We start from the raw sequence: 57,142 nt of genomic DNA on the forward strand, positions 1-57,142 counted from the left end.
ACCGACCGACGACCAGATCTGGAACCTCAAGCGCGGCGGCCACGACTACAACAAGGTCTACGCCGCCTACAAGGCCGCGACCGAGTTCAAGGGCAAGCCCACGGTCATCCTGGCCCACACGGTCAAGGGCTACGGCCTGGGCACGCACTTTGAGGGCCGCAACGCGACCCACCAGATGAAGAAGCTCACGATGGCCGACCTCAAGGCCTTCCGCGACCACCTGCGCATCCCGATCACCGACGAGCAGCTGGAAGCGGACCTCTACCGGCCGCCGTACTACCACCCCGGCATGGACTCCCCCGAGATCCAGTACCTGATGGGCCGCCGCAAGGAACTCGGCGGCTTCGTCCCCGAGCGGCGCTCCAAGCACGTCGACGTCACCCTCCCGGATGAGAAGGTCTACGAAGTCGCCAACCGCGGCTCCGGCAAGCAGCACGCCGCCACCACCATGGCGTTTGTCCGCCTGCTCAAGGACCTCATGCGGGACAAGGAGTTCGGCAAGCGGATTGTGCCGATCATTCCGGATGAGGCACGGACCTTCGGCATGGACGCGTTTTTCCCGACGGCGAAGATCTACAACCCGAACGGCCAGAACTACCTCTCCGTGGACCGCGAACTCGTCCTGGCGTACAAGGAGTCCATCTCCGGCCAGATCGTGCACGCCGGCATCAACGAGGCCGGTTCCGTGGCAGCGTTCACCGCCGCCGGAACGTCCTACGCCACTCACGGCGAACCGCTCATCCCGGTCTACGTGTTCTACTCGATGTTCGGGTTCCAGCGCACCGGCGATTCCTTCTGGGCCGCCGCGGACCAGATGACCCGCGGGTTCATCATCGGCGCCACCGCCGGCCGCACCACCCTGACCGGCGAAGGCCTGCAGCACGCCGACGGCCACTCCCCCATCCTGGCCGCGACCAACCCGGCCGTCATCACCTACGACCCGGCATACGGCTACGAGATGGGCGTCATCGTGCGCGACGGCCTCAACCGGATGTACGGTCCCGGCCCGGCCGACAACGACCCGTCGCGGAACGTGATGTACTACATCACTGTCTACAACGAGCCGATCGTGCAGCCGCCGGCACCGGCGGAACTTGATGTCGAGGGCATCATCAAGGGCATCTACCTGCTGGCGCCGGCCAAGATTGACGGCCCGCGCACGCAGATCCTTGCCTCCGGCGTGTCCGTTCCCTGGGCCCTCGAAGCCCAGCGGATCCTGGCCGAGGACTGGGGCGTCTCCGCCGACGTCTGGTCCGTGACGTCCTGGACCGAACTGCGCCGCGACGCCATGGCCGCCGAGGAAGAAGCCTTCCTCAACCCCGGCCAGCCTGCCCGCGTCCCGTTCGTGACCCAGCAGCTCGCCGGCGCCACCGGGCCGATCGTGGCAGTCACGGACTACATGAAGGCCGTGCCGGACCAGATCCGCCAGTTCCTCCCGAACGAGTTCGCCTCGCTCGGCGCCGACGGCTTCGGCTTCTCCGACACCCGCGCCGCGGCGCGCCGCTTCTTCAAGAACGACATCCATTCGGTTGTGGTCCGTTCCCTTCAGATGCTGGCCCGCCGGGGCGAAGTGGATGCCGAGGCGCCTGCCCAGGCCATCGAGAAGTACCGCCTGCACAACGTCAACGCCGGCACCACCGGCAACGCGGGCGGCGACTCCTAAGCACGCCAGCAAAGTTCGACGGCGGTTCTCACCTGTTGGTGGGGGCCGCCGTCGGGCGTTTAACCGCTCCGGCTCCTCTCCGGGGCCGCGCCAGGGACGCTGTGATGCAGGACAACGGCAGTTGTAGCCTTCGCACAAATGGAGCTTGGACGGTGCGCCCCGTATGCTCAATGCATGGCAGAGCCGATCACCACTCCCGAAAAACGCAAACCGGCCTCGAGGTCGATGACTCCGGAGAAGGCCGAAACCCTCAAGAAGCTCCGGGCCAGCGTGGGCCAGCTGTCGACGACGACGCTGCGCCAGCTTGAGAAGTCCCTGCCGTGGTACGGCCGGCTGAACTCGGATGAACGTTCCGCCCTGGGCATGGTGGCCCAGAACGGCATCGCGGCCTTCGTCACATGGTACGAGCGGCCGAGCTCGCCGTCGTGGATCCTTTCCGACGTCTTCGGCACCGCACCCACCGAACTGACCCGCTCCATCAGCCTCCAGAAGGCGCTCCAGCTGATCCGGATCGTCGTAGAAGTCGTAGAAGACCAGGTCCCGGTCATCGCCCCGGAGGCGGACCAGGGGGCCCTCCGGGAAGCCGTGCTGCGCTACTCGCGGGAAGTCGCATTCGCGGCCGCCGACGTCTATGCCCGCGCCGCGGAGTCCCGCGGCTCCTGGGACACCCGCCTGGAAGCCTTGATTGTCGATGCCATCCTCCGCGGCGAAAACACGGACGCGCTGCGGTCCAGGATCGCGGCCCTGGGCTGGAAAGCGCAGGAACGCTTCACCGTGATGGTTGGGAATTCCCCGTCCGAACCAAGCGCCAGCTACGTCAGCGAACTGCGGCGCACCGCGGGGCGCTTCGCCGAGGACGCCCTCGTGGGGATCCAGGGCGACCGGCTCATCCTCATCCTCGGCGGGGTCCACGACCGGGAGACCGCGTACCTGAAGCTCAGCGAACTCTTTGCCCCCGGCCCGGTGGTCTACGGCCCGGAGGCCGGTTCCCTCCTCGAAGCCAGCGGCTCCGCCCAGTCAGCCTTTGCCGGCCTCACCGCCGCCCGCGCCTGGCCTTCCGCGCCGCGCCCGGTAGCGGCCGATGACCTGCTCCCCGAGCGCGTGATCTCCGGCGACGACGCCGCCCGCCGCTCGCTGGTCAAGAACATCTACCGTCCGCTGCTGGCCGCCTCCAACGGGCTGGTGGAGACCCTCGGAACGTACCTCGAACTCGGCCATTCGCTCGAGGCGACGGCCCGCGAACTCTTCGTCCACGCCAACACCGTGCGCTACCGGCTCAAGCGCGTCTGCGACGTCACAGGCTGGGATCCGCTGCTGCCGCGGGAGGCGTTCGTGCTCCAGACCGCCCTCGTCGTGGGCCGGCTTTCGACCCCGCCGAAGGCCCCCACGGAGCGGCAGCCTCCCCGCAACGGCTCCTGAACCGTTGTAGACTTCCTACAAACTGACCCAGTGAGCTTGGTGCATGAAAACACGAATGTTCACGCGGTAATTTGGAAAGCTGGTTACGTGCTTGCAATCGTCTGCCCTGGACAGGGCTCCCAGACCCCTGGTTTTCTGGCCCCCTGGCTGGAACTGCCACCCGTCGCAGGCCTTTTGGCCTCCCTCAGCGAAATAGCAGGCATCGACCTCACCGCCCACGGCACCACCTCCGATGAGGAGACCATCAAGGACACTGCGGTAGCGCAGCCCCTGATCGTCGCCGCAGGCCTGGTGACCGCAAAGTCACTGTTCGACGTCGAACTCGGCACGCTTCCGGTCATCCTCGCCGGCCACTCCGTCGGCGAAATCACCGCGGCCTCGCTCGCCGGTGTGCTGACGGAAACCGAAGCCATGACGTTTGTCCGCGAACGCGCCAACAGCATGGCCGCTGCCGCTGCCGCCACCCCGACCGGCATGAGCGCCGTCGTGGGCGGCGACCCCGCGGACGTCCTGGCTGCCATCAGCGCCGCCGGGGCCACCGCCGCCAACGTCAACGGGGCCGGCCAGACCGTCGCCGCCGGCACCCTGGAGCAGCTCAAGGCCCTCGCCGAGAACCCGCCGGCCAAGGCCCGGGTCATTCCGCTGAAGGTCGCGGGCGCGTTCCACACCTCGCACATGGCCCCCGCCGGTGCTGCCCTGCAGGCCCTGCGCCCGTCACTGCACCCCCAGAACCCGCAGGTACCGCTGCTGTCCAACTTCGACGGCGCGGAAGTCACCGAGGGTGCTGCCGCCGTCGACAGCCTCATCGCCCAGGTCTCCCGTCCGGTCCGCTGGGATCTCTGCATGGAGACGATGGTGCAACGCGGGGTGACCGGCGTGATCGAACTGGCTCCCGCCGGAACACTGGCAGGCCTGGCCAAGCGCGGCATGCCCGGCGTCAAGACCGTCACCGTCAAGACCCCGGACGATCTCTCCGCGGCCCTGGCCCTATTTGCAGAATTGGAGGGAGGGGCATGAGCGTTCCCACACTGAAGCAGGCCCCCGTGCAGGAAAACACCCGCATCATGGGTGTCGGTGCCTACCGGCCCAGCGTGATCGTGACGAACGAGGACGTGTGCCAGTGGATCGATTCCTCGGATGAGTGGATCCGCCAGCGCACGGGCATCGTCACCCGGCACCGCGCGCCCGCCGATGTCAGCGTGATTGACATGGCCGAGGGCGCCGCACGTGAGGCGCTGCAAAAGGCCGGCATCGAGGCCTCCCAGCTCGGCGCCGTGATCGTTTCCACGGTGACCCACCCGTACGCGACCCCCTCCGCTGCCGCGAGCCTCGCCGACCGCCTCGGCGCGACGCCGGCCCCGGCGTTCGACATCTCCGCGGCGTGTGCCGGCTACTGCTACGGCATCGCCCAGGGCGACGCCCTGGTGCGCTCYGGCGCGGCCGCCTATGTCCTGGTGGTCGGTGCCGAGAAGCTCTCCGACGTCATCGACAACACGGAACGGACCATCTCCTTCCTGCTCGGCGACGGCGCGGGCGCCGTCGTGATCGGCCCTTCCGAGACGCCGGGCATCGGCCCTTCAGTCTGGGGTTCGGACGGCAGCAAGTGGGATGCCATCGGCATGACCCACTCCATGCTGGACATCCGCGAGCTCGCCCTGACCGGCAAGCACGGTGCCGCCGTCAGCGATGAGGAAGCGGCAGTTACGGACGCGTCGCTGTGGCCGACCCTGCGCCAGGACGGCCAGACGGTCTTCCGCTGGGCGGTGTGGGAGATGGCCAAGGTGGCCCAGCAGGCCCTGGACGCCGCCGGCGTCCGCTCCGAGGACCTTGCCGCGTTCATCCCGCACCAAGCCAACATGCGCATCATTGACGAGATGGCCAAGAAGCTGCAGCTGCCCGAGTCCGTCAAGATCGCCCGCGACATCGCCGACGCCGGTAACACGTCGGCGGCGTCCATCCCCCTGGCCACCCACCGCCTGCTTGAGGAAAACCCCGAGCTCAGCGGCGGGCTGGCGCTGCAGATCGGCTTCGGAGCCGGACTGGTCTTCGGCGCCCAGGTGGTCGTGCTTCCTTAGGCAGCCACCGTTTTTCCGAACTGAATACGTTCCGCCCGTTTCACCTTGGCACCGCATGTCCTTCACTTTCGGGGCTCGCCCCCATGCTGTGCTCAGCAAGCATTCCCGCACCAAGCCGAACCCTCGGTTTGAATCATGTCCGCCCCCGGCTGCCGGCATTCCACCGGCAGCCGGGGGCAACAACCAGAAAAGGAGCCATCAATGGCTAGCAACGAAGAAATCCTGGCCGGCCTGGCTGAAATCGTCAACGAAGAGACCGGCCTGGCCACGGAGGCTGTCGAAATGGACAAGTCCTTCACCGAGGACCTGGACATCGACTCCATCTCGATGATGACCATCGTGGTCAACGCCGAAGAGAAGTTCGGCGTCCGCATCCCGGACGAAGAGGTCAAGAACCTCAAGACCGTCGGCGACGCCGTCAGCTTCATCTCCAACGCCCAGGCCTAGTCTGGCTTCCGCCGGCAACGGCGGACCCAGGTGCCCGGTCCGGGCGCTGCAGCAGTGCCCGGACCGGACCACCATCAAGTGCATGACCCGAAAGTTTCCCCTCGCAGGCCCCGGCCATCCCGTTCGCGGTTCCGGATACGGCAGGCGCACCGACAGAGAGTGATCCCATGGCACGCAAAGTAGTCATTACCGGTCTGGGTGCCACCACACCCATCGGCGGCGATGTCCCCACGATGTGGAAGAACGCGCTCAAGGGCGTCTCCGGCGCGCACACGCTTGAGGACGATTGGGTGGCCAAGTACGAGCTGCCCGTCCACTTCGCCGCACGCGCCTCCACCCCGGCCCTAGATGTCCTGTCCCGGGTCGAAGCCAAGCGCATGGACCCGTCCACCCAGTTCGCCGTGGTCGCGGCCCGCGAGGCCTGGGCCGACTCCGGCATCACCGAAATCGACCACGACCGTTTGGCGGTGGCTTTCGCGACCGGCATTGGCGGCGTCTGGACCCTTCTGGACGCCTGGGACACCCTGCGCGAAAAGGGTCCCCGCCGTGTCCTGCCCATGACCGTGCCCATGCTGATGCCCAACGGTCCGGCCGCGGCTGTGAGCCTGGACCTGGGAGCCCGCGCCGGCGCCCACACCCCCGTTTCCGCCTGCGCGTCCGGCACCGAAGCCGTCCATGTTGGCCTGGACCTGATCCGTGCCGGCAAGGCAGACGTCGTCGTCTGCGGCGGCGCCGAAGCCGCCATCCACCCGATGCCGATCGCCGCGTTCGCCTCCATGCAGGCCCTCTCGCGCCGCAACGACGATCCCGAGCACGCCTCACGGCCCTACGACCGTGACCGCGACGGCTTCGTCATGGGCGAGGGTGCCGGTGCCCTGGTGCTCGAGGCCGAGGAACACGCCCTGGCCCGCGGCGCCCGGATCTACGCCGAACTGGCCGGCACCTCGGTCACCGCCGACGCCTACCACATCACCGCCCCGGACCCCGAGGGCCTGGGCGCCACCCGCGCGCTGAAGGCTGCGATGTTCGACGGCCGCATCCAGCCCGAAGACATCGTCCACGTCAACGCGCACGCCACCTCCACCCCGGTCGGCGACAAGCCCGAGTACGCGGCCCTCAAAGCCGCACTGGGCAAGCACGTGGACACCGTCGCAGTCTCGGCCACCAAGTCCCAGATGGGGCACCTGCTTGGCGCCTCCGGGGCCGTGGAAGCCGTGCTGACCGTGATGGCCATCTACGACCGCAAGGCGCCGGTGACCATCAACCTCGAGAACCAGGACCCGGAAATCCCGCTCGACGTCGTCACTACGGCCCGCGACCTGCCCGCCGGCAGCATCGCCGCACTGAGCAACTCGTTCGGCTTCGGCGGCCACAACGCCGTCATCGCGGTACGCAGCGTGTAGCTGCACCTGCCCACAGCACGCCGAGATAGCAGATGGCGGCAATGTTCTTCGTGAACATTGCCGCCATCTGCCTTTTGGCGCCTAGCTATGGAATTGCTGCGGTGTAGCGACTGGTGAGGCCCTAGCCGACCTGGTGGAGCCAGCGCACGGGGGCGCCTTCTGCGGCGTGCCGGAAGGGCTCGAGTTCCTCATCCCAGGCCTCCCCGAGGGCGAGCGAGAGTTCGTGGTACACGGCGGAGGGGTCGCCGGCGCCGGATTCGTAGGCGTAGCGGATGCGGTCCTCGGAAACCATGATGTTGCCGTGGACGTCGGTGGTGGCGTGGAAGATCCCCAGCTCCGGGGTGTGCGACCAGCGGCCGCCGTCGACTCCCTGGCTCGGTTCTTCGGTGACTTCGTAGCGCAGGTGCGCCCAGCCGCGCAGAGCGGACGCCAATTGAGCCCCCGTGCCCGGCGTTCCGGTCCACGACAGCTCGGCCCGGAACATTCCGGGCGCGGCAGGCTGAGCGGTCCACTCCAAGTCCGTCCGCTTGTCCACGACGGACCCTATGGCCCACTCAACGTGGGGGCACAAGGCAGTCGGGGCCGAGTGAACAAACAACACACCTCGGGTCAGTGCAACAGACATTCCATCCTCCATAGCTGTAGGTACGTCTTCCCCAACGACCTGTGCCTGGATGTCTGTCTGTTGCGCGGATCCGAAATCATGCCAGCGGTTCCTGCCAGACTACTTTATACAACCGGGTTCGAAGCTGGGACGTGGTGCATTCCAGCTTCAAGTTCAACTTGAAACTTCCCGGGCGTGAGTTTTATTCTGCCCTACGCCTCCAAATTACGCCAGTGCGATTCGGCGCGTCTTTTCCGGCGCGCCGCGCCCGTCTCCGCGGACCCCTATCCGGGCCGGTCCGGGCATCCCTGTGCCGGGCGATCCTTAGGCCCGGGGGTGCGCCTGCTGGTAGCTTTGCCGGAGTCTCTCGACGGACACGTGGGTGTAGATCTGGGTGGTGGCAAGGCTGCTGTGCCCGAGGATTTCCTGCACGGCACGCAGGTCCGCCCCGCCGTCGAGCAGGTGGGTCGCTGCGGAGTGCCGCAAGGCGTGCGGTCCGGTGGCGGCGGTGTCCCCCAGCCGCTCCAGCATCTCTTTGACCACRCTGCGGACCTGGCGCTGGTCCACCCTTCCGCCGCGCGCGCCTAGGAAGAGCGCGGGGCCGCTGGTCCCGGTGGCGAGGGCCGGCCGGCCGCGGCGGAGCCAGTCGTCGAGGGCGAGGGCAGCCGGCAGCCCGTAGGGCACCGTGCGTTCCTTGTTGCCCTTGCCGAGCACCCGGAGGGTTCTGCGGTCGGGGTCGAGGTCGTCCACGTCCATGCCGGCCAGCTCGCCAACGCGGACACCGGTGGCGTAGAGCATCTCCACCATGGCGCGGTTACGCAGTGCCAGAGGTTCGCCCTCGGCCGAAGCGGATTCAGCGTCGTCCACGAGCCTCCGGACCTGTTGCTGGTGCAGGACCCCGGGCAGGGACTTCTCCCGCTTTGGGGCCTTGAGCCGCAGGGCGGGGTCGGCTTCAATCAGCTCCTCGCGGACAGCCCAGGCGGTGAAGGCCCTGGCGGTGGCGGCGCGGCGGGCCAGGGTGGCGCGGGACTTGCCGGACTCGCTCTGGGCGCCGAGCCAGCGCCGGAGGGTCCCAAGCTCCAGCCCGGCAAGATCCTGGACCCCCTCGGTCGCGGCGTGCGCCAGCAGGCTTTCGACGTCGGAGAGATAGGCCCGGACGGTATGGGCGGACCGGCCCCGCTCCGCTTCCAGGTAGCGGCCGAAGCGTGCGGCGGCGCCGTCCAGCGAGGTGGGCAGCGCGGCGGGGGGATCCTGTGTAGGCACCCTCCTACTGTGGCAGTATTCCCGGGGCATTCAAGGAGCCGGTCGGCGAGCCGCGCCTTCCCGGCGGCGCTCATCACCTCAGTCCGCTTTCCCGGAGCGTTTCCAGCCGCCGTGCCGGGATTCGGCCAGGCCCAGCAGCCCCAGCCTGCCAAGCCCGGCGCGGACTGAGTCCGGGCCCAGACCGGCCACCGTGGCCAGCTTCTCGACCGAGCTGGTGGTGCGCAGCGGCAGGGCATCGAGCAGGATCAGGTCCTCCAGGGTCAGGCCGTCGTGGGCCTCAGCCCGGCCTGCCTTGTCCGGGGGCACCCCCTCGCCGCTCGGGGAGGCGAGTTCGGCGATTTCCCCGGCATCCGTGACGCACACGGCCCCGCCTTCGCGCAGGAGCCGGTGGCAGCCGGCGGAGTTGGCGCTGTGGATGGATCCGGGCACGGCGCCCACGGCCCGGCCCAGGCTTTCGGCATGGTGGGCGGTGTTGAGGGCGCCGGAGCGCCACCGGGCCTCGACGACGACCGTTACAGAGGCCAATGCCGCAATGAGGCGGTTGCGCTGCAGGAACCGGTAGCGGGTGGGCGCGGACCCGGGCGGGACCTCGGCCAAGACCGCGCCGTGGTCCGCCACGGCCCGGAGTAAGTCCTCGTTGCCGGACGGGTAGAAGCGGTCCACTCCCCCGGCCATGACGGCAATGGTGGGCACGCCGCCCGTGCTTCCGGCCAGGGCCGCCCTGTGGGCGTGGGCGTCAATCCCGTAGGCACCGCCGGAGACGATCGTGAAGCCGCGCTGGGCCAGCGAGTACGCGAGATCGCCCGTCACCGATGCCCCGTAGCTGGTGCTGTCCCGGGAGCCCACCAGAGCAATGGACCGGGCCGCCGGGGGCAGCTCCTGTTCCACTCCGCGCCACCACAGGCACAGGGGTTCCTTGAGTTCGAGGTCCGCCAGCTGCCGCGGCCACAAGTCGTCTGTGGGAATGAGGATCCGTCCGCCGAGCCGCTGCATGGTGGCCAGGTCCCGCTCCGGTGCTAGGTCGGGCACGCGCGGGGCCCAACGCTTCAGCGCCTCCGTGAGCCCTGACCAGCCCCCACCGGAGCCGCTGTCCGACAGGATTCCGGTCATCTCCTGCTCAAGCTCGGGACCGGCTGCGAGCCGGCCGCTGGCAATCCGCAGGGCGTCCTGCGTTCCCGCGGCCCGCACGAGTGCCAGCGCCGCCGCGTCCTGCGGCTCGAATAGTCGGGACAGGGCGGCCCGGGCTGTTCGTTCGTCATCGATCATGGTGGTTCCTTTCGCGTGGCTACGGGTGCTGATTCGCGCCGGCAGGCTCAGGGTGAGGCCGCGGCGGCCTGGCGGAGGCCCAGCGCCCGCCCGACGTCGTCCCCGTCCGGAACGTCGCGCCGGGAGAGGTCCGCAAGGGTCCAGGCGAGGCGCAGCGCGCGGTCGTAGCCGCGTGCGGTCAGCACACCGCGCTCCAGCGCGTAGTCCAGGATGCGGGTGGTGGGGGCATCGAGCCGCAGGGCCCCACGGAGCAGCCGCCCCGGCACCTGCGCGTTGGTTTCCATCCCGAACGGCAGCAGCCGGTCCAGCTGACGGCTCCGGGCCGCCCGGACCCGTTCCGCGATGCTGGCGGTTCCCTCCTCGGCTGTAGGCTGGCCGAATCCGGCCAGCGACACCCGCTCGACTTCGAGCTGGATATCGACCCGGTCCAACAGGGGCCCGGACATCCGGGCCTGGTACCGGCGGCGCATGGTGGGGGTGCAGATGCAGTCCACCCCTTTGCCGGTTGCCTTCCCGCACGGACAGGGGTTGGCTGCGAGGACCAGCTGAAATCGGGCGGGATAGGCCGCTGACCCGGCCGAGCGGTGGATGACCAGCTCACCGCTTTCCAGCGGCTGCCGCAGGGCGTCCAGGACGCCGCGGTCATACTCCGGGGCTTCGTCCAGGAAGAGCACTCCGCGGTGTGCACGGGACGCTGCCCCGGGCCGCGGCAGCCCGGACCCGCCACCGATGATGGCCACAGCGGTCGCGGTGTGGTGCGGGTTCTCGTAGGGTGGCCGGCGCAGCAGCTGCACAGAGCCCGACGGCAAAGAACACAGCGAGTGGATGGCGGTGACCTCCATGGCCTCGGTGTCGCCCAGATCCGGGAGCAGGCCGGGCAGCCGCTCGGCGAGCATAGTCTTCCCGGCGCCCGGCGGTCCGGTCAGCAGCAAGTGGTGGGCACCGGCAGCTGCCACTTCCAGGGCGCGCCGCGCCGCGGCCTGGCCGGAGACATCGCACATGTCCGGCGCCAGGGCGGGACCGCTGCCTGTATCGGGGCTGTCGGAGTCCTCGGACCCGGGCTCGAAGTCGAGGGCAAGGTCCTGCGGGTCCGCGCCGCAGTCGAAGGCGAGCCGGGCCAGGGTGGCATAGCCCCGGACCTGCGCGCCGGGGACGAGCTCGGCCTCCGCCACGTTGGCCCGGGCCACGACGACCTCGGGGTAGCCGGCCCGTACCGCGGCCATCACGGCCGGAAGGATGCCCCGCACGGGCCGCAGCCGGCCGTCCAGGCCGAGTTCGGCGATGAAGACGGTGCGCCCCGTGGGCCGGATGTCGTTCGCCGCGAGCAGCACCGCCATGGCGATGGCGAGGTCGAAGCCCGAGCCGCGTTTGGGCAGGGACGCCGGGATGAGGTTGGCCGTAATTTTCCGACGGCTCAGCGGGATCCCCGAGTTCTGGGCCGCGGAGCGGATCCGTTCCTTGGCCTCGTTCAGTGAGGCGTCCGGCAGGCCAAGGATCACAAAGGCCGGCAGGGTCTGGCCGATGTCGGCCTCGACCTCGACGATGTAGCCGTTGAGGCCCACGAGCGCGACCGAATAGGTCCGGCCCAAGCCCATCTACCCCACACCCCTGAGGTGCTCGACGTCGGGCTCGCCGATGCCGTCGTCCAGCACGGCGATCACGTCCACGCGGCACAGTGGGGCGCGCAGCCCCTGGGCACGACACCACGCCGACGCGAGCCGGTGGAGCCTGGCCAGCTTGTCCGCGCCCACGGCTTCAAAGGGGTGGCCGTAGGCGAGGGACTTGCGGGTTTTCACCTCGGCGATGACCACGGCTTCGCCATCAAACGCGACAATGTCGATCTCACCCTCAGGGCAGCGCCAGTTCCGCTCCACGATCTGCATGCCGTGGGCTTGAAGGTAATCCGCCGCGAGGTCCTCCCCGTGGCGGCCGAGCACGTCCTTAGCTCTCATACCTCCAGCATGGCGGGCCGCCAAGGACGGGCAGAGGGCACACTTTTGCTATGTGGAAAAACCCATGGCCCGGTCGCGGCGGAGGAAAGGTCGCAGCGTTACCGGAGTATGAAGCACCGACTTGGAACAAGGAACGTGCACCCGGCTCCCTGGCGAATCAAGACATGGCGTACCAGAGTCTGAACGGCAACGCCAAGGGCTACTCACGACACAGGCGGTTCGCCATCAACCCGGTCGCGGCCTATCCATTCAAGACGATTCAGCACGAGCTGAGCCACATCGTCCACGGTCACACAACTGACGAGAAGCTGGCAGAGTACGGCAATCACCGTGGGATCTTCCAGTTCGAAGCCGAGGGGTCGGCCTACCTAATCATGAACAAGTCAGGGGCGACTGATCAGTTCGACGCCGACGAGAGCCGTCACTACGTCCAGTCTTGGCTACAGGGAAATAAGCCAGACGAGAAGCGTATCCGCAGGGTGTTCAGCACTGCTGATCGCATAATCAAGGCAGGACGAGAAGAACCGCAGGAGAAACAGGAATGAAAGTACTTTTCCTCGATATTGATGGAGTCGTCAACCGCGTGGGTACGCGACAGAGCTTTCACGGCTTCATGGGCATCGATCCGTTCCTGGCGTCCAGGGTCAGCAAGATCATCCTCGACACTGACGCAGCCGTTGTTCTTACGTCCACATGGCGGATCTTCAAAGACGGCCGGGAAGAGGTCGACCGACACGTCTACAAGACCTTTGACGTGACTCCGACGGCAGACACAGGTTTTCGTGGCGAGGAGGTGAAGATGTGGCTGGACCAGCATCCAGAAGTTACGCGGTATGCCATTATCGATGATGACTCAGACTTCTATGCCGATCAGCCCCTGTTCAAGACCGCCTGGCAGACGGGAATCACCGACGAGATTGCGCAGCAGGTAACCGAATATCTAAACAGGGAGGAGAGAGCCAATGAGTGAACGTCTACCAGCCAACGAAGAGAACCTTATGATCAACTTCAGGACGTGCTGGAGCGAGTTAAATAGCCCCTACGTGACTTGCTCAACGTTGGGGACCTGGACAACCCTGACGAGCTGCGAGCTGCGAGCTGCGAGCTGCCATACAGCTCTGCGAGCAACAACCGACCGCCATGTACGTCGTCAGCCTCGAGGGCTTCGCGTCACACCTTGAGGACATGCCGCGCTTGTCAGTCCGCGACATCGAGTCAGTCGCTCTGATGAGGACGGAAACGTCTACTTCATCAAAAAAGCTCATGAATAAATAGCAGATTGCTTCATAACGCTGCGCAGTTGATGGGGGTTCTGCCACTGCCCACACTCGTCACCCGGGCGGCGGAAGGCGGTATCTATCTGGGCCCGGGTGCATTGCCCTGGACCGCATCGGGAAACCCTGCTGCGGCACCCAGGGGCTAGGAAGCCCGAAAACTAGGAAGCCAGGGTCAGTTGCCCAGGTCTTCGACCTTGGGCAGGGCGAGCTCCTCGCTGCGCGGCAGTTCCTCGACGTTGACGTCCTTGAACGTGATGACGCGGACGCTCTTGACGAAGCGGGCGGAACGGTAGACGTCCCACACCCAGGCGTCCTGCAGGGTCAGATCGAAGTAGACCTCGCCGTCGGCGCTGCGGGCCTGCAGGTCAACATGGTTGGCAAGGTAGAAACGCCGTTCGGTCTCGACCACATAGCTGAACAGCCCGACGACGTCGCGGTATTCGCGGTAGAGCTGTAGCTCCATGTCGGTCTCATAGTTTTCAAGGTCCTCGGCACTCATGGTTCCATCTTGCACCATCCGGCGTCGGCCGCGCGCCACCGCGCGCCCCAGAGAGGCACAGAGAGGCACAGCGTGCCACGGGCCGGCGCCCGCAGGCTAGAGCAGCTGCCAGCTGACCCGGTGGTACGGCGTGGGACCGGCGGTCCGCAGCGCTTCCTTGTGCGCCGCGGTGCCGTAGCCCTTGTTCTCGTCCCAGCCGTAGGCCGGGTATTGGGTGTGCAGCTCGCACATCATCGCATCGCGCTCGACCTTCGCAATGATGCTGGCCGCGGCGACGCTGAGGCACTGCATGTCGGCTTTGACCAGCGTGTGCACCGGGGCGTCGCAGCCGGGTTCGGCGGGGGCGTCGTCAAAGAGTGAGGGCTGGAGATCGGGCGAGAGCCAGTTGTGGCTGCCGTCCAGCAGGACAACCTCGGGCCTGATGCCGGCGGCGAGCACCGCGAACCAGGCCCGGTTCCCGGCCAGCCGGAGGGCGGCGATGATTCCGAGTTCGTCAATCTCGTTCGCGGAGGCATGTCCCACGGCGGAGGCGACGCTCCAGTCCCGGACCAGCGGCACCAGCCGCTCCCGGTCCGCGACCTTGAGCAGCTTGCTGTCCCGGACATCGGCCAGGAGCTTCTGCTGTTGCAGGTCGACGACGGCGATCCCCACGCTGACGGGGCCGGCGAGGGCACCGCGGCCCACCTCGTCGATACCCGCGAGAAGCCGGGCGCCGGAGCTGCGGAAGCGGCGTTCGTAGTCGAGGGTGGGGGCGACTGACATGAAGGGCGGCTTACTTTCCGGTCGGGGCGGGCACGCTGCTGAAGACGCCCGGATAGTTGTCCAGCACCGACATCCTGTTCAGCGGCCACGCTATGACGGCGGCTTTGCCTTCGATGTCGGACTCGTTGACGAAGCCGCCGTTGGTGTCCATATGGGCGCGTGAATCCGCGGAGTGGTTGCGGTTGTCGCCCATGACCCAGACCTTGCCCGCGGGCACGACGACGTCGAAGTCGCGGACCTGGGGAATCTCGACGGAATTGATGTACTTCTCATCAAGCGGCGCGCCGTTGACGGTGAGCTGTCCGCCGGCGTCGCAGCAGACCACGTGATCCCCGGGGAGCCCGATCACGCGCTTGACCAGGTGCTGTTCCGAGTTGTCCGGAAGCAGACCGACGAACGTCAGCCCGTCCTGAACCCAGGTGAACGGGCCCTTCGTCTTCTGGGCTGCGGGGGCCAGCCAGCCCTGGCTGTCCCGGAACACCACCACGTCCCCGCGTTGGAGCGCCATGGGCTCCGGCACGAGGAGGTTGACGAAGATGCGGTCGTTCACGTCGAGGGTGTTGACCATGGATTCGGACGGGATGTAGAAGGCCCGGAACAGGAAGGTCTTGATCAGGAAGGACAGCACGATCGCCACGATGACCACCGTGGCAACCTCCTTCAGCCACAGGAAGAGCGGGCTGCGCCCTTCACGGGCCCTGGCCTTCCTGGCCCGGCGGGAGGACGCATCTGCGTGGGCGGGACCGGCTGTCCGGTCCCTGTCGCCCCGATCAGCCCGCCGCGCCCCGGCACTGCCGTCCTGCGACGCCGGCGCCGGCACAACAGCCGGCGCCGCGGCCTCCGCACCAGCGTGCTCGTCCGCGACCTGTGCCTGCGGCAGCCGGGTGGTGGGCTGCTCCGCCGGCTCGTCCCCGGGGATCGCCGAGGCGGCAACCCGGGGTCGGTCCTGGCCCTGCGGATCAGGAGTGCGCGGTTCGGTTTCGGGCATCTACTGTCCGTTCGTCGTCGTCGTTGTCGCAGCCGGTTCGGGCCGCGCTACTGCTGCAAATCTATCAAGCGGCCAGATGATCTGTACCGGTCTGCCAATGACGCGTTCGAGCGGCACCATGCCGCCGCCGGGGGCACCGAGGAGGCTCCGGGAATCGGCCGACATGGAGCGGTGGTCCCCCATGAGCCAGAGCCGTCCGGCCGGCACCTCAACAGCGAACTTCATATCGCTCGGGGTGTCCCCCGGATACAAGTACGGTTCCGCAACTTGCTGACCGTTGACTGTGAGCCGGCCGCCGGCATCGCAACAAACCACGCGGTCACCGGGCAGTCCGATGACGCGCTTGACATACGTGGTGTCGCTGCCCGCGAGGCCGAGCCAGCGTCCGGCTTCGGCGAGAGCATCCACCACGGGGCCGTTGCCGCTGTTGAGCGGGGCGAAGGAGCCGCGGCCGTCAAAGACGACGACGTCCCCCCTGTCCAGGGGTTCAGCCTGGAAGCCGGCCCGTGCCACCAGGATCCGGTCCCCGGTGTGAAGGAGCGGTTCCATGGACGCGGACGGGATGAAGAAGATGTCCAGCCACAATGAGCGGACCACGGCGCTGATGGCCACGGCGAGCACCAGGGCCAGCAACGCAAAACGCCAGCCCGGTTTCCTGGGCTGGCGTTTTGGCTGTTCCATGTTCCGTATCCCTTGGCGCTGTAGTGAACTAAATTGCGCTGTTGCGGATAGCTCCGGCGCCGCACTAGCTGACGCACCGGGTACGGTCCGTGGACCCGCGGTGGAAGCCTGTCGTGGAAGTCGAAAGGACTTACTTGGCGGGCTGGAAGTCGCGCTTTTCCTTGATCTTCGCGGCCTTACCACGCAGGTTACGCATGTAGTAAAGCTTGGCGCGGCGCACGTCACCCTTGGAGACGAGCTCGATCTTGTCGATGATCGGGGAGTGCACCGGGAAGGTACGCTCCACGCCGACACCGAAGGAGACCTTGCGGACGGTGAAGGTTTCGCGGACGCCATCGCCGTGGCGGCCCAGGACGAAGCCCTGGAATACCTGGACGCGGGAGTTCTTGCCTTCGATGATGTTCACGTGAACCTTGATGGTGTCACCCGCGCGGAACTCGGGAACATCGGTGCGCAGCGAGGCTGCATCTACGGAATCGAGGATATGCATTGATCCACTCCTGGTGAACGCCACAGGTCACTCACGTTGGGTTACGGCGGCCAAGCCCGGGGGCATGTGCCGCCCGGAAATTTCCGCCGAAAGTTTGTCAATCCGGCCCTGTCAGGAATAGACGGGACCGGGGTGCCGGGCTGTTGGCAGCGCTCCCCCTGTGGCAGGTTCGCAACCCAGCAGGCACAAGGACTAATTTTGCCACATTTTGTGCGGGTTAGCCCAATCCCGGCGGTTAGGCGTCGGGACGGCGCACCAGGTGGCCGTCGACGACGTCGTACCCCAGGTCAGCGAACGCCGTGCGGTCCGCGCGCGGCAGCCTGCCGGCGTCGAACTCCACCAGGAGGTCGGGGCGGCGTTCGGCGGTGCGCCGGTACTGCTCGTGCCGGCGCCACTGGGCGATCTTGCCGTGGTTGCCGCTCAGCAGCACCGCCGGGACGTCCCGGTCCCGCCAGCTGGAGGGCTTGGTGTAGACGGGGTACTCGAGCAGCCCGTCCGAGTGGGACTCCTCGACCAGGGACTCGGGGTTGYCGACGACGCCGGGCAGCAGCCGCCCGATGGCCTCAACCATGGCCAGCACGGCGACTTCGCCGCCGTTGAGGACGTAGTCCCCCAGGCTCATCGGGCGCACCGTGAAGTGGTCCGCGGCCCATTCCAGGACGCGTTCGTCGATGCCTTCATAGCGTCCGCAGGCGAACACCAGCTGCTCTTCCTCGGCCAGTTCGTGCGCGGTGGCCTGGGTGAAGCGCTCCCCCGCCGGCGACGGGACAATCAGGACCGGCTTGCCGGCAGAATCCGGCACGCCGGCGTCTTCGGACCGCCCGGCGGCCACGGCGGTGAGGGCCTGCGCCCACGGCTCGGGCTTCATGACCATGCCGGCGCCGCCGCCGTAGGGGGTGTCATCGACCGTCCGGTGCCGGTCGGTGGTGAACTCACGCAGGTCGTGGACCTTGAGGTCCAGCAGGCCGTCCTGGCGGGCCTTGCCGATCAGCGACAGTTCCAGCGGGGCCAGGTACTCCGGAAAGATGCTGACGACGTCGATTCTCATCTACGCGTTGCCCTGCTCATCGAGGTTGTGCTGGTCGGGGGCCTCGTCGGTGTTGACCTCGAACAGCCCGGGCGGCGGGGTGACGAGGACGTACTTTTCACCCACGTTGACCTCGGGCACAATCTGCTCGACGAACGGGATCAGGACTTCCTTGCCGTCGGTCGTGGTGACCACCAGCAGGTCCTGGACGGGCAGCGTGTGCAGTCCCGAGACCTTGCCGACCACGCTGGCGCCCACCCGGACGTCCAGGCCCACGAGCTCGTGCTCGTACCAGCCCTCGTCGTCGTCGGCGGCGCCGATTTCTTCGGTTTCGATGAACAGCTTCGCGCCGCGCAGGGTCTCGGCCTCGTTGCGGGTTTCGATCTCATCGAAGGCCAGCAACAGGATGTCCTTGTTCCAGCGCGCGCTGAACACCGTCAGCGGCCCGGCGGAGACGGGTTCCACGATGAACTGCGTGCCGGGAACAAAACGGTCGCCGGGCGCGTCGGTGAGCACCTGGACGGTCACTTCGCCGCGGATGCCGTGGGGCTTGCCGATTCGTGCCACCTGGAGCTGCATCTGTTCCTCTGTTCGGGGTTGGTGATTCTGTAAGTCTGTTGCGTAACGACGGGAAAACAGTCCGGCCCCTCCACCATTATCTGGTGAAGGGGCCGGACTCAAGACAAGTAGTGCTGAAAGCGTTACCGGCGGCGGTCGGTGTCGACGACGTCGACCCTGACCTGCTCGCCGTCCGCCAGCGCCGCAACCACAGTGCGCAATGCGCGTGCGGTCCGGCCCTGCCGGCCGATCACCCGTCCGAGGTCGTCCTGATGAACGCGCACCTCAAGGGTTTCCCCGCGGCGGTTGTTCTTCGCACTGACCTTGACGTCCTCGGGGCTGTCAACAATCCCGCGGACCAGGTGTTCGAGCGCTTCTGCCAGCAATTTACTCAGCCTCGGTGGTCTCTGCTTCGGCGGCGTCGGCGGGAGCCTCGGCAGCTTCATCCTTCTTGGCCTTCTTGGTGATGGCTTCCGGGATGATCACGGAACCCTTTTCCGGGGTAACGAAGGCAGCCTTGGGAGCCTTGGTCTTCAAGGTTCCCTCCTGGCCCGGGAGACCCTTGAACTTCTGCCAGTCACCGGTGATCTTCAGGATCGCGGCAACCTGCTCGGACGGCTGTGCGCCGACGCCGAGCCAGTACTGGGCACGGTCCGTGTCGACCTCGATGTACGAGGGCTCTTCGGTCGGGTGGTACTTGCCGATCTCTTCAATAGCACGGCCATCACGCTTGGAGCGTGAGTCCATGACGACGATGCGGTAGTACGGTGCGCGCATCTTACCGAAGCGCTTAAGGCGAATCTTTACGGCCACTTTTGTGGTCACTCCTGTTTCTGAAACGGGGTCGAGCCCGGCGTTCTGCACCCGTGGGGCGGGCCGTACTTGGGGGTTCTAAAGGACAAGATCCAGACGCGGAGAGAGGGGCCACGCAGATCGAGTACCTGTTCATTGTGCCAGAACACCGGCAGGATTTCGACTTGACGCGGGTCCGGCGCGCCAGCACGCCCCCTGGTCGCGGCGATCCAGGCCGGTCAGGACGTCCAGACGTAGAGGCCGGACCTGGTGGCGGGGTCGACTCCAGCGGCGAGCTCGGCGATCCGGCGGACATAGCCCCGCGCCTCGTCCGGGCCGAAGGGCATGTCCTCCTCGGCGGCCCAGTTGGCCGCGACGTCCTCGAGGACGTCGCCCTCCCCTTCGGTTTCATAGCTGAGCAGTTCCGCCAGCGTGCGGACCATCGCGGCGGGGACGCCGAGCAGCGAGTCGCTGGCCACGTCAACCATGGCCAGCTCGTAATCCGCGCCCGGGGCGTGCACGGCCACTCCGGCGAGGTCTCCCAGCCGCTCCACCTCAAAGTCACTAATCTCCGGGATGCGGACTGCCCCCGGCGCGGCCGGCCCGCCGCCTTCGAGTGCGCCGGCGCGCTTGAGGGCTTCTTCGTGGGTGGACACAAAGAGTTCGGTGAATCCCATGCAGCTTGTCCTTAGGGTTCGGCGGTACGCGGACCGCTGTTTTCGGCGTCGCTTCAGCCTAGCGTGCCTTTAGCGCACGGCGACGCTGGTGGACATGCCCTCCGTAACCGTGCCGGATGTCGCCATACTTGGTCCCACCCGTGGGCATGCCCTCCCCGGAGCGTGAGCACTGGACATATGGCAGCTATGTCCGTTCCCGGCCGCGACCGATGGACATGTTCCGAAGTCCCGCCAACGAACTGTGGACATGCCCTCCCCCGACGGTGAGCAATGGACATATGGCAGCTATGTCCATTCCCGGCCGCGACCGGTGGACATACCCAGCGGTTCTGAGGGCGACGAGTGGACATGCCCTCCTCCGGCCCGGGAACCCTGCCCACCCGGCCCCGCCCGCGGACATGCCCAGGGGTCCTGAGGGCGACCAGTTGACATGCCCTCCCCTGACCGTGAGCACTGGACATATGGCAGCTATGTCCGTTCCCGGCTGCGACCGGTGGACATACCCAGCGGTCCTGAGGGCGACCAGTGGACATGTCCTCCTCCAGCCCGGGAAACCCAGCCCATCCGGCTGCGACCGATGGACATGTTCCGAAGTCCCGCCAACGAACAGTGGAAATGCCCTCCCCCGACGGTGAGCAATGGACATAAGGCAGCCATGTCCATTCCCGGCCGCGACCGATGGACATGTTCCGAAGTCCCGCCAACGAACGTTGGGCATGTCCAGTGGGGAGCTATGAACGCTGGACATGCCCAGCGAACAGCGTGCCTTAGCGCACGGCGACGCGGATCCGGTTGCGCCACGGGTCCTCGAAGCGCAGCTCGGCGCCGGTGTGGTGCGAATCGACGCCGGCGACCTTAAGCCGGTCGGCCAGGCCTGCGACGTCGTCACCGGACGGCACTTCGATGAGGACTTCACCCAGGCCCAACGTGTCGCGCCGGGGACCCGCGCCGCGGCTGTTCCAGACGTTCATGGCCATGTGGTGGTGGTAGCCGCCGGCAGAGACGAACAGTGCCTGGCCGTGCCAGCCCGCGGTCTTCTCGAATCCGAGGGTGCCGACGTAGAACTCTTGCGCGGAATGAACGTCGCCCACTTGCAGGTGGACGTGCCCGACGCCGGCGGCGGCCTCGCGCTGGCCGGTCACGGATTCTTCGGTCAGGAACTGCTGCAGGTAACGCTGCGGCGGCAGGGCCAGGCTGTCCATGACGACGTTCTTGCCCTCCCACGACCAGGCTTCCCGCGGCCGGTCCCAGTACAGCTCGATGCCGTTGCCCTCGGGGTCGTTGAAGTAGAACGCCTCGCTGACAAGGTGGTCCGCGCTGCCCGTGAAGGACTGGGGCTCATACTGGGCCGCGGTGGCCACGGTAGCCGCCAGGGAGTGCTGGTCCTCGAAGAGCAGGGCGGTGTGGAAGAGCCCGGCCTCGCCGCGGGAGGGAATGTTCAGGCCGGGGGCGGGCGCCAGGTGGACCAGCGGCTTGCGCTTGCGTCCGAGGTAGAGGCCGCCGTCCTGTTCGGCCACAATTTCCAGGCCGAGGGCCCGCTGGTAGTAATCGGTCATGAGCTTCATGTCGCCGACCTTGAGCATCACGGTGCCCATGCTGAGTTCGGCCGGAAGGAGATCCTGGGTGCTGGATTCTTGGGTCATCGAAACGCTCCGGTGTCTTGCGGCCACCGGGTATCGGCGACCTTTCGTATAGGGTAAAATTACTTGAAGCTTCAATTTATTCCTAACGGATGAAGTGCCCCCTCAGCACAATGTGCTGTAGGCCCGCGAGGGTGCCGAGGTGCTGCCGGGGGTCTTCGGCGCATACCAGGACGTCGGCGCTGGCCCCTTCGGCGATGCCGTCCGCGCCGAGCCACGTCCTCGCGGACCAGGCCGCCGCGTCGAGGGCGGCTGCTGCGGGCAGGCCGGCGGCGTGCAGGGCATGGATCTCGTCCACGATCCGGCCGTGCCTGATCACGCTGCCGGCGTCGGTGCCGGCATAGATGGCCACCCCGGCCTCGTAGGCTTCGAGGACCCGTTCAGCCCGCCGTTCCCACAGCGAGCGCATGTGGGCGGCGTAGCGGGGGAACTTGGCCTCCGCCCGCGTGGCGATGTCCGGGAACGTGGCGATGTTGATCAGAGTGGGCACGATCGGGACGCCTTGGTCGAGGAAGCGCGGCAAGTGCCGGGGCAGCAGCCCGGTGCCGTGCTCGATGCAGTCGATCCCGGCGTCGAGCATGTCATCCAGGGTGTCTTCGGCGAAGCAGTGCGCGGTGACCCGGGCCCCTTCATCGTGGGCGGCCTGGACGGCGTCCTTGACCGTCCGGGCGGGAAAGCTGGCCGCCAGGTCGCCGGCGTCGCGGTCGATCCAGTCCCCCACGAGCTTGACCCAGCCGTCGCCCGCGCGGGCCTGCTTCCGCACCGCCTCTACGAGATCCTCCGGCTGGACCTCGATGGCCAGGCCCGGCAGGTAGCGCCGGGTCCTGCCGAGGTGCCGGCCGGAGCGGATGATCCGGGGAAGGTCCGCCCGCTGCTGGAGCCAGCGGGTGTCGTGGACCGCGCCGGCATCTCGGACCAGCAGCGTCCCGGCGTCCCGGTCCGCCAGGGCCTGGGATTCGGCGGTGTCCTCGGAAACGTCCCCGCCCGGGCCCAGGCCGATGTGGCAGTGTGCGTCCACGAACCCGGGAATGACCCAGCCGTCCAGCACGGTCTCCGGCGCGGCTGCCGGGCGGCGGAAGGTCAGCAGTCCGTCCACCGACCAAAGTCCGCGGCGTTCCTGGTCCGCGGCCGTGAGGATGGGGCCGCTGAATTCGATGATGCCGGTCATGGCCTAAGCCTAATCCGCATGACAACCCGCCGGCCCAGATCATCCAGCCCCAGCTGCGCTTCGTGCACCCGCAGGGCAGCCAACGCCTGGCCCGGCTGGGCGAATTCCTCGAAACCGCAGCTCGCGTAAAACGGCCCATTGAACGGAATGTCCGCGAAGGTGCTAAGCGTCATCGATAAACAGCCACGACTCCGGGCCGCATCGATGGCCGCCTCCACCACGGACCGGCCGATCCCCCGCCCGCCGAAGTCCGGCTGCACGGAGAGTTGCTCCAGGTGGGCCTGGCCGCCGAGTTCGTCAACGCGGGCAAATCCTACGGGCGGGTTTCCGGCGACAAGTATGAAGCGCGGCTCGACCGGCGTCGTCAACGCCGGAGCCGGGAGCGCCTGGTCCCCCGGCTCCGCTTCGAGGATGCGGTCTGCTGCGGCCTCGAGAACCGGCAGCGCCGGAAGGTCTTCCGGCGTCGCCGTCCTGATCCGGGCCGCGGCCCCGGGCACAGTCACAATGCCAAGCTAACACCGCGGTCCGCCGGCCGCGTCATACTCCACAGCCGTCGACAGGCACGTGGTAGCTTCGTCTACGACCACACGGGTGCCCCCTGCAGGGGCTGAGATCGGGCTGACGCAGCCTGCGACCGTTGAACCTGTCCGGGTAATGCCGGCGAAGGAAGTGAGTATTTTCGTGAATACCCAATTGACCCAGCACAGCCCTGCCCAAATCGAGCCCGTCCAAATTGAGTCAGCCCAAAATGAGCCTGCAGCCGCCACGCAGTCGCTGAAGTCCCACTCGCTGGCCTTCACCACGGACCCGGACCATGGCATCCGCGTCCCGGTGACCGAGATTGYCCTGGAACCCTCACCGGGCGGCGTCGGGAACGCACCCTTCCGGGTCTACCGCACCGCCGGCCCCGGCAGCGATCCGGTCCGCGGGCTGGAGCCCTTCCGGGCATCCTGGATTGAGGCCAGGGCGGACACCGAAACCTACGCCGGCCGGGAACGGGAGCTGCTCGACGACGGCAAGTCGGCGGTGCGCCGGGGTGCGGCGTCGGCCGAGTGGCGGGGCGGCCGGCCGGTGCCGCGGCGCGCCGTTGAGGGCAAGACCGTCACGCAGATGCGCTACGCCCGGGACGGTGTCATCACACAGGAAATGCGGTTCGTCGCGCTGCGGGAGAACTGCGATGTGGAGCTGGTCCGCAGCGAGGTGGCCGCGGGGCGGGCGATCATTCCCAACAACGTCAACCACCCCGAATCCGAGCCGATGATCATCGGCAAGGCGTTCCTGGTGAAAATCAACGCCAATATCGGCAACTCCGCCGTGACCAGTTCCATCGCCGAGGAGGTGGACAAACTCCAGTGGGCCACCCAGTGGGGCGCGGACACGGTCATGGACCTCTCCACCGGGGACGACATCCACACGACACGCGAATGGATCATCCGCAACTCCCCCGTCCCCATCGGCACGGTCCCGATCTACCAGGCGCTGGAGAAGGTCAACGGTGAGGCGAATGCCCTGACCTGGGAGATCTTCCGGGACACCGTGATCGAGCAGTGCGAGCAGGGCGTGGACTACATGACCATCCACGCCGGGGTGCTGCTGCGCTACGTGCCCCTGACAGCCAACCGGGTCACCGGCATCGTCTCCCGCGGCGGCTCCATCATGGCCGGCTGGTGCCTGGCGCACCACCAGGAGAACTTCCTCTACACCCACTTCGACGAGCTGTGCGAGATCTTCGCGAAGTACGACGTCGCGTTCTCCCTGGGTGACGGGCTGCGGCCCGGCGCGACGGCGGATGCCAACGACGCGGCGCAGTTCGCCGAGCTGGACACGCTGGCCGAGCTCACGCAGCGGGCCTGGGAGTTCGATGTGCAGGTCATGGTGGAGGGCCCGGGACATGTGCCCTTCCACCTCGTCCGGGAAAACGTGGAGCGCCAGCAGGAACTCTGCAAGGGCGCCCCGTTCTATACGCTCGGGCCGCTGGTCACCGATATCGCACCGGGGTATGACCACATCACCTCGGCGATCGGCGCCACGGAGATTGCCCGCTTCGGCACCGCCATGCTCTGCTACGTGACACCCAAGGAACACCTCGGGCTGCCGAACAAGGACGACGTGAAGACGGGCGTGATCACCTACAAGATCGCGGCCCACGCCGCCGACCTCGCCAAGGGCCACCCCGGCGCCCACGAACGCGACGATGCCCTGTCCAAGGCGCGGTTTGAGTTCCGCTGGCGGGACCAGTTCGCGCTGTCCCTGGACCCGGTGACGGCGGAGGCCTTCCACGATGAGACGCTTCCCGCGGAGCCGGCCAAGACAGCCCACTTCTGCTCGATGTGCGGTCCCAAGTTCTGCTCGATGCGGATCAGCCAGGACATCCGGGACGAATACGGTTCAGCTGATTCGCAGGCGGCCCTGGCGCAGATGGCGGCCGGAATGCAGGCGAAGAGCAATGAGTTCCTCGCCTCGGGCGGCAAGGTCTACCTGCCGGAACCGGCCGTAGGCGAACCTGCAGCCTCCTAGGACGCCCGGGCGTGCTGGTGCCGGCTAACCTCGGCGATGTACGAGCGGATGGCCCGGTCCCCCTCGGCTGAATCCTGGGGCCGGTGCCCTCCCGGCGCCGTGCGGTGCAGGGCGCCGGTCTCGCGCAGGTAGCCGGCGATTTCCTCATACAGCGGTTCCCAGCCTCCGGTCAGGACCAGCGTCGGCACGCCCGGCACGATCTGCAGCGGGGCTTCCCACGGCGGCGCCTGCAGGCGGAGCCGGCGCGCCGCCCGGAGGGCCTCCGGCGTCGTGGCCCCCGGGGCGTCGGCCGCAAACGCGCGGCGGATGAACTCCCGCTGGAAGTCGTCGTCGCTGAGGTTGTGCCGGACGTCGAAGAGCGGCTGCATGAGCGCCCGGTGCGCAGCGGTGGCGGGAAGCTCCGCGGTCAGGGACAGGCAGGCCGGTTCCACCAGGGTGAGCGACTGGACGAGGTCGGGCCGCTCGACGGCAGCCATCATCGCGGCGATCGCGCCCTGCGAATGGGCCACCACATGGCCGCCGGCCTCGCCGCGGCCGTCGTCTGCCAGCGACGCGAGCACAATTGCGGCGTCGGCGGCGAAGTTGGATTCGAGGGGTTCCGCGACGGCGTCAAACCCGTGCCGCCGCAGGAACAGGGCGTCGTAGTCCAGCGCCATTCCGTGCTGCTTTGGCCACGCGGCGGCACCGAAGCTGCCATCCCCGTGGACGAAGACTACGCGCTGCTTGAACATTGTCTAACCCTATGGCACTTCAGTGCTGATGCCGCCGGCGACACAGTCCCGGCGGCATTAGCAGCTGCGGCTACTTGCTGCCGCCGAGGAACTTGTCGAAGCCCTTGGGCAAATTCAGCTGGGACGGATCGAAGTCGCCGCCCTGCTGGCCGAACGATGCCCCGGTGGGCAGGGCCTTGGAGCCGGCGGCACGCCGGGCCTCGGCGTCGCGCAGTTCCTGCGCTGCCTTGGCCGGGTTGCCGGAGCGGGCCTTCTTCTTGGGCGCGGGCTTGGCTCCCTTGCGCGCCCCGCCGCCCATGCCGGGCATCCCCGGCATTCCGGGCATCCCGCCGCCGGCGGCCATCTTCTTCATCATCTTCTGGGCCTGGGCAAAGCGCTCCAGCAGTCCGTTGACCTCGGAGACGTGCACGCCGGAACCGCGGGCAATGCGGGCCCGGCGGGAGCCGTTGATGATCTTCGGAGCAACGCGCTCGTGCGGGGTCATGGACCGGACAATGGCCTCAACACGGTCGATCTCGCGCTCGTCGAACTGCTCCAGCTGCTGGCGGATGTTCTGCGCGCCCGGCATCATCATGAGCATTTTCTTCATGGAGCCCATGTTGCGGATCTGCTGCATCTGGGCGAGGAAGTCATCCAGGGTGAAGTCTTCCTGGTCGGCGAACTTCTTCGCCATCCGGGCGGCTTCATCCTTGTCCCAGGACTTCTCGGCCTGCTCGATCAGGGTGAGGACGTCACCCATGTCGAGAATGCGCGAGGCCATGCGGTCCGGGTGGAAGAGCTCGAAGTCGTCCACGCCTTCGCCGGTGGACGCGAACATGACCGGCTTGCCGGTGACCGATGCGACGGAGAGCGCGGCACCGCCGCGGGCGTCGCCGTCGAGCTTGGAGAGCACGATGCCGGTGAAGTTGACGCCCTCGTCGAAGGCCACGGCTGTGTTGACGGCGTCCTGGCCGATCATGGAGTCGATCACGAACAGGACTTCGTTCGGGACGATCGCGCGGCGGATCTGGCGCGCCTGCTCCATCATGTCGGCGTCGACGCCGAGACGGCCGGCGGTGTCCACGATCACGACGTCGTGGAGGGTGCGCTTGGCTTCCTCGACGCCGTCACGGGCGACGGCGACCGGGTCGCCGGCAGGGTGGTCCAGCTCGGTGGACGTGGCGCCTGGGTGCGGGGCGAAAACGGGCACGCCGGCGCGCTGGCCGACCACCTGCAGCTGGGTGACGGCGTTGGGGCGCTGGAGGTCGCAGGCCACCAGCATGGGGCTGTGGCCCTGGGACTTGAGCCACTTGGCGAGCTTGCCGGCCAGGGTGGTCTTGCCGGCGCCCTGCAGGCCGGCCAGCATGATGATGGTGGGTCCGGTCTTGGCGAGGCGGATCCGGCGGGTCTCGCCGCCGAGGATCTCCACGAGCTCCTCGTTGACGATCTTGACGATCTGCTGGCTCGGGTTCAGCGCCCCGGAAACCTCGGCGCCGAGGGCACGCTCGCGCACGCGGCCAGTGAACTCCCGGACCACGGGCACGGCGACATCGGCGTCCAGGAGGGCACGCCGGATCTCGCGGACTGTGGCGTCAACGTCCGCCTCGGTCAGGCGGCCTTTGCCACGCAGATTCTTGAAGGTTGCTGTCAACCGGTCAGAGAGTGAATTGAACACGCGCCGTGCACTTCTTTCAGTGGATCTACAGGTGGCGGCCGGTGCGGCACGCCAGCGTCGCGACTGGTGTTCGCCTGGACGAACCGCCTCGACAACAGGACTCGACTATCTAGGGTACCAAGATGCGCCTTCAAGATGGCATGCTGGCTTAGGTGACCAGCCAAACAACTGTAAAAACCCTGCTCATCCTGGGCGCCTCAGGCGATCTGACGGGCAGGCTCCTGTTGCCAGGGCTGGCCCGCCTGGTGGCCCGGGGCCGCGCCGACGGCCTCACCCTGGCCGGAGCGGGATCGGACCCCTGGACGCCGGAGCAGTGGCTGGGCCGGATCGAGGAGTCCTTTGCGGACGAGAACTCCCGGGCCGATGCCCACGGCAAGCGGGAGCTCAAGCGGATCCGCCAGGAGAGCAGCTACCACCAAATCGATGTCACGGCCAAAGGCCAGCTCGCCGGGCTGCTGGCGCAGATGGAGGGCCCCGTGGCCATCTACTTCGCCCTGCCGCCGCGTGTCAGCCAGCGCGCGTGCGAGGCGCTGGCTCCCGAGGACGTGCCCGCCGGCACCCGGCTGGTCATGGAGAAGCCGTTCGGCTCGGATGAGCAGTCCGCGCAGCATCTGAACAAGACACTGGCCGCGCTGGTCCCGGAGGACCACATCCATCGGGTGGACCACTTCCTCGGCAAGGCAACCGTCCTGAACATCCTTGGCCTGCGCTTCGCGAACACGTTCCTGGAGCCGGTGTGGAACCGGCAGCACGTCGAAAAGATCGAGATCATTTTCGACGAGGACCTCGCTCTCGAAGGACGCGCCCGCTACTACGACGGCGCCGGCGCCCTCCGCGACATGATCCAGAGCCATCTGCTTCAGATCATGGCCCTCATGGCAATCGAGCCGCCCGCGTCCGTGGACGAACGCGACCTCCGCGATGCCGTGGCCACCGTGCTGCGGGCCAGCAGAATCAAGGCCCCGTACCGCCAAAACACCCGCCGGGCACGGTACACCGCCGGTTCGATCAACAGCCGGAAAATCCCGGACTATGCCCGGGAGGAGGGCGTGGACGCGTCCAGGGGCACCGAGACCCTCGCCGAGGTGCAGGTGGAGATCGACAACTGGCGCTGGCAGGGCGTGCCGTTCATCCTGCGCTCGGGCAAGGCGCTGGGCAAAAAACGCAAGGAGGCCGTGGTGACCTTCCGGCCGGTGCCGCACCTGCCGAAGGGGTTCACCGGCGTGGACGCCCCCAACCAGCTGCGGATCGGTTTTGGCCCGGACACCCTGCAGTTCGACGTCGACGTGAACGGCCCGGGCGATGTGCTGAGCCTGGACCGGGCCACGTTGCAGGCGGAGCTGAGCTCTTCCGAGCTCCTCCCCTACGGTGAAGTGCTGGAGGGCGTCCTGACCGGCGATCCGCTGCTCTCGGTGCGGGCGGACACCGCCGAGGACTGCTGGCGCATCCTGGCGCCCGTGCTGAAGTCCTGGACCGCCGGACATGTCCCGCTGGAGGAATATCAGGCCGGAACCCCTGGACCGGAGGGCTGGCCGGCGTAGCACTGGCGCAGCGCCGGCGAGGCAACAGGGACGACAAAAGCGGGCCGGATGCCTCTCAGGCATCCGGCCCGCTGTGTCAGTGCCGCTGTGTCAGTACCGGCTTCGGTAGTGCGGAGCGGGGAGCAGCTAGATCGCTGCCGAACCGCGCTCTCCCGTGCGGACCCTGACAGCCTCGAACACATCCATCGTCCAGACCTTGCCGTCGCCGGCCCGGCCGGTGTTCGAACTGGCGATGATGACATCCAGGATGTCGTCCGCCTGTTCGTCGGTGGCCAGGACTTCTACCCGGATCTTGGGCAGGAGGTCCACGTTGTACTCGGCCCCGCGGTACACCTCGGTGTAGCCGCGCTGCCGGCCGTAGCCGCTGGCCGCGCTGACCGTGAGGCCCTGCACGCCGTAGGCCTCCAGGCCCTCGCGAATAGCCTCAAGCTTTTCCGGACGGACGATTGCCGTGATCAGTTTCATGCCCCCACACTTTCCTTACCCGTTGCGTTCTGCTTGCCGTTGGACGCGGCGTCCACCGGCACTTCGGCGACTGCCGCTTCGCCCATCGGCTTGCCGGTGATCAGTTCGTGCAGCGGCTGGAAACTGCCGCCGTGCCCGCCGACGCCGAACTCGTAGGCGGTCTCTGCGTGCAGGCTCAGGTCCACGCCGACGACTTCCTGTTCCTGGGAGACACGGAAGCCCATGAGCTTGTGGACCGGGAAGGCGATGATGAACGTCATCACGGCGGTGAAGACGATGGCCATCAGTGCCGCGAGGCTCTGGGCGACCAGCTGCGTGGTGCCGCCGCCGTAGAACAGGCCCGCAGCGCCCTGGGTCGGGGTGGCGAGGAAGCCGATTGCCACAGTCCCGATAACACCGGCGACGAGGTGGACGCCGACGACGTCGAGCGAGTCGTCGTAGCCGAACTTGAACTTCAGGCCGACGGCGAGCGCGGAGGCCACACCGGCAGCGACGCCGAGGGCGATCGCACCCAGCGGGGAGACGTTGGCGCAAGCCGGGGTGATGGCGACCAGGCCGGCCACCACGCCGGAGGCGGCACCGAGGGAGGTCGGGTGGCCGTCGCGGAAGCGTTCCACCGCGAGCCAGCCGAGCATGGCGGCGGCCGGGGCGGCCAGGGTGTTGATCCAGATCAGGCCGGCCTGCTCCACAGTGGCAGCGGCACCGGCGTTGAAGCCGAACCAGCCGAACCACAGGATTGCAGCGCCGAGCATGACGAACGGAATGTTGTGCGGGCGGTGGTTCGGGTCCTTGCCGAAGCCCTTGCGGTTACCGATGATCAGGACCAGGATCAGGCCCGCGACACCGGCGTTGATGTGGACCACGGTGCCGCCGGCGAAGTCGATGACCGGCGCGAACGTCTGGCCGAACCAGCCACTGGCGGAGAAGAGTCCGCCGCCCCAGACCATGAAGGCCAGCGGCGCGTAGACGAGGGTGGCCCAGATGGGGGTGAAGACCACCCAGGCGGAGAACTTGGCGCGGTCGGCGACCGCGCCGGAGATCAGGGCCACCGTGATGATGGCGAAGGTGGCCGCGTAGCCAACCTTGAGCAGATCAGCCGGTTCGGTGAAGCCGTGCAGGCCAAAGTGGCTGAACGGGTTGGCGAAGATCTGGTAGAAGTTGTCTTCGTTGCTGGTGGCCATCGAGGCGCCCCACAGGACCCACATGATGCTCACGGTTCCAATGGCGACGAAGCTCATCATCATCATGTTCAAGGCCGACTTGGCGCGAGTCATGCCGCCGTAGAAGAATGCCAGGCCCGGGGTCATGAACAGCACGAGTGCCGCGGCGACCAGGAGCCAAACGAGACCTGCGGTGAGTTCCATGGTCTACGTCCTCTCTTGCAATAGGTGCGGAGTAGTCCGCCGGTCCCAACGCATTATTTGCGTTCTACATCGAGTTTCGCGGGGCCGTGTTTCGCTGGCGGAGGATTTACATTGCCGGGTTGTTACAAGAACCTCCCGGACGTAAATGGTGCATCTCACACTTGTTACGGTTATGTTTCATCGAATCAATTCCGCGCTTGAAGGACCCCGCCGCCAGCCGGCCCCGCATCTGCCCAAGGACGAACGCATCATGAGCAAAACCTCCCGCCCCGGCGGCGAAGCCGCAGCCAAGGCGCCCGCGCCGGCCCCGGGGCGTTCCCGGCTGCCGCGGGACATCAAGGTGATGCTGGTGGCGGCCTTCCTGATCGCGATCGGCTTTGGCCTCGTCGCACCGGTGCTTCCCCAGTTCGCCACCACGTTCGACGTCGGCGCGACGGCGGCAGCCGTGATCGTGAGCATCTTCGCGTTCATGCGGCTCGTTTTCGCCCCGGCGGGCGGCGCCCTGATCGTGAAGCTGGGCGAACGGCCCGTCTACGTGGCCGGGCTGCTGATCGTGGCTGCGTCGACGGCCGCCTGCGCTTTCGCCCAGGACTACTGGCAATTGCTGGTCTTCCGGGGCCTGGGCGGGGCCGGTTCGGTGATGTTCACTGTGGCGTCCATGGCACTCGTGGTCCGGCTCGCGCCGCCGGAAAGCCGCGGCCGGGTCTCGGGGGCCTATGCCTCCGCCTTCCTGATCGGAAACGTCTGCGGCCCGATCGTCGGCGGGCTGCTCGCCAATTTCGGCCTGCGGGTGCCGTTCCTGGCCTACGCGGCGGCCCTGGTGCTGGCGGCCCTCGTGGTGCAGACCCAGCTCAGCCATGTCCCGGCCGCCGCCCGGCAGCCCGGCGCCACGGCTCCGGCGATGGAACTCCGCGACGCGCTGCGGGACAGCGCCTACCGGGCCGGCCTGTTTTCGAGCTTTGCCAACGGCTGGGCCACCTTCGGGGTGCGGATGGCCACAGTGCCGCTCTTCGCCGTCGTGGCGCTCGGCGCGGGTCCGGAATCGGCCGGTTGGGCCCTGGCGGTTTTCGCGGGCGGAAACGCGGTGGCGCTGACGTTCTCCGGCCGGCTCGCGGACAGCCTTGGCCGCAAGCCGCTCCTACTCGCCGGGCTGCTGGTCACTGGCACTGCCACGGCGGCCATCGGATTCACGCACCAGCTGCCCTGGTTCCTGCTCGCCTCCGCTTGCGCCGGGATCGGTTCCGGCCTGCTGGGACCGGCCCAGCAGGCCGCGATCGCCGATGTGATCGGCAACGAGCGCTCCGGTGGCCGCGTCCTGGCCGTCTTCCAGATGGCCTCAGACAGCGGCGCGATCGTCGGGCCGGTGGTGGCAGGGCTGCTGGCGGACCGCCTGGGCTACGGCTGGGCCTTCGGGGTCACCGGCGGCATGCTGTTGGCCGCCGCCGCAGTGTGGTTGCCGGCCCGCGAAACGTTCGCCCGGCCGGCAGCAAAGAGCGCCTGACCTGCGGCGTTGCCGCCGCCGGTCCGCCGCGCGTGCAGTCCTGTCAATGACCTTGTCCAGGCCCCTCCCCGGACCTGGCCCGGGACCGTGACCGGGACCCCGTTCAGGACCTACCGGTCAGCGCAGGCCGTCACCCTTGGCTAAGCTGGGGGCACGTGCCACAATCTTCCGGAGGTAATCCCCCATGGCCAGATTCGACTCTTCCCTAGGAAAAGCCGATAGCCCCGACCCCGCCGATCCAACGAACACGGGGAAAAGAAAGCGCGCACGGATGGTTGCCGGCGCCGGAATCGTCGCCGTCGTCGCAGCAACGGCCGTCCTGATTCCCCTCGCGCTCGGCTCCCCGACGCCGGCCCCGCCGGCCGCTTCCAAGACCGCCCAGTCGGCGGCACCGGCGCCCACCGCGGCTGAGGTGGGCCCCCCTGTCACCTATTACGCGCAGCCGGGCCCGCCGGCCGGGTCACCGCTGGAGAAGGTTGAGCCCCTCAACGTCGACGTCTCCAACGACCTCGTGGGCACCTCCCTGAACAAGGGCCTGACCGGAATCTCCCTCGAGGCCACGGATCTGGCCGATCCGGACCTCAGCAGCGACAACGCGTCGATGGTCAAGCTCCTGACGGAGATCGACCAGCCCGTCCTGCGCTTCGGCGGCAACGCCGTGGACCGCCGCTTCTTCTGGACCTCCACCGGCGAGGGTGTCCCCTCCGACTACAAGGGAGACAAGACCCACCCGGTCAAGGCCGTGGGCCCGGCAGACCTTGCCCGGCTCAAGACCCTGCTTGAGGCCGGCGACGCCAAGGTCAGCCTCACGGTGGACCTGGGCCACTACAACCCGGCCCGGGCAGCGGACATGGTCAAAAACGCCTCGGAGATCTTCGGCGACCGGCTGCTCAGCATCACGGTGGGCAACGAGCCCAACGGCTTCGTCTTCAACGACGTCAAGACCGGCAGTGGCTACAGCCTGGAGCAGTACGTCCGGGAACTGAAGGACTACGCCAACGCGATCTATGCCGTGGCCCCCAACGTGCCCATCTCCGGCCCGGGCGCCTACGACCAGAAGTGGTGGCAGCCCTTCGTCGATGCGGACATCCCGCAGAAGAAGATCCTGACGTTCCACAACTACCCGCTCTACAGCTGTGACGGCAGTGATCCCAAGGGCTCGCCCACCATTGCCAACCTGATGAGCCAACTGATGCACGACCGTGCCGCCGACTACCAGCAGTCTGCCCTCAAGGTCGGCCAGGCAGCGGGCCTGGAGACCTGGCTCCCGGAGACCGGGATCGCGGCCTGCCYGGGCTCGAACGAGACCTCGCGCACGCATGCCTCGGCGCTGTGGGCGGCTGATTATGCCCTCAACGCCGCCCAGCTGGGCATTACCCGGATCGGTTTCCACAGCTCGCTGCTCACATGCAAGGGCGGCCCGCCCCTGTCCGCCATCTGCAGTGCCGGCGCCTACCCGTTCGGCAACGGCCAGATGTCCGGCCGTGCCAACTTCTTCGGCATCTCCATGGTGGCCGAGCTCGAGGCCGGCAAGTTCATGAAACTGAACAGCGCAGGAGGCGGGCTGGCCTTCAGCTACGCGCTGCAGAACGCGGACGGCAGCACGAGTGTCGTGATCGTGAATGAAAACGACCCCGAAAAGGCCGCGCAGACTCTCGTCACCCTGAACCTGCCGGGCAGGCCGGTAACCGGGACCATGACGCAGCTCAGCGGCCCCAGCTACTCAGCCGAGGACCAGACCGTCATCGACGGCGCCAAGACCGAGCCCAAGCCCCTCGCCCAGCGCGCCACGGTTCCCGGCTTCGCGTACAAGTCCCCGGCGCAGCAGTTCAAGCTGACCGCCGGAACAGTGACGGTCCTGAACTTCAAGTACTAGCCGCTTGACGTACTAGCCCGTCCCAGCGGCAAAAGAGAGTGCCCCGGTCCTGTCCGTCGGTTCCAGCGGTCATTGCAACACCCAGAATTCTTGGGAGTTGCAATGACCGTGTCGTGTTTAACGAAGATTTCTCAAGCCACTGCCTCAGTCGACGACTTCGCGCCGGGAGAGGCGCACCTCCTCAATGTCCAGGTCGGCCTGCACTTGGCGGAGCACGGTGTCGTCGATCCGGCGTTCGTCGCGGAGCCGGACGACGGATGCTCGTTTGCGGGCGAGCAGCCTCAGGCGCAGGGCGGCAGAAAGACCAGCAGCACAACCTCCGGGGGCAGGTGGACTTCCCGGAGCGAGGGGAGGAATCCGGCTTCTGCCGCTGTGGCGTCGCCGTAGGCGGAGCCCTGGGTGAAGATGACCGCATCGATGCCGGCGACCGCGTCCGCGAGAGTCGCCGCCCGGGTCAGCTCGCCCACAACCTTCAGTGCGGCGGCGTCGAACCGGCCTGCGCGGGATGCGCCGCGCACGAGAGCCCGCCGAGTGTTGCCGCGGGGGGACCTGCCAGTACGTGGATCAACGGGCACTTCCTCACCCGGGTGATGCGCGATTAGCTGGATAGAGAGGCGCATGAGAGTGGGCGGGCCAGAACGGCCCTGTACCTCCCGTCGGCTTTCCGACGCTGGTCCCGGACCACACCGGCCCGCCGGCGCCGTCACCCGGGTTCACACGAACCGCTCCCGTTCCCCCACACGAAAATCTGGTGTCTCGACAAGCCGCACACCAGCAGAAGGAAACACAGAATATGAACAAGGAAACTGCAGTCCTCATCGGCACCGGCAGCATTGGTCTCGCGATCGTCCGACGCGCCGGCGTCGGCCGCACCATCCTGCTGGCCGATTACAACGAGACGACCATGACTACTGTCGCCGAGCAGCTCCGAAACGAAGGCTACGACGTGGCTACCCAGGTCACCGACGTCTCCGACCGCGCCGCGGTGGCCGCTCTGGCCGACGCGGCCGCGGCGATGGGACCGGTCACCCGCGTGGTGCACGCAGCCGGCGTCTCACCCGTTCAGGCGACGACTCAGAGGGTCCTGGAAGTCGACCTGCTCGGCACCGCGCTCGTCCTCGAAGAATTCGGCCGCGTCATCGCGTCCGGGGGCTCCGGCGTCGTCATCTCCAGCATGGCCGGTCACATGGGCGACGGATTTCCGCACGAGGTCGAGCGTGCGTGGGCCTTCACCCCGGCGTCGGACCTGCTGGCCCTGGCGTCCTTGGCGCCCGCGGCAGCGGGGACCTCCCGGGATGCGTACATCCTGGCCAAGCGTGCCAATACGGTGCGCGTGCAGGCCGCGGCTGTCACCTGGGGAGAGCGCGGAGCACGCGTTAATTCAATAAGTCCCGGCATTATCTCCACGCCGCTGGCCCAGGAAGAAATGGCCGGTCCTGACGGCGACGGCTACCGCCACATGATCGCGACGTCGGCTGCCGGGCGCATCGGCACCCCCACCGACGTCGCCGAAGCGGGAGCCCTCCTGCTGGGGCCAGAGGGCGGCTTCATCACCGGAGCCGACCTCCTGATCGATGGCGGCGTCATCGCCGCCATGCGCGCGGAAGAGGCGCGGCAGAGTTAAGCGGCAGAGTTAAGCGGCAGAGTTAACAGGACGCAGCGGCCCGGAGGATCCGTAGACGAGCACGTCGCCCCGGAACTCAATGCCCGCCCACGCAAAACGCCCGGCTGGGATTCCCCAGCCGGGCGTTGGCGTGATCGTGTCAGTTCAGCAGTGCGTCCACGAATCCTTCGGCGTCGAACGGTGCGAGGTCGTCCGCGCCTTCGCCCAGGCCGATCAGCTTGACCGGGACGCCGAGGGACTTCTGGATGGCGACGACGATCCCGCCCTTGGCGGTGCCGTCCAGCTTGGTCAGGACGATCCCGGTGATGTTCACGACCTCGGAGAACACCCGGGCCTGGTTGAGTCCGTTCTGGCCGGTGGTGGCGTCCAGGACCAGCAGCACCTCGTCCACCTCGGCAAGCTTCTCGATGACCCGCTTGACCTTGCTGAGCTCGTCCATGAGGCCCACCTTGTTCTGCAGGCGCCCCGCGGTGTCGATCATGACGACGTCGACTTCCTGGTCGATGCCGGCCTGGACCGCTTCGTAGGCCACCGAGGCCGGGTCCGCGCCGTGGACGTCGGACTTGACGGTGGGGACCCCGACGCGCTGGCCCCACGTGGCGAGCTGTTCGGAGGCCGCGGCGCGGAAGGTGTCGGCGGCGCCCAGCAGCACGTCCTTGTCCTCGGCCACGAGCACGCGGGCGAGCTTGCCCACGGTGGTGGTCTTGCCGACGCCGTTCACGCCGACCACCAGCACGACGGCGGGCTTGTCGGCGTGGCGCTGGACGTTCAGGCTGCGGTCCATGGTGGGGTCCACGAGCTTGATGAGTTCCTCGCGGAGCAGGGCCTTGACGTGCTCGGGGTCCCGGGTGCCGATCACCTTGACGCGTTCGCGGAGCGCGTCCACGAGCTGCATGGTCGGTTCGGTGCCGAGGTCGGCCAGCAGGAGGGTTTCCTCGACTTCATCCCAGACGTTTTCGTCGATCTTGTCGGCCGAGAGCAGGGCCAGCAGGCCTTTGCCCAGGACGTTGTTGGACTTGACCAGCCGCTCGCGCAGCCGGGCGAGGCGTCCGGCCACCGGCAGCGGGGTTTCCACCGGCACAGTTTCCAGGCCGGCGGCGTTGTCCGGCACCTCGACCGCTGGTTGTTCGAGCTCGACGGCGTCCGGCGAGGTTCTTGCCGGTGCCGGCGCCGACGCGGGACGGTCCTCCACAAGGGTTCCGGCTCCCGGGGCCTGCACGGGGTCGTTTGCGTCACGCGTGCCTGAATAGGTCTTGGCGTTCTTCCGGGTCTTCATGAGCACCGGGATCAGCACACCAATGACCACCAGGACAGCGAGAATGGGCAGAATAATGGGGAGGATGTCGTTCACTCCCCTAGCTTCTCACAAACCCCAAATGGGCCGTGGCCAGCGTTTTCGTTACACCCGGGCCGCCGCCCCGCCCAGATCTCCGCTGTCTAGACCTCCGCGCCCAGCCGCTGGCTGATCACCGTGGAGACGCCGTCGCCGCGCATTGTGACGCCGTAGAGGGCGTCGGCGACTTCCATGGTGCGCTTCTGGTGCGTGATGACAATCAGCTGGCTGGATTCGCGGAGCTCTTCGAAGATGGTGATGAGCCTGCCCAGGTTGGTGTCATCGAGCGCGGCCTCGACCTCGTCCATGACGTAGAAGGGCGAGGGCCGTGCCTTGAAGATCGCCACCAGCAGCGCCACCGCCGTCAGGGAACGCTCGCCGCCGGAGAGCAGCGAGAGCCGCTTGATTTTCTTGCCGGCAGGGCGGGCTTCCACTTCGATCCCGGTGGTGAGCATGTCGGAGGGGTCCGTCAGGACCAGCCGGCCCTCGCCGCCGGGAAACAGCCGGGCGAAAACGCGGACAAACTGCCGCGAGGTGTCTTCGAATGCCTCGGCGAAGACCTTCTGGACGCGGTCGTCGACTTCCTTGATGATGTCCAGCAGGTCCCTGCGGCTGGACTTCAGGTCCTCGAGCTGGGTGCTGAGGAACTGGTGGCGCTCCTCGAGCGCGGCGAACTCCTCGAGCGCCAGCGGGTTGACCTTGCCGAGGGCCGCAAGGTCGCGTTCGGCGCGTTTGAGCCGTTTTTCCTGCTCCGCCCGGACGAAGGGCTTGCCCTCGGAAATCTCGCGGCCGGCCTCGTCCACCGGGGCGCGCAGGGCGGCCCATTTGTCCGCCGAGTCCTCGGCCGGCACCGGAACGGGCCGGTCCGGACCGTAATCGGCCACGAGTTGCTCTGCGGTCAGGCCGAGCTCCTCCACGCTCTTCAGTTCCAGGGCCTCAATCCGAAGCCTCTGCTGGGTGCGGGCGAGCTCGTCGCGGTGCACGGAGTCGGTGAGCTCGGCCAGTTCGCGGGCCAGGGCGTCGTTGCCGCTGCGGACCCCGGCAAGCTCACGGTCCATCGCGTCCCTGCGTTCCTCGGCGCTGTCCCGCTCCCGGCGGGCCAGCTCCACGGAGACGTCGATGAACCCGATGATGTGCTGCACGGCGACGGCGACGGCGGCGGCGCGCCGGGCCTGGAGCCGGCGGCGGCGGGCGCGTTCCGCGGCTTCCTCGCGGGCGCGGCGTTCGGTGGCGGCGGCCCGTTCCAGCGAGGCCGCCCGGTTGCGGGTGGCCGTGAGCTGTTCCTCGGCGCTGCGCAGGGCGAGCCTGGCTTCCATCTCGGCCGTGCGGGCCAGCGAGGCGGCCAGGGCCAGGGCGTCGCGGCGCTCCGGGGAGGGTTCCTGCTCCGCGGGGGCTTCGGTGGCCGCGGCGAGCCGTGCCGCCACCGCTTCCAGGGCATCTTGTTCGCTGACAATCTGGGCCTCGGCCCTGGCCAGGGACGCGGCCAGGCGCTCACTTTCCCCGACGGCGCTGCGCAGCACCGCGTTCAGATGGCCCAGGCGTTCGGCGACGGCCGCGAGTTTCGCGTCGGAGTCGTGGAGTTTTGCGAGGGCCGCGTCCGCCCGGTCCTGGGCTTCGGCGCGCCGGGTCCGGGCGGCGGAGAGGGCGAAGCGGTTGCGTTCGAGCCCGGCGGTGACGGCGGCCAGCCTCGCGGCGGCGTCGTCAACGGCGGCCTGGACTTCCAGCAGCGACGGCGCCGACGCGGAACCGCCGGTCACGGTCAGCACAGTAAAGACGTCCCCGGCCCGGGTCACGGCGGTGAGCCCGGGGCTCGCGGCGATCAGCTGCGCCGCGGCATCCAGATCCTCGACGACGGCGACGCCGGCCAGCAGGGCAGCCAGCGGCAGGCCGGCAGCGTCCGGACCCGCAGCCGAAACCAGCTCCGCGGCCCAGCGCGCGCCCGCGGGAAGCGTGCTCCCGCCGGCTAATGCATCGGCCGACAGCGCACCGGCCAACAGCGGCGAGGGCCCGGCCGGAACGCCGGCGAGCAGCAGCGCGGCGCGGCCGGCGTCGTCCTCGCGCAGCAGCCGCACGGCGGCGGCGGCCGTCTCCTGGTCCCGGACCACCACGGCGTCGGACGCGCTGCCGAGTGCGGCGGCGACGGCGGCCTCGAATCCGGCCTCCACGGTGATCATGGACGCCAAGGGTCCCAGCACTCCGGCGGCCAGGACCCCTGCGGCGGCGCCGAGCACGTGCCCGGAGCCGTCCTTGCGGTTCAGGCCGAGCTGGAGGGCATCGCGGCGGGCCATGAGGGCGCCGCGTTCCCGCTCGCCGTCGCGCTCGGCCGCCTTCAGGGCGTCAATTTCGGCGATGACCGTGTCGAGGGCAACGCTTGCGGCCTCGTAGTCGGCGTCGAGCGATTCCTCGCCGTCCTCGACGCCAGCCACCTGCGTCTCCAGGGCTGTGAACTCACTGTGCGCGTGCCGGCGGCGTTCCTCGCCGGCCTTTTGCGATTCGCGGAGGCGTCCGAGCTCGGACTGGGCCGACTCGACACGGGAGCGTGCCGCGCCGACCTGCCCTGCGAGCTTTGCCAGGCCTTCACGACGGTCCGCGGCGGCCCGGAGCAGGGCCGCGAGCCGCTTGTCCTCGGCGGCGGCGGCCTGTTCGGCCTTATGCTTGGCGGCTGTCGCGGCGGCCAGGGCCTCCGTCCGGTCCAGGATCTGCCGTTCCAGGCCGGCCTGCTCGTCGCGGACGCGGGCGGCCTGCTGCTCCAGCTGGTCCGGATCCCGGCCGGTGTCCGGCACCACGTCCGCTGCGCCGAGCAGCCGGCGGCGCTCCTCGGCGAGCGAGCCGAGCGAGCGGAGCCGTTCGCGCCCGGTGGAGAGCGAGTACCAGTTCTCCCGCGCCGCGTTCAGCGTTGGCGTGGCCTCGGCGGCGAGCCGTTCGAGGACCGCCTGGCGCTGCCGTCCAGCCTCGAGGTCGCGTTCGACGACGCCGCGGCGGGCCTTGAGCGCCGATTCATCCGCGACGTCCTTGGCCAGCGCGGACTGCAGCTGGACGAGGTCGTCCGCCAGGAGGCGTGAGCGGGCGTCGCGGACCTCGAACTGGACGCTCTGGGCGCGCCGGGCAACTTCGGCCTGCTTTCCCAGCGGGGTCAGTTGCCGCCGGATTTCGCCGGTGAGATCGCTGAGCCGGGACAGGTTGGCCTGCATGGCCTCGAGTTTGCGGACCGTCTTTTCCTTGCGGCGGCGGTGTTTGAGGATGCCGGCGGCCTCTTCGATGAAGCCGCGCCGATCCTCGGGGGTGGCGTGCAGGACCTTGTCCAGCTGGCCCTGGCCCACAATCACGTGCATCTCGCGGCCAAGGCCGGAGTCGGAGAGCAGCTCCTGGATATCGAGCAGCCGGCAGCCGGCGCCGTTGATGGCGTATTCCGAGCCGCCGGTCCGGAACAGGGTCCGCGAGATCGTCACCTCGCTGTATTCGATCGGCAGGGCGCCGTCGCTGTTGTCGATGGTCAGCGAGACATGGGCCCGGCCCAGGGGCGGCCGGCCCGAGGTGCCCGCGAAGATCACGTCCTCCATCTTGCCGCCGCGGAGGGTTTTGGCGCCCTGTTCGCCCATGACCCACGCCAGCGCGTCCACGACGTTGGATTTGCCCGAACCGTTGGGGCCCACCACGGCGGTGACGCCCGGTTCGAATTCAAATGTCGTCGCTGAGGCGAACGACTTGAATCCCCGGACGGTCAGACTCTTCAGATGCAAGGTGCTTCGGCTCTCTTCGGTGGCGGCAGCGGGTGCTTTCCAGCCCTAAATCTACCTGTGTTACCGCGGAAGTCCGGGGATTTAGCGGCCGCCCAAGCTTACCACCGGCCGTTCCGGGGGCGGGGCTGGCAGACGGGACAGGTGTACGAGGAACGGTTCATGAACTGTTCCCGCCTCAGCAGGCTGACCCGGCCGGCGGCCGCGCAGCGCTTGCATTCCTGGCCCTCCCGGCCGTAGGCGTTCAGGGAGCGGTCAAAGTACCCGGAGGCGCCGTTGACGTTGACGTAGAGCGAATCGAAGCTTGTGCCTCCGGCGGCCAGCGCATCCGTCATGACCTCGCGGGCAGCGTCGAGGAGCCGCAGCGCGTCGGCACGGCGCAGGGTGTCGGTGGGCCGGGCATAGTGCAGCTGCGCCTTCCAGAGGGCCTCGTCAGCGTAGATGTTGCCGATCCCGGAGACCAGGCCCTGGTCCAGCAGCGCCCGCTTGAGCCCGGTCTTGCGTGCCCGCAGGCGCCGGTAGAAGGCCTCGAAGGAAAACCAGGGGTCCAGCGGGTCCCGGGCAATGTGCGAGGCTTCCTCGGCGATGAGCGGCAGCGGTGTTTCGGCGAGGCCGCCTGGGCCGCCGTCGTCAGTGGGGATCAGCGAGGTGAGGAACAGGCCGCCGAAGATGCGCTGGTCCACGAACCGGAGCTGTGCGGGCATGCCGTCAGCGGGGCTGAGCCGCAGCCTGACCTTGAGGTGTTTTTCGTCCGGAACGCCGGGGTCCTGCATCAGCAGCTGGCCGGACATGCCCAGGTGGGCCATGAGTGCGACGGCGGGGGCTGGCTCTGCGCCCGGGACCGGCTCCCCAGACAGGACACTGCTCCCGGACGGGGCGGGCGTGTCCGCCAGCGGCATCCAGAGGAATTTGCCGCGGCGGACCACGTCCAGCACCCGGGCACCCTCAAGGTTGCCGGCAAAGTCTTCCGGCCCCAGGGCGTGCCGGCGCAGGGAGCGCGGGTCCAGCACATCGACAGAGGTGATGGTCCGGCCCCGCACCCAGCTCACCAGGCCGCGCCGGACCACCTCGACCTCGGGCAGTTCAGGCAACGCGGCCGCCTAGCTGCCGGTCTGGGGCTGCAGCTGTTGCGGATCAGGCGTGGAGGGGGCGGTCAGCCGGCGCCAGGCATCGGCGGCGGCTTCCTGCTCGGCTTCCTTCTTGGAGTTGCCGGTGCCGGTGCCATAGTCGGTTCCACCGATCCGCAGCACTGCCTCGAATGTCCGGGCATGGTCCGGCCCGGAGCCGTCAACGGCGTAGTTGATGGTTCCGAGCTGCCGGCTGGCCGCCAGCTCCTGGATACTCGTCTTCCAGTCGGTACCGGCGCCGAGGGCGGCGGCGTCCTTCAACAGCGGGCCGACCAGCCGCATGACCAGCTGCCGGGCCGTCTCGATGTCGTTGGAGACGTAGGTGGCGCCGATCAGCGCCTCCATGGTGTCCGCCAGGATGGACGCCTTGTTCTTGCCCTCGGTGAGCTTCTCGCCCTGTCCGAGGTAGATGTATTCGCCCAGCCCGATGCTGCGGCCGATGCCGGCCAGCGCCCGGGTGCTGACGACGGCGGAGCGGCGCTTGGCCAGGTCGCCTTCGGGCAGCGTGGGGTTGTCACGGTACAGCGCGTCCGTCACGGAGAAGCCCAGGATGGAGTCGCCCAGGAACTCGAGCCGTTCGTTGGTGGGAATGCCGCCGTTTTCGTAGGCGTAGGAACGGTGTGTGAGCGCAAGACGAAGCGTCCCGGCGTCAATAGTGACACCGAGACGCTTCAGAAGCTCTTCAGTTGAAGACATCTTTTTCAGCCTGTCGGCGGATTAGACGTCTGCGACCTTGCGGCCCTTGTATTCAAGGAACAGCGCGGTGCCAGCCGAGTCGGTAACGACCTTTGCCTGGTGCGGCAGGCTGTAAACAACCTGGCCGTTCTCTACGGTCTTCACCAGGTGGGGGGCAGTTGCCTTCCACTGGGAGCGGCGGGCGCGGGTATTCGAGCGAGACATTTTCCGCTTCGGGACAGCCACGGCTAACTCATTTCTCTCTAGAAAAACACTTACAAATCAGTTTTGCCGGTCAGGCTTAGCCAAGTCAGCCAGGGCGGCCCAGCGAGGATCTACGACCTCGTGGTGATGCCCCGGCTCGTCTTCCAGGCGTACTCCACATTCGGAGCAAAGGCCCTGGCAGTCTTCCCGGCACACCGGCTGGAACGGCAGTATGGTGACAACTGCGTCCCGCAACACCGGCTCAAGATCGATCAGATCGTGCTCGACTCGACGTTGCTCTTCTTCGTCTTCCTCGTCGGAGAACACAGCGTCCTCGTAGAAGAAAAGTTCTTGCACATCGACCTCTTGGTCATACGCAAGGGGATCCAGGCATCGGCCGCATTCGCCAGTTACTTCAACGAGCGCGGTTCCTGATACCAGAATTCCTTCGTGTACGGCCTCAAGCCGCAGGTCCAGCTCGATATCCGAGCCTTCCTGCACGCCAATGAGCGCCACACCAAGATCACTTGGCGCGGGTACATGTTCCGTCAGCGTTCGCATGCTTCCCGGACTGCGTCCGAGGTCCTTGACGTCGAACGCCAAGGGCGAACTAGCATCTCGTTTAATGAGAACTCCTGTTGAACATATGACCGACGTACTATCTTAGCCTGAACTTCCGGACGGACTCAAACCGGGGCACGCCGGCGGTTCACACCACAAGCGGCCTTGGATTCGGGCCACGCAACCGGCAGCAGGCCGCCGAGTACCGGTCAAGCTTACACTTTGCGCGCCCGGTTCTGGACCGGCTCGCCCGGAGCCAGCCGTTTCAGCACGGACCGGGGAACAAAGTCCGAGACGTCCCCGCCGAGGGCGAAGACCTCTTTGATGAGGGTGGAGGACAGGTGCAGGTAGTGGCTTTCCGCGGGCAGGAACACCGTCTCGACGCCGGTCAGCTGCCGGTTCATCGTGGCCATCGGCAGTTCGTAGTCGAAGTCCGAGGACGAGCGCAAGCCCTTGACGATCGCGGACACGCCACGCTGGCGGCAGTACTCGGCCAGCAGCCCCTCCCCCACGGGTTCCACCACGATGCCGCGCAGGGACGCAAACGTTTCCTGGGCCATGTCGATCCGCTCCTCCAGGGTGAAGCGGTACTTCTTGGTGTAGTTCGTGGACACGGCCACGATCACCTCGTCGAAGAGGCCCGCGGCACGCGCGATGACTTCCAGGTGTCCATTGTGAATGGGGTCAAAAGAGCCAGGGCAAACAGCGCGTCTCATGCTCCGAACCTACCGTATCCGCGCCGCAGGCCGGGATAACATGGCTGAATGTCCCAGCTCCCTCCCCAGTTCCCGTGGCAGCGCGCCGCAACCGGCGCCAACCTGCTCTCCCCCGACGGTTCGCTGGGCGTCACGATCTTCGAGGAGATGACCACCCTTGCGCTCAGCACGGGCGCCATCAACCTCGGCCAGGGCTTCCCGGACGAGGACGGCCCCGTCGAGATCAAGGAGGCCGCCCAGGCCGCCATCGCCGCCGGCGCCAACCAGTATGCGCCCGGCAAGGGCATCCTGCCGCTGCGGGAGGCGATCGCAGTCCATCAGGAGCGGTTCTACGGGCTCACCCCCGATCCCCAGACCGAGATCATCGTCACCACCGGCGCCACAGAGGCCATCGCCGCCTCGCTGCTCGCGCTGGTCGGTCCGGGAGACGAGGTGCTCACGTTTGAGCCGTTCTACGACTCCTACGGCGCCATCATCGGGCTCGCCGGCGCCACGCACGTTACCGCCCCGCTCCTGGCCCCGGATTTTATGCCGGACCTGGCCGCGCTCGAGGCCGCGTTCAATAACCGCACCAAGGTGGTGCTGGTCAACAATCCGCACAACCCGACCGGCGCGGTGTTCCCCCGCGAGGTGCTTGCGCGCGTCGTCGAACTGGCCGCGAAATACGACGCCGTCATCATCACCGACGAAGTGTACGAGCACTTGACCTTCGGTGTGCAGCACATCCCGCTGGCCACCCTGCCCGGTGCCGCCGAGCGCACGCTGACTATTTCCTCGGCCGGGAAGACGTTCTCCTTCACCGGCTGGAAGATCGGCTGGCTCTCCGGGCCGGAGCACCTCGTGGCCGCCGCCCGGACCGTCAAGCAGTTCCTGAGCTACAGTTCCGGCACGCCCTTCCAGGCCGCGATCGCGGTGGGGCTGGGGCTCCCGGACGAGTTCTACGCCGGCATTGCCGACACGCTCCGGTACAAGCGCGACGTCCTCAGCGAGGGACTCCGCGCAGCCGGCCTGGACGTCCTGACGCCGCAGGGCACTTACTTCGTGAACGTGGACACCTCTCCGCTGGGGATCACCGATTCCGTGGAGCTGGCCCGCAGGCTCCCGGCCCTGGTGGGCGTCGCCGCGATCCCGGTGCCGGTCTTCTGCCACGCCGAGGGCGCCGAGCGCACCCGCAGCCTGCTCCGCTTCGCTTTCTGCAAGCAGCTGCACGTGCTGGAAGAGGCGGCCGAGCGGCTGGCGACCTTGCGCGACAGGCTTTGAGCATGGCCGGGCAGCCACCCGGAGCCTCGCGGTTCCTGCGGACCACCGGGCAGCATGCCACGATCGAACCGGATCCCTTTACCGACGGCGGCGTCGTGCTGAGCATCGGCGGCGCCGAGCAGTCCCACGTCAACCTGGCTGATCCCGCGGACATCTTCTACGAGTACCTGCGCAGGATCGGGCATGTGGTGGACCTCGCCGCCCCGTGGGGCGAGCCCATCAGCGCCCTGCACCTGGGCGCGGGCGCCCTGACGCTGGCCCGCTACATCCAGGCCACCCGGCCCGGCTCGGTCCAGTATGCGGTTGAGCTGGAGCGGGAACTGCTGGACTTCGTGCTGGCGCAGCTGCCCCTGCCGGAGGGAACGCAGCTGCACACGGTGATCGGCGACGCCCGCGACGCCCTCGCCGGGCTTCCGGCGGAACTGCGCTTCGACGTCGTGATCCTGGACATCTTCTCGGGGCCCGAGGCGCCCGAACACATCGCGTGCACCGAGTTCTACCAGGAGGCGGCCGCCCGGCTGACACCGCGCGGGGTCTTGATTGTCAACGTGGGCGACGAACCCGGGCTGACCCTGGTCCGGAGCCAGGCCGCGGCCATGCGCCGGGCCATGGCCGACGTCTCGGCCTTCGCCGAGGCCGGCATGTTCACCGGCCGGTACCCCGGGAACATCATCCTGACCGGGACGCAGGGCCCGTGGCCGTCGGTCTGGACGGCGGCCCTCACGGCGCGCGGTCCGCATCCGGCCAGGCTGCTCGCCGGCGTCGAACTGGACGTGCTCGCCGGTTAGTCCCCGACCTCTAAATCCACGCCGTCCACGGATTCGACCCCGGTTTCCACGGCTTCCACACCGGGCTCGGCGAACCACAGCCGGGTTTCGCCGTACTTCTTCTCGGCAAACCGTTCCATGCCCTCGGGCCATGCCGGCTCGGGGGTCCGGGATGAGCGTTCCACCACCACGACGGCCCCCTCGCCCAGGTGCGGCACCAGCTTGGCCAGCACGGCAGCCAGGGCCGGCTCGTCCAGGGGGTAGGGCGGGTCCAGAAACACCAGGTCCCAGCGCGCGGCCTCAGCGGTCCGGTCCAGGAAGGATTCGACCTTGGAACGGTGCACGGAGACCACCTTGCGGCCCGTGACGGTGTTGACCAGGTCCGCGTTGCGCTGGCAGACGGCGCTGGCCTTGGCATCGAACTCGACCAGATCCACAGAGTCGGCGCCGCGGCTGCCGCTCTCCACACCCAGCGAGCCGGATCCCGCGTACAAATCCAGCACACGCGCACCGGCAATGACATCGAAGGCGTCCAGCCGGGAGAACAGCGCTTCCTTGACCCGGTCCGTCGTGGGCCGCGTCAGGCTCCCGGGGACGCTGGTCAGCGTCGTTCCGCCGGCCGCGCCCGAGATGATACGGCTCATGGGCGCGCCACCGTCGGCGCCTGGATTCTGTTAGCCGCGTTCAAGGAACGCCTCCTTCTCGGGGTTCAAATATTCGTCGATCGCGGCCGCGAGCCCGGGCTGGCCCGCCAGTGAGGGATCGGCGGCCACGATCCGCTGGGCGTCCTGCCGGGCCCGGGCGATCACGTCCTCGTGTTCCAGGACGCGCAGCAGCTTAAGGGTGGAGCGCCCGCCGGACTGCGAGGCACCCAGGATGTCGCCTTCGCGGCGCAGCTTGAGGTCCTCCTGGGACAGTTCGAAGCCGTCGGTGGTGGCCGCCACGGCATCGAGCCGGCGCCGGCTCGGATGGCCCGGCTCCAGGGTGGTGACCAGCAGGCAGGTCCCGGGCAGCCCGCCGCGGCCCACCCGGCCGCGCAGCTGGTGGAGCTGGGAGATGCCAAAGCGGTCCGCGTCCAGAATGACCATGAGCGTGGCGTTGTGCACGTCCACGCCGACTTCAATCACGGTGGTGGAGACGAGCACTTTGGTCTGATTGGCCGTGAAGGAGGCCATGGTCTCGGACTTCAGCACCGGGTCCTGCCGGCCGTGCAGCGGCGCCACAGCCACCCCGGCGAGGGCCGGCTCGTCCTGGAGGTGCTCCACGACACCGGTGACGGAGGCGAGTTCGCGTGAGCCGTTCTCGCCTTCGAGGTCCGCGGCGGACGGTTCGGCCTCGCCCGGGGTGAAGTCGCCGTCGTCGTCCGCGCCGATCTTGGGGCAGACCACGTAGACCTGGTGCCCGGCGTCGATCTCCTCCCGCGAACGGGACCAGATGCGCGTGGCCCACCCCGGGTGTTCCGCGAGTCCCACCACATGCGTGGAGATCGGGGCGCGGCCGGCGGGGAGCTCATCCAGCACGGAGGTTTCGAGGTCTCCGAACACGGTCATGGCCACAGTCCGGGGAATCGGCGTGGCGGTCATGACCAGCAGGTGCGGCGGTTTGCTGGCCTTGGCCCGGAGGGCGTCGCGCTGTTCAACGCCGAAGCGGTGCTGCTCGTCCACCACAATCAGGCCGAGGTCGTAGAAGGACACGTTCTCGCTCAGCAGAGCGTGGGTGCCGATCACGATTCCCGCCGTTCCGGAGGCCGCGTCCAGCATGGCCTGCCTCCGCGCCGCGGTGGGCATGGAACCGGTGAGGAGGGTGACCTGGACCGCGTCCGGGCCGAACCCGCCGAGCATCCCGTCCCGGGAAAGCGGTCCGAGCGTGCGCCGGATGGATTCATAGTGCTGGGCGGCGAGGACCTCCGTGGGGGCCAGCAGGGCAGCCTGTCCCCCGGCGTCCACCACCTGCAGCATGGCGCGCAGGGCCACGATCGTCTTGCCGGAGCCCACCTCGCCCTGGAGCAGCCGGTTCATTGGCGAGTCCTGGGCGAGCTCGTCGGAGAGCGTCTTGCCGACGGCGGCCTGGCCGGCGGTCAGCGTGAACGGCAACTGGCGGTCGAACGCGGGCAGCAGCCCGTCCAGTGCCGGACGGCGGGCCGTTGCTTCCTCGGCGGCGAGTTGGGCACGGCGGCGGGCCAGGGCCGACTGGAGCACCAGGGCTTCCTGGTAGCGGAACCTGTCGCGGGCGCGCTGGAAGTCCGCCGGGGTTTGCGGGGCGTGGATCAGCCGGTACGCGTCGGCGACCGGCAGGAACTTCTCCCGCGCCGCGATCTCCGCCGGCAGCGGGTCACCGAGGGTTTCGAGCTCCACGGTGTCCAGCAGCGTCGAGATGACCTTCTGGATGGACCAGCTGGTGAGCTTGGCCGTGGCCGGGTACACCGGGATCGGCATGGCGGCGAGCTTCTCCGGGTCGATGCCGGGGGTGTCGGGGTCCTCGTCGAGCAGCAGGAAATCGGGGTTGGTCAGGCCGAGGGATCCGCCGTAGCGGGTGACCTTGCCGGAAAACATGGCGCGCCGGCCCGGCTGCAGCTCAGCCTTGGCCCGGAACCCGTTGAAAAAGCTGACCTTGAGCGTGCCCGGCAGCCTGCCGCCGGCGTCGTCGGAGATCACGACGTCGGTGAGGGAGCCGCGCCGGGCGCGCATGGGCCGGGTGCTGTTGGAGACCACCCGGGCGATCAGCGTCACTTCCTCGTCMAGAGGAACCTCGCTGATGGGTGTCAGCTCGCCGCGGCTGAGGTAGCGGCGGGGGAAGTAGTTCAGGAGCCCGCCGACAGTGGTGATGCCGAGGTGTTTTTCGATGACAGCCGCGGAGCGCTTGCCGATGCGGCGTTCCAGGCCCAGTTCAAGTTCAGCGTGCATGTCCGTCGGGGTTTCGGGTTTCGGCGGCAATTGCGGGCGCATCGAAGGCGGCAACAGTGGCGGCCCGCGGGTCCGGATCGCGCGGCACGGCGAGCTCGCTCACGGAAATTTCCGTGGGCTCACCCAGGGAACGGATCAGCGCGACGGCGGGTTCGGCATCCAGGACGTGGACGTGGACGCGCCAGCGGTAGTGCCCGGCGGCGTCCGCAGCGCCGCCGACCTGGCTCATGATCACCGAGTCGCCCATTTCGTCGAGCCGTTGGCGCATCATGGCGGCGTCCAGCGGGGACAGGGAAATGGTGCACATGACTTCGACGCCTTCGTCGCGCGGCATGCCGACGTGGATATGCGGGTCCTGGACGTCGTAGCCGTGCAGGCCGTCCAGCAGTTCGCTCTGGAGCTCCTCGCCCAGCACGGCGGAGCGGAGGCAGTCCAGGATCAGGAGCATGCCCACACCGCCGGCGTCCACGACGTGGGCGGCATGCAGGGCATCGAGCTGGTCCTCCGTGCGCACCACGGCGGCCAGGGCTGCCTCGACGGCAGCATCCAGGGCCAGGCCGAGGGTCTGGTTGCTGTCATCGCCGTCGTGCGCGGAGTCGACGGCGGCCGCGGCCCGGGCGGCGGCTTCCATGACGGAGAGCATGGTGCCCGGCACGGGATCACTCAGCGCGGACCAGGCCCGGATCTGGGCCCGGTTCAGGGCCGCGGCCAGCAGCGGTGAGCTGATCCGGGTGTGCCCGGCCAGCGGTTCGGCGGCGGCGGCGAGGAAGACGGCAAACAGGGTTCCCGAGTTGCCGCGGGCCTGTTCCATGGCCACCTGGCCGGCCTGCGCCAGGACGGCGCCGACGTCGTGCGGGTTCGCGGCGGCGTGCGTGGACTGGCCAGTGGCCGTGCCACTGTCGACGACGGCGTCCGCGGCGTGGGCCGCGGCGCGGACGGTCAGGTAGAGGTTGGTGCCGGTGTCGCCGTCGGCCACGGGAAAGATGTTGATGGCGTTCAGGCGGTCGCTATGGTTGCCGAGCGTGGTTTCCGCCTTGCCCAACCACCGCTTCATCGCTTGCGCGTTGGCGGCAATCTTAGTCTGCAAAGTGATCCCATCCCACAGCGTCAGCGGGCCTGCCCGCGATCGTTACTCCCGTGCTTTCGGTTGGTGCAGGGGCCTCTACCGAGCCTATCGCAGTGAACCCGGGAGGGAGTTGAACCCCTGCGGGGAAAGTGGCCAGCAGTCCGTGGTCTTCGCCGCCGCCGAGGACCCAGGACATCGGGTCTGCTCCCAACAGCTCCGACGCCGGCAGCAGCGCAACGGCCAGCTCCTTCAGGGCGGCGGCTTCCAGGTTCAGCACCGCGTGGCTCGCGGCCGCCATGCGGTTTCCGTCCCGGACCAGGCCGTCCGAAATGTCCATCATGGCCGACGCGCCGGCCTCACGCGCCAACGGGCCGGCCGCGAGCGGCGGCTGCGGGCGGCACTGGGTGTCCATGAGGGAGCGCTGCCCGGCGGTCAGATCCCCCATGGGGACGTCCGACTCCAGCAGCGCCAGCCCGGCTGCGGCCCGGCCCACTGTTCCAGCCAAGGCCACGGTGTCTCCCGGCCGGGCCCCGGAACGCAGCACGGGCGCCATGCCGTCAAGGGTCCCCAGGATGGCCACGCTGACTGCCAGTTCGCGGCCGCGGCCGAGGTCGCCGCCGGCCACGGCGCAGACCGGAGCGCCCAGCTCCCTGATCCCGGCCATGAGGCCGTCCGCGAAATCCTCCACCCAGGACACAAGGGTCTCAGGCGGCATCGTCAGGCTGACCACAAGTGACGTGGCCCGGGCGCCCATGGCATTGATGTCGCTGAGGTTTTGCGCCGCGGCCTTCCAGCCGACGTCGTACCCGCTGGTGCGGTAGCCGTTGTTCCATTCCAGCCGGAAGTCCTGGTCCGCCACCTGGGTGTCGATGCTCAGCACGGTCCGACCGTCCGGCGCGGCGACAATCGCTGCGTCGTCCCCCGGGCCCAGCAGCAGGTACGTCGCCGCAGCCGGGCCGCCGGTGGGCTCAGCGTTGGTGAGCCGCGGGAAGATGCGCGCCAGCAACTGGGACTCCGAGAGCCCGGCAACGGTCAATGCGGTGTCCGCCCGCAGGGGTTGGGGCACGGCAGTAACAGGGACAGGAGTTGCAGGCACAGGAGAGTCAGGCACAGTTTCAGGCACAGCCCTACGCTACCGCGAGGGGAGTTAGTACGTAGCCTTGAGGCAGCCGAAGTGGGTGTTGCCGGACGACAGCCCTGCTACGCCCAGACCCCACGCGCACACGGTGTATACGCCGCGTCTGGTCACCGGAATGACAATCCGGTAGCCGTGGTTGCCGCTGATCTTCATAACCGAGTTGACGTCCGCCCTGTACCGGCTGGCCACATAGGCGGTGCCTTTCGTGGTGCCGTCGGGGGACGTGACGTAGAGGTGGACGGGAATGTTCGCCCGGGTCATGCCGGGGTCCACTCCCCAGCCGCTGGCCACCAGCGCCGATCCCGTTCCGCCCAACTGGACCTTGACGGACTCCAGGTAACCGATCGGCGCGGGGGTGGCCGCAACGCGCACGGTGGTGCAGCCCAGGAGGCTGTTGCCCAACGGGAAGATGCTGACGGCAATTCCGTAGGCGCAGATCTTGTAGCTGCCCGGCGTCTTGACGGGCAGCGCCACCCGGTAGCCGTGGTTTCCGGTGGTCCCCATGACCTGATTGACGTCCGCGCGCGCCCGGTTGGCCGTGTAGGCGGAGCTCCTGGTCACTCCGTTAGGGTCGGTGACGTAGAGGTGTACCGGGATGGAGGCTGCCGGCGTTCCGGGGTCCAGGCTCCATCCGCTGACCGTGATGGTCGCCGTCGGCGCGTCCGTCTTGACGACGGTGCTCTCCAGGAAGCCGGCCGGCGCCGGTGTTGCCCGCGGCGTCAGGGATTTGCAGCCCAGGAGGCTGTTGCCCTGGCTCAGCGGGGTGACGGCCAGGCCGTAGGCGCACACTTTGTACTGTCCGCTCATGGTCACGGGGATGTCCGAGGTGAAGCCGTGGTTTCCGGTCACGGACATCACCGTGTTGACGTCAGGGCGGCTCTTGTTGGCGGTGATGGCCTTCGTCGTCGCCTTGCCCGCCGGATCCGTCACGTACAGGTGGACCGGGATGGACGCGGTGGGCGTCCCGGGATCGTAGCTCCAGCCCGTCGCCCGCAGAACTGTCACCCCGCTGACCCTGGTGAGTGCCATCGACTCGAGGTAACCGGCCGTGGGCGCCGACCCGGCCAGGGTCAGGGACCGGCAGCCCAGATCCACGGTTTCGACACTGCCCAGGGCGTACACGCAGACCTTATATACGCCGGCGGTGGTCAGGTTGAAGGAGCGGCTGAACCCGTGGTTGCCGGTCACCTGCATGATCTGGTTGACGTCCGGGCGGGCCTGATTGGCCGCCACGGCGTAGCCCGTGGCACTACCGCCGGGCGGCGTCACATAGATGTGGACCGTGGACGATTCTGAGGACTTGGCGGAGTCGTAGGCCCAGCCGGCGACGTGCAGGCGGGCCGTGGTGCCGGACTTGGTGATGGCCATGGACTCGACGTAACCCTTGGCGGGCGCCCCGGGCGGGCGGATGGTTACGGTGGCCGAGGTGTCGCTGACCGAATCGATGCTCACCTTTGTACCGGCGTGCGTGCTAAACGTCTGCCCGGCCTGCCAGGCCTGGGTGTTGCTGTAGTAGCCGTTGAAAGCGGTTGCGCGGGTATCGTGCGGGAGCAGGATCGAGGAGTTTCCTCCGCCCTGCTGGGTGATCTTCACGCCGCGGTTTCCGGCCTGCGCAATCACCGCGTCATAGCCCACGGCAGTCCGGAGCTCGAGGTAGTACACCTCGCCGGACTTCGGATCCGTGAACTTCACCGCACGGTTCGCGTCGTCGCCGGCCCAGGGTTTGAGCGTCACCCGGCGGGGTCCGGACACGGTGCCGAGGTTGGTGATTTCGTTCCCGTTGCCGAACCGGCCCATCTCCCACAGGCTGGCGCTGATTTCCGGCATCATGTCCCAGTGCGAGATCCCCATCAGGTCCAGGTTGTCGCCGTAGGTCTTGATGCTGCAAGTGGGATCGGCAAACCCGGCGAAGGGTCCGGAGGCCACGTCCATGGCCCCGCTGCCGCACACCAGGCTGTTGGCGTGGTCCATGCCCAGGGCATGCCCGAACTCATGGGTCAGCACGGGGGTGGTCAGCCGGCTGTTCTGCGGCATCAGGATGCGCCCGCCTGTGGTGCCGTTGCTGTAGGTCATGCCGGCGGTGCCGTTGCTCAGGTACGCGCCCGGGATGAAGATCACCAGGGCGGTGTAGGAGCTCTGCGTCCAGCCCAGTTCCTGGGAAACTGTCTCCACGATCTGCGCCGGCGACTGAGTGGACTTCGCGGCGGACCTGTGTAGATGGCGTGAGGAGGTCAGGGCGATGTCCACGCGGCTCGAGGTGGCGTGTGCCCAGTAGCGGTTGGCCGCGCTGAGCGAGGCCTTCGCCGCGGCCATCGGCACTGCCGCGTCCGTCTCGGCTGCCGATTTGTCGGCCAGCTGCACCGTCACGAGGGTGGTCTTCAAGGTCCCCGCCATGGGCGCGCTCACGTAGGTGTATTCGCTCCTGGCCCTGTTGGCCGGCGGCTCGGGCCGGACAAAGTCATCCACCACCTGCCCCTGGGGGCTCGGGTCCGACACCGCCGGGATGGCACCGGCGGACACCTGCGCGGCGGTCGGTACCTCTACAGCGGCCCCAGCGGCCTGGGGCAAGTATGCTGCCAGCATCACGGCGGCAATCACGGTTGCCGCTATGTTCAGTTTTCGCATAAATTGCTCGCTTAGGGTGGGACCTCAGGCGGTGACCTGTTGGTGGGAGCGACGGAAGATGCCTATAGCATAAACGCCAATTCCCGTCTGTCACCCCAATAACTTTGATCCCTTGAATCACAACTGCATCACGCATTGTTATTGCCAAGTTTTTGCGCAGGACCGACACACCATTTCGCCACCTGAAAACCGCGTGCCAAACTCTAAGCCGTGCCTTCTTCCGTCGCCGCGGTGAATACCGCCACCCGCAGGGTGCTCGCCTTCGCCGTCGGCGGCCTCCTGCTGTGGCTCATCATCGCCGTTCAACTCTTCGTCAACGTGGATCCGCTCAGCGTGCACCGGACGGACGCCATCATCATGCTGGGCGGCGCGGCCACCGAACGCCTTCCCGTGGCCCGTCAGATCCAGTCCGAATCTCACATTCCGGTCCTGGTGATCTCGCACACGGACACGTTAGGCAACCGTGCGGCGGATGAGGCATGCAATTCAGCTGCCTTTCCGAACCCAACCGTCATCTGCTTCCGGCCCCCGGACCTGGACACGAGGGGGGAAGCGCGGGCTATCTCCCGGCTGATCGAGGCCAACGGCTGGAAGTCCGTCACGGTTGTGACCTCCAGCTACCACATCACCCGTGCGGGGCGGCTGATCGGACAGTGCACGACGGCGGATGTACAGATGGTTGCCTCGCATCCGGACCTGGATCCAGGCCAATGGATCCGGCGGTTTGTGGTCGAAACCGGAGGCCTATTGGACGTTTCCCTCAGGCCCGAATGCGTCAATCAGTGAGCGGAAATGTAACAATTGAACCTCATCCGGTTGAACTGGTCAGCCGGTTCGGGCATCTGACCGACGCGAGGAGGACATGCTGGAACACTCTCCCGACGGCCCTCCGACGCTGGTGGCCGCACCACGACACCTGCGCCGGCGGCGCATGCACACGGAGATCCCGGACGCCCTCCTGGTGCCCGGAGCGGAGCCGCTTCCGCTCACGGATCCGCCGGCCGAGGCGCCGGCTGCCGACGGCCAGGACGCTGCAACTCAGGCTGCCGACGGCCAGGACGCTGCAACTCAGGCTGCCGACGGCCAGGACGCTGCAAGCCAGGCTGCCGCAATCCAGGAAAAAGAATCCCAGCRGCTCGTCCGTGACATGCAGAAACGGCGCAAACGGCGGGTGGCCCTCCTGTTCGTTCTCTTTGTCGCCATCGCCGTGCCGGCAATCGTGCTGGCCCTGCTGCTCGGCTGAATCCGAGCCATTAACTCTTCCAACCGCTCGCACACCTTTGGGGAATAACCATGCACAGCATCATGCCGATCTTCGGAACCAGGCCGGAAGCCATCAAGATGGCGCCGATCGTCAGCGCGCTGCAGGAGTCCCCGCTCTTCCGGTGCATCGTGACGGTCACGGGGCAGCACCGCGAAATGCTGGACCAGGTCAACGAACTGTTCGGCATTGTTCCGGACCATGACCTCAACATCCTGCAGCAGGGGCAATCCCTGTCGGCCATCATGACGCGGACCATTGACGGGCTCGAAAAACTCTTCGCTGTCACCCGTCCGGACGCCGTCGTGGTCCAGGGCGATACCACCACCTCCACGGCCGCCGCCATCGCGGCGTTCTACCACGGCATCCCGGTGGTGCACGTCGAGGCCGGGCTGCGCAGCGGTGACCTGCTCTCGCCGTTCCCCGAGGAAGCCAACCGTAAGATCACAAGCCAGATCACCCGCCTGCACCTGGCACCGACCTCCACCAGCCGGGAAAACCTGCTGCGGGAAGGCATCAGCCCGCAGGACATCGTGGTGACTGGGAACACAGTAATTGATGCCCTCCTCGCCACCGTGGACAAGCGGCTTCCCTTCACGGACCCCCGGCTGGAAGCGCTGGCCGCCAGCGACCGCCGGGTCCTGCTGGTCACCACGCACCGGCGCGAAAACCAGGGCGAATCCATGCGCAGGGTGGGACGGGCGCTCGCGCGGATCGCCGACGCCGAACCGGACCTCGTGATCGTGCTGCCCGCCCACAAGAATCCCGTGGTGCGTGAGGCAGTGCTTCCCGCGCTGGAGGGCAAGCCCAACGTGCTGGTGACGGAGCCGCTGGCCTACGGCGAATTCACCCGGATGCTTTCGCAGGCGCACATCGTCCTGACGGACTCCGGCGGAGTGCAGGAGGAGGCCCCCAGCCTCGGCAAGCCGGTCCTGGTGATGCGGGAGAACACGGAACGGCCCGAGGCCCTTGAAGCCGGCACCGTGAAGCTGATCGGCACCGACGAAGAGCGGATTGTTGCCGAGGTGACCCGCCTCCTGCACGATTCCTCGCACTTCGCGTCCATGGCAAACGCAGTGAATCCCTACGGCGACGGCAAGGCCGCCCCCCGGACGGTGGCAGCCATCGAAGAGCTGCTCGGCGTCGGCTACCGGACGGCGGAGTTCAGCGGGGCGTAGGCGGTGGCCAAATCGTGAAACAATGAAGCTCCCGGGGAGGGAGTGCTCACCCCCGCGCGCAGCCGAGAGAAAAGTGAAAGTGGACGTGAGCATGGACCGCAGGGACTTCTTCCGACTGTCGTTGGCGGCCTCTGCCGCCGCCACGCTGGCCTCTTGTACGCCGGAACCTAACGACGTCGGCCAGCCACCAATCACCAGCCAGCCACCAACCAGCAGCCGTCCCACGCCGGCGGGGGCCCGCAAGGGCGTGGGCCTTGCCGTGGGCAAGAAGTACGGCATCCAGCAGCTCGACGCCTTGGATGTGAACTGGTTCTACACATGGGGCGCCTCATATCCCGCAGCCCGCCCCACGCAGGATTTTGTGCCGATGATCTGGGGCAAGGAAAGTGTCCGCCAGAACGCGGTCGCAGAGGTACAGTACGAACTCGAGCTGACCCGGGCCGCGGAACTGCTTGGCTTCAATGAGCCCGACCATCCCGAGCAGGCAGACATGAAAGTGTCCTCGGCCATCAAGTATTGGCCCGAGCTCGAGGCATCCGGGCTGCGGCTGGGCTCGCCGGCGCCCGTTCAGGCACTGGGCGACTGGCTCAAGGAGTTCATGGATGAAGCGTCCTCGAAGGATCTCAGGGTGGACTTCATCACTATGCACTCCTACCCTTCCCCGGAC

At 67.8% G+C, this 57,142-nt stretch carries 54 protein-coding genes and 1 riboswitch (1 of these 55 cut by a window edge); of the genes, 19 read left to right on the forward strand and 35 right to left on the reverse strand.

Annotated elements, in window-relative coordinates; genetic code table 11:
• From AC1D2F_RS10110 to fabF, 6 genes are all read left to right on the forward strand, one after another.
• Positions 1–1,663 (forward strand): transketolase-like TK C-terminal-containing protein (locus tag AC1D2F_RS10110; protein WP_476966663.1); only part of this gene is annotated, 1,663 nt, incomplete at its 5' end.
• A gap of 174 nt (positions 1,664–1,837) precedes the next feature.
• Positions 1,838–3,082 carry a PucR family transcriptional regulator gene (locus tag AC1D2F_RS10115; RefSeq protein WP_476966664.1) on the forward strand — a complete coding sequence of 415 codons (1,245 nt, stop codon included), beginning with the start codon at positions 1,838–1,840 and terminating at the stop codon, positions 3,080–3,082.
• Positions 3,083–3,169: 87 nt separating this feature from the next.
• Entirely contained in the window at positions 3,170–4,099 is a 930-nt protein-coding gene (locus tag AC1D2F_RS10120; protein ID WP_229996013.1) for an ACP S-malonyltransferase, read from the forward strand.
• Entirely contained in the window at positions 4,096–5,157 is a 1,062-nt protein-coding gene (locus AC1D2F_RS10125) for a beta-ketoacyl-ACP synthase III (RefSeq protein WP_229996012.1), read from the forward strand. Before AC1D2F_RS10120 ends, AC1D2F_RS10125 begins: the two co-directional genes overlap by 4 nt.
• Before the next feature lie 201 nt (positions 5,158–5,358).
• Positions 5,359–5,604: an acyl carrier protein gene (locus tag AC1D2F_RS10130; RefSeq protein ID WP_079554778.1), complete on the forward strand. Its 246-nt coding sequence runs from the start codon at positions 5,359–5,361 to the stop codon at positions 5,602–5,604.
• Positions 5,605–5,771: 167 nt separating this feature from the next.
• Complete coding sequence (gene fabF / locus AC1D2F_RS10135; RefSeq protein WP_229996011.1) at positions 5,772–7,007, forward strand: beta-ketoacyl-ACP synthase II; 1,236 nt, start codon at positions 5,772–5,774, stop codon at positions 7,005–7,007.
• Between the two features lie 121 nt (positions 7,008–7,128).
• Here fabF and AC1D2F_RS10140 read toward each other — a convergent pair whose 3' ends face one another.
• The 5 genes from AC1D2F_RS10140 to AC1D2F_RS10160 all read right to left on the reverse strand — a co-directional run bounded on the left by AC1D2F_RS10140 (position 7,129) and on the right by AC1D2F_RS10160 (position 12,092).
• The gene (locus AC1D2F_RS10140; RefSeq protein WP_026266435.1) at positions 7,129–7,632 is read right to left on the reverse strand and encodes a DUF3145 domain-containing protein; all 504 of its coding nucleotides are present in this window, start codon (positions 7,630–7,632) and stop codon (positions 7,129–7,131) included.
• 303 nt (positions 7,633–7,935) lie between these two features.
• A complete protein-coding gene (locus AC1D2F_RS10145; protein ID WP_414645549.1) occupies positions 7,936–8,904 on the reverse strand; it encodes a tyrosine recombinase XerC in 969 nt (322 codons plus the stop codon).
• Positions 8,905–8,952: 48 nt separating this feature from the next.
• Positions 8,953–10,140 carry a DNA-processing protein DprA gene (gene dprA, locus AC1D2F_RS10150; protein ID WP_229992652.1) on the reverse strand — a complete coding sequence of 396 codons (1,188 nt, stop codon included), beginning with the start codon at positions 10,138–10,140 and terminating at the stop codon, positions 8,953–8,955.
• A 47-nt stretch (positions 10,141–10,187) separates the two neighbouring features.
• Complete coding sequence (locus tag AC1D2F_RS10155) at positions 10,188–11,735, reverse strand: YifB family Mg chelatase-like AAA ATPase (protein WP_476966665.1); 1,548 nt, start codon at positions 11,733–11,735, stop codon at positions 10,188–10,190.
• Positions 11,736–12,092: a YraN family protein gene (locus AC1D2F_RS10160; RefSeq protein ID WP_229992654.1), complete on the reverse strand. Its 357-nt coding sequence runs from the start codon at positions 12,090–12,092 to the stop codon at positions 11,736–11,738.
• A 50-nt stretch (positions 12,093–12,142) separates the two neighbouring features.
• On the opposite strand from AC1D2F_RS10160, the gene AC1D2F_RS10165 reads away from it, so the two are divergent.
• Together AC1D2F_RS10165 and AC1D2F_RS10170 are read left to right on the forward strand one after the other, a co-directional pair.
• Positions 12,143–12,637, forward strand: coding sequence for a hypothetical protein (locus tag AC1D2F_RS10165; protein WP_229992655.1), 495 nt, complete (start codon positions 12,143–12,145; stop codon positions 12,635–12,637).
• Positions 12,634–13,062 carry an HAD domain-containing protein gene (locus AC1D2F_RS10170; RefSeq protein ID WP_229992656.1) on the forward strand — a complete coding sequence of 143 codons (429 nt, stop codon included), beginning with the start codon at positions 12,634–12,636 and terminating at the stop codon, positions 13,060–13,062. The genes AC1D2F_RS10165 and AC1D2F_RS10170 overlap by 4 nt, the downstream gene beginning before the upstream one ends.
• Positions 13,063–13,541: 479 nt before the next feature.
• On the opposite strand, the gene AC1D2F_RS10175 is transcribed toward AC1D2F_RS10170, so the two are convergent.
• The 13 genes from AC1D2F_RS10175 to AC1D2F_RS10235 form a co-directional block, all read right to left on the reverse strand.
• Entirely contained in the window at positions 13,542–13,868 is a 327-nt protein-coding gene (locus AC1D2F_RS10175; RefSeq protein ID WP_018773443.1) for a DUF2469 domain-containing protein, read from the reverse strand.
• A 96-nt stretch (positions 13,869–13,964) separates the two neighbouring features.
• Positions 13,965–14,630, reverse strand: coding sequence for a ribonuclease HII (locus AC1D2F_RS10180; RefSeq protein WP_229992657.1), 666 nt, complete (start codon positions 14,628–14,630; stop codon positions 13,965–13,967).
• Between the two features lie 10 nt (positions 14,631–14,640).
• A complete protein-coding gene (gene lepB, locus AC1D2F_RS10185) occupies positions 14,641–15,618 on the reverse strand; it encodes a signal peptidase I (protein WP_364747948.1) in 978 nt (325 codons plus the stop codon).
• Positions 15,619–16,299: a signal peptidase I gene (lepB, locus tag AC1D2F_RS10190; RefSeq protein WP_229992659.1), complete on the reverse strand. Its 681-nt coding sequence runs from the start codon at positions 16,297–16,299 to the stop codon at positions 15,619–15,621.
• A 130-nt stretch (positions 16,300–16,429) separates the two neighbouring features.
• Positions 16,430–16,789, reverse strand: coding sequence for a 50S ribosomal protein L19 (gene rplS / locus AC1D2F_RS10195; RefSeq protein WP_090578701.1), 360 nt, complete (start codon positions 16,787–16,789; stop codon positions 16,430–16,432).
• A 235-nt stretch (positions 16,790–17,024) separates the two neighbouring features.
• On the reverse strand, positions 17,025–17,837 hold the full coding sequence (trmD, locus tag AC1D2F_RS10200; protein WP_476966666.1) for a tRNA (guanosine(37)-N1)-methyltransferase TrmD: 813 nt from the start codon (positions 17,835–17,837) through the stop codon (positions 17,025–17,027).
• A complete protein-coding gene (rimM, locus tag AC1D2F_RS10205) occupies positions 17,838–18,395 on the reverse strand; it encodes a ribosome maturation factor RimM (RefSeq protein WP_229992661.1) in 558 nt (185 codons plus the stop codon).
• A 122-nt stretch (positions 18,396–18,517) separates the two neighbouring features.
• Positions 18,518–18,760, reverse strand: a complete 243-nt coding sequence (locus AC1D2F_RS10210) for an RNA-binding protein (RefSeq protein ID WP_079554798.1) — start codon at positions 18,758–18,760, stop codon at positions 18,518–18,520.
• Between the two features lies 1 nt (position 18,761).
• Positions 18,762–19,187, reverse strand: a complete 426-nt coding sequence (gene rpsP / locus AC1D2F_RS10215; protein ID WP_026266438.1) for a 30S ribosomal protein S16 — start codon at positions 19,185–19,187, stop codon at positions 18,762–18,764.
• A gap of 218 nt (positions 19,188–19,405) precedes the next feature.
• Positions 19,406–19,843, reverse strand: coding sequence for a hypothetical protein (locus tag AC1D2F_RS10220; protein ID WP_229992662.1), 438 nt, complete (start codon positions 19,841–19,843; stop codon positions 19,406–19,408).
• Between the two features lie 767 nt (positions 19,844–20,610).
• Positions 20,611–21,486: a VOC family protein gene (locus tag AC1D2F_RS10225; RefSeq protein ID WP_229992663.1), complete on the reverse strand. Its 876-nt coding sequence runs from the start codon at positions 21,484–21,486 to the stop codon at positions 20,611–20,613.
• 82 nt (positions 21,487–21,568) lie between these two features.
• Positions 21,569–22,651: an amidohydrolase family protein gene (locus AC1D2F_RS10230; protein ID WP_364747957.1), complete on the reverse strand. Its 1,083-nt coding sequence runs from the start codon at positions 22,649–22,651 to the stop codon at positions 21,569–21,571.
• A complete protein-coding gene (locus AC1D2F_RS10235) occupies positions 22,648–23,154 on the reverse strand; it encodes a GNAT family N-acetyltransferase (protein ID WP_229992665.1) in 507 nt (168 codons plus the stop codon). Before AC1D2F_RS10235 ends, AC1D2F_RS10230 begins: the two co-directional genes overlap by 4 nt.
• A gap of 74 nt (positions 23,155–23,228) precedes the next feature.
• Positions 23,229–23,337: riboswitch (TPP riboswitch) on the forward strand.
• Between AC1D2F_RS10235 and thiC the strand changes: the two genes are divergently transcribed.
• Positions 23,333–25,168, forward strand: a complete 1,836-nt coding sequence (thiC, locus tag AC1D2F_RS10240; protein WP_476966667.1) for a phosphomethylpyrimidine synthase ThiC — start codon at positions 23,333–23,335, stop codon at positions 25,166–25,168. (Overlaps the previous riboswitch by 5 nt.)
• Here the strand turns inward: thiC and AC1D2F_RS10245 are convergent.
• Together AC1D2F_RS10245 and ffh are read right to left on the reverse strand one after the other, a co-directional pair.
• Positions 25,165–25,899, reverse strand: a complete 735-nt coding sequence (locus AC1D2F_RS10245) for an alpha/beta fold hydrolase (RefSeq protein ID WP_229992666.1) — start codon at positions 25,897–25,899, stop codon at positions 25,165–25,167. The two genes, thiC and AC1D2F_RS10245, sit on opposite strands and share 4 nt — an antisense overlap.
• 70 nt (positions 25,900–25,969) lie before the next feature.
• Complete coding sequence (ffh, locus tag AC1D2F_RS10250) at positions 25,970–27,553, reverse strand: signal recognition particle protein (protein ID WP_229992667.1); 1,584 nt, start codon at positions 27,551–27,553, stop codon at positions 25,970–25,972.
• A gap of 152 nt (positions 27,554–27,705) precedes the next feature.
• Here ffh and AC1D2F_RS10255 point away from each other — a divergent pair, with 152 nt between their 5' ends.
• The gene (locus AC1D2F_RS10255; RefSeq protein ID WP_229992668.1) at positions 27,706–29,094 is read left to right on the forward strand and encodes a glucose-6-phosphate dehydrogenase; all 1,389 of its coding nucleotides are present in this window, start codon (positions 27,706–27,708) and stop codon (positions 29,092–29,094) included.
• A gap of 126 nt (positions 29,095–29,220) precedes the next feature.
• Here AC1D2F_RS10255 and AC1D2F_RS10260 read toward each other — a convergent pair whose 3' ends face one another.
• Together AC1D2F_RS10260 and AC1D2F_RS10265 are read right to left on the reverse strand one after the other, a co-directional pair.
• The gene (locus AC1D2F_RS10260) at positions 29,221–29,559 is read right to left on the reverse strand and encodes a P-II family nitrogen regulator (RefSeq protein ID WP_028276847.1); all 339 of its coding nucleotides are present in this window, start codon (positions 29,557–29,559) and stop codon (positions 29,221–29,223) included.
• On the reverse strand, positions 29,556–30,923 hold the full coding sequence (locus tag AC1D2F_RS10265; RefSeq protein WP_476966668.1) for an ammonium transporter: 1,368 nt from the start codon (positions 30,921–30,923) through the stop codon (positions 29,556–29,558). The genes AC1D2F_RS10260 and AC1D2F_RS10265 overlap by 4 nt, the downstream gene beginning before the upstream one ends.
• Before the next feature lie 250 nt (positions 30,924–31,173).
• On the opposite strand from AC1D2F_RS10265, the gene AC1D2F_RS10270 reads away from it, so the two are divergent.
• Positions 31,174–32,424, forward strand: a complete 1,251-nt coding sequence (locus tag AC1D2F_RS10270; RefSeq protein ID WP_229992670.1) for an MFS transporter — start codon at positions 31,174–31,176, stop codon at positions 32,422–32,424.
• A 271-nt stretch (positions 32,425–32,695) separates the two neighbouring features.
• Positions 32,696–34,300, forward strand: coding sequence for a hypothetical protein (locus tag AC1D2F_RS10275; RefSeq protein ID WP_476966669.1), 1,605 nt, complete (start codon positions 32,696–32,698; stop codon positions 34,298–34,300).
• A gap of 281 nt (positions 34,301–34,581) precedes the next feature.
• On the opposite strand, the gene AC1D2F_RS10280 is transcribed toward AC1D2F_RS10275, so the two are convergent.
• Positions 34,582–34,818 carry a Rossmann-fold NAD(P)-binding domain-containing protein gene (locus AC1D2F_RS10280; RefSeq protein WP_229992672.1) on the reverse strand — a complete coding sequence of 79 codons (237 nt, stop codon included), beginning with the start codon at positions 34,816–34,818 and terminating at the stop codon, positions 34,582–34,584.
• A 275-nt stretch (positions 34,819–35,093) separates the two neighbouring features.
• Between AC1D2F_RS10280 and AC1D2F_RS10285 the strand changes: the two genes are divergently transcribed.
• Positions 35,094–35,924 (forward strand): SDR family oxidoreductase, encoded by an 831-nt coding sequence (locus tag AC1D2F_RS10285; protein ID WP_229992673.1) that lies wholly within the window; start codon positions 35,094–35,096, stop codon positions 35,922–35,924.
• Positions 35,925–36,063: 139 nt separating this feature from the next.
• On the opposite strand, the gene ftsY is transcribed toward AC1D2F_RS10285, so the two are convergent.
• The 7 genes from ftsY to coaD form a co-directional block, all read right to left on the reverse strand.
• Positions 36,064–37,275 carry a signal recognition particle-docking protein FtsY gene (ftsY, locus tag AC1D2F_RS10290; RefSeq protein ID WP_364747975.1) on the reverse strand — a complete coding sequence of 404 codons (1,212 nt, stop codon included), beginning with the start codon at positions 37,273–37,275 and terminating at the stop codon, positions 36,064–36,066.
• A gap of 86 nt (positions 37,276–37,361) precedes the next feature.
• Positions 37,362–40,997: a chromosome segregation protein SMC gene (smc, locus tag AC1D2F_RS10295; protein ID WP_229992675.1), complete on the reverse strand. Its 3,636-nt coding sequence runs from the start codon at positions 40,995–40,997 to the stop codon at positions 37,362–37,364.
• A 98-nt stretch (positions 40,998–41,095) separates the two neighbouring features.
• Positions 41,096–42,085: a bifunctional DNA-formamidopyrimidine glycosylase/DNA-(apurinic or apyrimidinic site) lyase gene (gene mutM, locus AC1D2F_RS10300; RefSeq protein WP_364747978.1), complete on the reverse strand. Its 990-nt coding sequence runs from the start codon at positions 42,083–42,085 to the stop codon at positions 41,096–41,098.
• A gap of 9 nt (positions 42,086–42,094) precedes the next feature.
• A complete protein-coding gene (gene rnc / locus AC1D2F_RS10305) occupies positions 42,095–42,817 on the reverse strand; it encodes a ribonuclease III (RefSeq protein WP_229992677.1) in 723 nt (240 codons plus the stop codon).
• A 21-nt stretch (positions 42,818–42,838) separates the two neighbouring features.
• The gene (gene rpmF, locus AC1D2F_RS10310; protein ID WP_056738282.1) at positions 42,839–43,042 is read right to left on the reverse strand and encodes a 50S ribosomal protein L32; all 204 of its coding nucleotides are present in this window, start codon (positions 43,040–43,042) and stop codon (positions 42,839–42,841) included.
• Positions 43,043–43,078: 36 nt separating this feature from the next.
• Positions 43,079–43,603, reverse strand: coding sequence for a YceD family protein (locus AC1D2F_RS10315; protein WP_229992678.1), 525 nt, complete (start codon positions 43,601–43,603; stop codon positions 43,079–43,081).
• A gap of 173 nt (positions 43,604–43,776) precedes the next feature.
• Positions 43,777–44,277 carry a pantetheine-phosphate adenylyltransferase gene (coaD, locus tag AC1D2F_RS10320; protein WP_229992679.1) on the reverse strand — a complete coding sequence of 167 codons (501 nt, stop codon included), beginning with the start codon at positions 44,275–44,277 and terminating at the stop codon, positions 43,777–43,779.
• 48 nt (positions 44,278–44,325) lie between these two features.
• On the opposite strand from coaD, the gene AC1D2F_RS10325 reads away from it, so the two are divergent.
• Together AC1D2F_RS10325 and AC1D2F_RS10330 are read left to right on the forward strand one after the other, a co-directional pair.
• Positions 44,326–45,537 (forward strand): aminotransferase class I/II-fold pyridoxal phosphate-dependent enzyme, encoded by a 1,212-nt coding sequence (locus tag AC1D2F_RS10325; RefSeq protein ID WP_229992680.1) that lies wholly within the window; start codon positions 44,326–44,328, stop codon positions 45,535–45,537.
• 2 nt (positions 45,538–45,539) lie between these two features.
• Positions 45,540–46,325: a spermidine synthase gene (locus tag AC1D2F_RS10330; protein ID WP_229992681.1), complete on the forward strand. Its 786-nt coding sequence runs from the start codon at positions 45,540–45,542 to the stop codon at positions 46,323–46,325.
• Here AC1D2F_RS10330 and rsmD read toward each other — a convergent pair.
• The 5 genes from rsmD to AC1D2F_RS10355 all read right to left on the reverse strand — a co-directional run bounded on the left by rsmD (position 46,322) and on the right by AC1D2F_RS10355 (position 54,036).
• Positions 46,322–46,948 (reverse strand): 16S rRNA (guanine(966)-N(2))-methyltransferase RsmD, encoded by a 627-nt coding sequence (gene rsmD, locus AC1D2F_RS10335; RefSeq protein WP_229992682.1) that lies wholly within the window; start codon positions 46,946–46,948, stop codon positions 46,322–46,324. The two genes, AC1D2F_RS10330 and rsmD, sit on opposite strands and share 4 nt — an antisense overlap.
• A gap of 30 nt (positions 46,949–46,978) precedes the next feature.
• Positions 46,979–49,207: an ATP-dependent DNA helicase RecG gene (locus AC1D2F_RS10340; protein ID WP_229992683.1), complete on the reverse strand. Its 2,229-nt coding sequence runs from the start codon at positions 49,205–49,207 to the stop codon at positions 46,979–46,981.
• Entirely contained in the window at positions 49,197–50,261 is a 1,065-nt protein-coding gene (locus AC1D2F_RS10345) for a DAK2 domain-containing protein (RefSeq protein ID WP_229992717.1), read from the reverse strand. The genes AC1D2F_RS10340 and AC1D2F_RS10345 overlap by 11 nt, the downstream gene beginning before the upstream one ends.
• A 22-nt stretch (positions 50,262–50,283) precedes the next feature.
• On the reverse strand, positions 50,284–51,339 hold the full coding sequence (gene thiL / locus AC1D2F_RS10350; RefSeq protein WP_476966670.1) for a thiamine-phosphate kinase: 1,056 nt from the start codon (positions 51,337–51,339) through the stop codon (positions 50,284–50,286).
• Positions 51,340–51,420: 81 nt separating this feature from the next.
• Positions 51,421–54,036, reverse strand: coding sequence for a hypothetical protein (locus AC1D2F_RS10355; protein WP_476966671.1), 2,616 nt, complete (start codon positions 54,034–54,036; stop codon positions 51,421–51,423).
• A gap of 210 nt (positions 54,037–54,246) precedes the next feature.
• Here AC1D2F_RS10355 and AC1D2F_RS10360 point away from each other — a divergent pair, with 210 nt between their 5' ends.
• The 4 genes from AC1D2F_RS10360 to AC1D2F_RS10375 all read left to right on the forward strand — a co-directional run.
• The gene (locus tag AC1D2F_RS10360; RefSeq protein ID WP_229992686.1) at positions 54,247–54,822 is read left to right on the forward strand and encodes a YdcF family protein; all 576 of its coding nucleotides are present in this window, start codon (positions 54,247–54,249) and stop codon (positions 54,820–54,822) included.
• A 76-nt stretch (positions 54,823–54,898) separates the two neighbouring features.
• A complete protein-coding gene (locus AC1D2F_RS10365) occupies positions 54,899–55,279 on the forward strand; it encodes a hypothetical protein (protein WP_476966672.1) in 381 nt (126 codons plus the stop codon).
• Between the two features lie 50 nt (positions 55,280–55,329).
• On the forward strand, positions 55,330–56,475 hold the full coding sequence (gene wecB, locus AC1D2F_RS10370) for a non-hydrolyzing UDP-N-acetylglucosamine 2-epimerase (RefSeq protein WP_229992688.1): 1,146 nt from the start codon (positions 55,330–55,332) through the stop codon (positions 56,473–56,475).
• A gap of 91 nt (positions 56,476–56,566) precedes the next feature.
• Positions 56,567–57,142, forward strand: the 5' portion of a protein-coding gene (locus AC1D2F_RS10375; RefSeq protein ID WP_229992689.1) for a glycosyl hydrolase. It continues 297 nt past the right edge of the window; the window shows 576 of its 873 coding nt (coding positions 1–576); the start codon lies at positions 56,567–56,569; its stop codon lies off the right edge, out of view.

It is taken from the genome of Arthrobacter sp. P1_B3 (assembly GCF_056406615.1).

Coding starts and splice junctions, on each gene's coding strand:
- rplS (WP_090578701.1), bottom strand. CDS start 16,789: ATGCATATCCTCGATTCCGTAGATGCAGCCTCGCTGCGCACCGATGTT.
- AC1D2F_RS10165 (WP_229992655.1), top strand. CDS start 12,143: ATGTGGAAAAACCCATGGCCCGGTCGCGGCGGAGGAAAGGTCGCAGCG.
- AC1D2F_RS10130 (WP_079554778.1), top strand. CDS start 5,359: ATGGCTAGCAACGAAGAAATCCTGGCCGGCCTGGCTGAAATCGTCAAC.
- AC1D2F_RS10175 (WP_018773443.1), bottom strand. CDS start 13,868: ATGAGTGCCGAGGACCTTGAAAACTATGAGACCGACATGGAGCTACAG.
- AC1D2F_RS10345 (WP_229992717.1), bottom strand. CDS start 50,261: ATGAAGCGGTGGTTGGGCAAGGCGGAAACCACGCTCGGCAACCATAGC.
- rsmD (WP_229992682.1), bottom strand. CDS start 46,948: ATGAGCCGTATCATCTCGGGCGCGGCCGGCGGAACGACGCTGACCAGC.
- rnc (WP_229992677.1), bottom strand. CDS start 42,817: ATGTCTTCAACTGAAGAGCTTCTGAAGCGTCTCGGTGTCACTATTGAC.
- AC1D2F_RS10245 (WP_229992666.1), bottom strand. CDS start 25,899: ATGTTCAAGCAGCGCGTAGTCTTCGTCCACGGGGATGGCAGCTTCGGT.
- AC1D2F_RS10160 (WP_229992654.1), bottom strand. CDS start 12,092: ATGAGAGCTAAGGACGTGCTCGGCCGCCACGGGGAGGACCTCGCGGCG.
- AC1D2F_RS10140 (WP_026266435.1), bottom strand. CDS start 7,632: ATGTCTGTTGCACTGACCCGAGGTGTGTTGTTTGTTCACTCGGCCCCG.
- lepB (WP_364747948.1), bottom strand. CDS start 15,618: ATGCCCGAAACCGAACCGCGCACTCCTGATCCGCAGGGCCAGGACCGA.
- AC1D2F_RS10285 (WP_229992673.1), top strand. CDS start 35,094: ATGAACAAGGAAACTGCAGTCCTCATCGGCACCGGCAGCATTGGTCTC.
- AC1D2F_RS10230 (WP_364747957.1), bottom strand. CDS start 22,651: ATGACCGGCATCATCGAATTCAGCGGCCCCATCCTCACGGCCGCGGAC.
- AC1D2F_RS10180 (WP_229992657.1), bottom strand. CDS start 14,630: ATGTCAGTCGCCCCCACCCTCGACTACGAACGCCGCTTCCGCAGCTCC.
- AC1D2F_RS10225 (WP_229992663.1), bottom strand. CDS start 21,486: ATGACCCAAGAATCCAGCACCCAGGATCTCCTTCCGGCCGAACTCAGC.
- AC1D2F_RS10260 (WP_028276847.1), bottom strand. CDS start 29,559: ATGAAACTGATCACGGCAATCGTCCGTCCGGAAAAGCTTGAGGCTATT.
- fabF (WP_229996011.1), top strand. CDS start 5,772: ATGGCACGCAAAGTAGTCATTACCGGTCTGGGTGCCACCACACCCATC.
- AC1D2F_RS10155 (WP_476966665.1), bottom strand. CDS start 11,735: ATGGGCTTGGGCCGGACCTATTCGGTCGCGCTCGTGGGCCTCAACGGC.
- rimM (WP_229992661.1), bottom strand. CDS start 18,395: ATGCAGCTCCAGGTGGCACGAATCGGCAAGCCCCACGGCATCCGCGGC.
- AC1D2F_RS10265 (WP_476966668.1), bottom strand. CDS start 30,923: ATGGAACTCACCGCAGGTCTCGTTTGGCTCCTGGTCGCCGCGGCACTC.
- wecB (WP_229992688.1), top strand. CDS start 55,330: ATGCACAGCATCATGCCGATCTTCGGAACCAGGCCGGAAGCCATCAAG.
- dprA (WP_229992652.1), bottom strand. CDS start 10,140: ATGATCGATGACGAACGAACAGCCCGGGCCGCCCTGTCCCGACTATTC.
- AC1D2F_RS10330 (WP_229992681.1), top strand. CDS start 45,540: ATGGCCGGGCAGCCACCCGGAGCCTCGCGGTTCCTGCGGACCACCGGG.
- lepB (WP_229992659.1), bottom strand. CDS start 16,299: ATGGAACAGCCAAAACGCCAGCCCAGGAAACCGGGCTGGCGTTTTGCG.
- AC1D2F_RS10270 (WP_229992670.1), top strand. CDS start 31,174: ATGAGCAAAACCTCCCGCCCCGGCGGCGAAGCCGCAGCCAAGGCGCCC.
- AC1D2F_RS10170 (WP_229992656.1), top strand. CDS start 12,634: ATGAAAGTACTTTTCCTCGATATTGATGGAGTCGTCAACCGCGTGGGT.
- AC1D2F_RS10355 (WP_476966671.1), bottom strand. CDS start 54,036: ATGCGAAAACTGAACATAGCGGCAACCGTGATTGCCGCCGTGATGCTG.
- coaD (WP_229992679.1), bottom strand. CDS start 44,277: ATGAGACGCGCTGTTTGCCCTGGCTCTTTTGACCCCATTCACAATGGA.
- AC1D2F_RS10325 (WP_229992680.1), top strand. CDS start 44,326: ATGTCCCAGCTCCCTCCCCAGTTCCCGTGGCAGCGCGCCGCAACCGGC.
- AC1D2F_RS10115 (WP_476966664.1), top strand. CDS start 1,838: ATGGCAGAGCCGATCACCACTCCCGAAAAACGCAAACCGGCCTCGAGG.
- AC1D2F_RS10220 (WP_229992662.1), bottom strand. CDS start 19,843: ATGGGATTCACCGAACTCTTTGTGTCCACCCACGAAGAAGCCCTCAAG.